This window comes from Planococcus sp. 1R117A (assembly GCF_051417975.1).
GTDB classification, from domain to species: Bacteria; Bacillota; Bacilli; order Bacillales_A; family Planococcaceae; genus Planococcus; species Planococcus shenhongbingii.
In genome coordinates this window covers 1-57,671 of sequence record NZ_JBPRLO010000006.1, presented here as the reverse complement: position 1 = coordinate 57,671, position 57,671 = coordinate 1, and the positions used below count along the sequence as shown (strand labels likewise).

62 protein-coding genes and 2 riboswitches (1 of these 64 running past the window's edge) are annotated in these 57,671 nt (G+C 42.7%); of the genes, 44 read left to right on the top strand and 18 right to left on the bottom strand.

Annotated features, from left to right (window positions below):
* The 16 genes from ACSFXN_RS16620 to ACSFXN_RS16545 form a co-directional block, all read left to right on the top strand.
* Positions 1–639: the 3' end of an acyl-CoA dehydrogenase family protein gene (locus tag ACSFXN_RS16620; protein ID WP_437151242.1), read on the top strand. 1,143 nt of this gene lie to the left of the window's left edge; only the last 639 of its 1,782 coding nucleotides appear in the window; its start codon lies beyond the left edge, outside the window; it ends in the stop codon at positions 637–639.
* 92 nt (positions 640–731) lie between these two features.
* Positions 732–1,094: an arsenate reductase family protein gene (locus ACSFXN_RS16615; RefSeq protein ID WP_437151241.1), complete on the top strand. Its 363-nt coding sequence runs from the start codon at positions 732–734 to the stop codon at positions 1,092–1,094.
* Positions 1,095–1,164: 70 nt separating this feature from the next.
* A complete protein-coding gene (gcvH, locus tag ACSFXN_RS16610) occupies positions 1,165–1,545 on the top strand; it encodes a glycine cleavage system protein GcvH (protein WP_437151240.1) in 381 nt (126 codons plus the stop codon).
* A 136-nt stretch (positions 1,546–1,681) separates the two neighbouring features.
* Complete coding sequence (locus ACSFXN_RS16605) at positions 1,682–2,020, top strand: toprim domain-containing protein (RefSeq protein WP_300992087.1); 339 nt, start codon at positions 1,682–1,684, stop codon at positions 2,018–2,020.
* Positions 2,021–2,025: 5 nt separating this feature from the next.
* On the top strand, positions 2,026–2,352 hold the full coding sequence (locus ACSFXN_RS16600) for a thioredoxin family protein (RefSeq protein ID WP_437151238.1): 327 nt from the start codon (positions 2,026–2,028) through the stop codon (positions 2,350–2,352).
* Between the two features lie 33 nt (positions 2,353–2,385).
* Positions 2,386–2,490: riboswitch (SAM riboswitch) on the top strand.
* A gap of 84 nt (positions 2,491–2,574) precedes the next feature.
* Complete coding sequence (locus tag ACSFXN_RS16595; protein ID WP_437151236.1) at positions 2,575–3,600, top strand: methionine ABC transporter ATP-binding protein; 1,026 nt, start codon at positions 2,575–2,577, stop codon at positions 3,598–3,600.
* Positions 3,593–4,261 carry a methionine ABC transporter permease gene (locus ACSFXN_RS16590; RefSeq protein WP_300992090.1) on the top strand — a complete coding sequence of 223 codons (669 nt, stop codon included), beginning with the start codon at positions 3,593–3,595 and terminating at the stop codon, positions 4,259–4,261. Before ACSFXN_RS16595 ends, ACSFXN_RS16590 begins: the two co-directional genes overlap by 8 nt.
* Before the next feature lie 41 nt (positions 4,262–4,302).
* Complete coding sequence (locus tag ACSFXN_RS16585; RefSeq protein WP_437151235.1) at positions 4,303–5,121, top strand: MetQ/NlpA family ABC transporter substrate-binding protein; 819 nt, start codon at positions 4,303–4,305, stop codon at positions 5,119–5,121.
* A gap of 189 nt (positions 5,122–5,310) precedes the next feature.
* Positions 5,311–6,483 (top strand): dicarboxylate/amino acid:cation symporter, encoded by a 1,173-nt coding sequence (locus tag ACSFXN_RS16580; RefSeq protein ID WP_437151233.1) that lies wholly within the window; start codon positions 5,311–5,313, stop codon positions 6,481–6,483.
* Between the two features lie 100 nt (positions 6,484–6,583).
* Positions 6,584–7,123, top strand: a complete 540-nt coding sequence (locus tag ACSFXN_RS16575) for a hypothetical protein (protein WP_437151231.1) — start codon at positions 6,584–6,586, stop codon at positions 7,121–7,123.
* Positions 7,124–7,730: 607 nt separating this feature from the next.
* Positions 7,731–8,516, top strand: coding sequence for a Fe-S cluster assembly ATPase SufC (gene sufC / locus ACSFXN_RS16570; RefSeq protein WP_300993321.1), 786 nt, complete (start codon positions 7,731–7,733; stop codon positions 8,514–8,516).
* An 18-nt stretch (positions 8,517–8,534) separates the two neighbouring features.
* On the top strand, positions 8,535–9,839 hold the full coding sequence (gene sufD, locus ACSFXN_RS16565; protein ID WP_437151230.1) for a Fe-S cluster assembly protein SufD: 1,305 nt from the start codon (positions 8,535–8,537) through the stop codon (positions 9,837–9,839).
* Entirely contained in the window at positions 9,839–11,068 is a 1,230-nt protein-coding gene (locus ACSFXN_RS16560; RefSeq protein ID WP_437151228.1) for a cysteine desulfurase, read from the top strand. The genes sufD and ACSFXN_RS16560 overlap by 1 nt, the downstream gene beginning before the upstream one ends.
* Positions 11,058–11,495, top strand: a complete 438-nt coding sequence (gene sufU, locus ACSFXN_RS16555) for a Fe-S cluster assembly sulfur transfer protein SufU (protein WP_437151227.1) — start codon at positions 11,058–11,060, stop codon at positions 11,493–11,495. Before ACSFXN_RS16560 ends, sufU begins: the two co-directional genes overlap by 11 nt.
* 23 nt (positions 11,496–11,518) lie before the next feature.
* A complete protein-coding gene (sufB, locus tag ACSFXN_RS16550; RefSeq protein ID WP_437151225.1) occupies positions 11,519–12,916 on the top strand; it encodes a Fe-S cluster assembly protein SufB in 1,398 nt (465 codons plus the stop codon).
* 184 nt (positions 12,917–13,100) lie between these two features.
* Positions 13,101–13,286 carry a hypothetical protein gene (locus ACSFXN_RS16545; RefSeq protein WP_437151223.1) on the top strand — a complete coding sequence of 62 codons (186 nt, stop codon included), beginning with the start codon at positions 13,101–13,103 and terminating at the stop codon, positions 13,284–13,286.
* A 75-nt stretch (positions 13,287–13,361) separates the two neighbouring features.
* On the opposite strand, the gene ACSFXN_RS16540 is transcribed toward ACSFXN_RS16545, so the two are convergent.
* Entirely contained in the window at positions 13,362–14,039 is a 678-nt protein-coding gene (locus ACSFXN_RS16540; RefSeq protein WP_437151222.1) for a DNA alkylation repair protein, read from the bottom strand.
* Positions 14,040–14,222: 183 nt separating this feature from the next.
* Here ACSFXN_RS16540 and ACSFXN_RS16535 point away from each other — a divergent pair, with 183 nt between their 5' ends.
* The 10 genes from ACSFXN_RS16535 to ACSFXN_RS16490 all read left to right on the top strand — a co-directional run bounded on the left by ACSFXN_RS16535 (position 14,223) and on the right by ACSFXN_RS16490 (position 23,776).
* Positions 14,223–15,083, top strand: a complete 861-nt coding sequence (locus tag ACSFXN_RS16535; protein WP_437151220.1) for a DUF72 domain-containing protein — start codon at positions 14,223–14,225, stop codon at positions 15,081–15,083.
* Positions 15,083–15,910, top strand: coding sequence for a sulfite exporter TauE/SafE family protein (locus ACSFXN_RS16530; RefSeq protein WP_437151218.1), 828 nt, complete (start codon positions 15,083–15,085; stop codon positions 15,908–15,910). Before ACSFXN_RS16535 ends, ACSFXN_RS16530 begins: the two co-directional genes overlap by 1 nt.
* 13 nt (positions 15,911–15,923) lie before the next feature.
* Complete coding sequence (locus tag ACSFXN_RS16525) at positions 15,924–17,267, top strand: bifunctional metallophosphatase/5'-nucleotidase (protein WP_437151216.1); 1,344 nt, start codon at positions 15,924–15,926, stop codon at positions 17,265–17,267.
* A 70-nt stretch (positions 17,268–17,337) separates the two neighbouring features.
* Positions 17,338–17,520: riboswitch (Lysine riboswitch) on the top strand.
* Positions 17,521–17,632: 112 nt separating this feature from the next.
* Complete coding sequence (locus tag ACSFXN_RS16520; RefSeq protein WP_437151215.1) at positions 17,633–19,210, top strand: Na+/H+ antiporter NhaC family protein; 1,578 nt, start codon at positions 17,633–17,635, stop codon at positions 19,208–19,210.
* Between the two features lie 193 nt (positions 19,211–19,403).
* The gene (locus ACSFXN_RS16515) at positions 19,404–20,924 is read left to right on the top strand and encodes a sodium-dependent transporter (protein WP_437151214.1); all 1,521 of its coding nucleotides are present in this window, start codon (positions 19,404–19,406) and stop codon (positions 20,922–20,924) included.
* Between the two features lie 14 nt (positions 20,925–20,938).
* Positions 20,939–21,061 (top strand): methionine/alanine import family NSS transporter small subunit, encoded by a 123-nt coding sequence (locus tag ACSFXN_RS16510; protein WP_437151212.1) that lies wholly within the window; start codon positions 20,939–20,941, stop codon positions 21,059–21,061.
* Positions 21,062–21,216: 155 nt separating this feature from the next.
* Positions 21,217–22,140, top strand: coding sequence for a lipoyl synthase (lipA, locus tag ACSFXN_RS16505; protein ID WP_437151210.1), 924 nt, complete (start codon positions 21,217–21,219; stop codon positions 22,138–22,140).
* A 15-nt stretch (positions 22,141–22,155) separates the two neighbouring features.
* Positions 22,156–22,482 (top strand): YutD family protein, encoded by a 327-nt coding sequence (locus ACSFXN_RS16500; RefSeq protein WP_300992107.1) that lies wholly within the window; start codon positions 22,156–22,158, stop codon positions 22,480–22,482.
* Positions 22,483–22,566: 84 nt separating this feature from the next.
* Positions 22,567–23,025, top strand: coding sequence for a DUF86 domain-containing protein (locus ACSFXN_RS16495; RefSeq protein ID WP_437151209.1), 459 nt, complete (start codon positions 22,567–22,569; stop codon positions 23,023–23,025).
* Complete coding sequence (locus ACSFXN_RS16490) at positions 23,012–23,776, top strand: TIGR01457 family HAD-type hydrolase (RefSeq protein ID WP_437151207.1); 765 nt, start codon at positions 23,012–23,014, stop codon at positions 23,774–23,776. The genes ACSFXN_RS16495 and ACSFXN_RS16490 overlap by 14 nt, the downstream gene beginning before the upstream one ends.
* Before the next feature lie 19 nt (positions 23,777–23,795).
* Here the strand turns inward: ACSFXN_RS16490 and ACSFXN_RS16485 are convergent, their stop codons facing one another.
* Positions 23,796–24,032, bottom strand: coding sequence for a YuzB family protein (locus ACSFXN_RS16485; protein WP_300992112.1), 237 nt, complete (start codon positions 24,030–24,032; stop codon positions 23,796–23,798).
* Between the two features lie 151 nt (positions 24,033–24,183).
* On the opposite strand from ACSFXN_RS16485, the gene ACSFXN_RS16480 reads away from it, so the two are divergent.
* Both ACSFXN_RS16480 and ACSFXN_RS16475 read left to right on the top strand, forming a co-directional pair.
* Positions 24,184–25,251 (top strand): NAD(P)/FAD-dependent oxidoreductase, encoded by a 1,068-nt coding sequence (locus ACSFXN_RS16480; RefSeq protein ID WP_437151204.1) that lies wholly within the window; start codon positions 24,184–24,186, stop codon positions 25,249–25,251.
* Positions 25,252–25,949: 698 nt separating this feature from the next.
* Complete coding sequence (locus ACSFXN_RS16475; RefSeq protein WP_437151203.1) at positions 25,950–27,272, top strand: MFS transporter; 1,323 nt, start codon at positions 25,950–25,952, stop codon at positions 27,270–27,272.
* Positions 27,273–27,613: 341 nt separating this feature from the next.
* Here ACSFXN_RS16475 and ACSFXN_RS16470 read toward each other — a convergent pair whose 3' ends face one another.
* Positions 27,614–27,940, bottom strand: a complete 327-nt coding sequence (locus ACSFXN_RS16470) for a YuzD family protein (protein ID WP_437151202.1) — start codon at positions 27,938–27,940, stop codon at positions 27,614–27,616.
* A gap of 82 nt (positions 27,941–28,022) precedes the next feature.
* On the opposite strand from ACSFXN_RS16470, the gene ACSFXN_RS16465 reads away from it, so the two are divergent.
* The 6 genes from ACSFXN_RS16465 to ACSFXN_RS16440 all read left to right on the top strand — a co-directional run bounded on the left by ACSFXN_RS16465 (position 28,023) and on the right by ACSFXN_RS16440 (position 31,847).
* Positions 28,023–28,259, top strand: a complete 237-nt coding sequence (locus ACSFXN_RS16465; RefSeq protein ID WP_300992117.1) for a NifU family protein — start codon at positions 28,023–28,025, stop codon at positions 28,257–28,259.
* A 119-nt stretch (positions 28,260–28,378) separates the two neighbouring features.
* Positions 28,379–28,741, top strand: a complete 363-nt coding sequence (locus tag ACSFXN_RS16460; protein ID WP_437151200.1) for a HesB/IscA family protein — start codon at positions 28,379–28,381, stop codon at positions 28,739–28,741.
* Between the two features lie 322 nt (positions 28,742–29,063).
* Entirely contained in the window at positions 29,064–30,278 is a 1,215-nt protein-coding gene (locus ACSFXN_RS16455) for an NAD(P)/FAD-dependent oxidoreductase (RefSeq protein ID WP_437151395.1), read from the top strand.
* Positions 30,279–30,333: 55 nt separating this feature from the next.
* Positions 30,334–30,831 carry an NUDIX domain-containing protein gene (locus ACSFXN_RS16450; protein ID WP_437151199.1) on the top strand — a complete coding sequence of 166 codons (498 nt, stop codon included), beginning with the start codon at positions 30,334–30,336 and terminating at the stop codon, positions 30,829–30,831.
* Positions 30,832–30,973: 142 nt separating this feature from the next.
* Positions 30,974–31,099, top strand: a complete 126-nt coding sequence (locus ACSFXN_RS16445) for a YuiA family protein (protein WP_300992122.1) — start codon at positions 30,974–30,976, stop codon at positions 31,097–31,099.
* 418 nt (positions 31,100–31,517) lie between these two features.
* Positions 31,518–31,847 (top strand): YuiB family protein, encoded by a 330-nt coding sequence (locus tag ACSFXN_RS16440; protein ID WP_437151197.1) that lies wholly within the window; start codon positions 31,518–31,520, stop codon positions 31,845–31,847.
* 48 nt (positions 31,848–31,895) lie between these two features.
* Here the strand turns inward: ACSFXN_RS16440 and ACSFXN_RS16435 are convergent, their stop codons facing one another.
* Positions 31,896–32,372, bottom strand: a complete 477-nt coding sequence (locus tag ACSFXN_RS16435) for a divergent PAP2 family protein (protein ID WP_437151196.1) — start codon at positions 32,370–32,372, stop codon at positions 31,896–31,898.
* Between the two features lie 147 nt (positions 32,373–32,519).
* Here ACSFXN_RS16435 and ACSFXN_RS16430 point away from each other — a divergent pair, with 147 nt between their 5' ends.
* Positions 32,520–34,013, top strand: a complete 1,494-nt coding sequence (locus tag ACSFXN_RS16430; protein ID WP_437151195.1) for a leucyl aminopeptidase — start codon at positions 32,520–32,522, stop codon at positions 34,011–34,013.
* A gap of 45 nt (positions 34,014–34,058) precedes the next feature.
* On the opposite strand, the gene mnhG is transcribed toward ACSFXN_RS16430, so the two are convergent.
* The 8 genes from mnhG to ACSFXN_RS16390 form a co-directional block, all read right to left on the bottom strand.
* Positions 34,059–34,457 carry a monovalent cation/H(+) antiporter subunit G gene (mnhG, locus tag ACSFXN_RS16425; RefSeq protein WP_437151194.1) on the bottom strand — a complete coding sequence of 133 codons (399 nt, stop codon included), beginning with the start codon at positions 34,455–34,457 and terminating at the stop codon, positions 34,059–34,061.
* Entirely contained in the window at positions 34,405–34,686 is a 282-nt protein-coding gene (locus ACSFXN_RS16420; protein ID WP_437151192.1) for a Na(+)/H(+) antiporter subunit F1, read from the bottom strand. Before ACSFXN_RS16420 ends, mnhG begins: the two co-directional genes overlap by 53 nt.
* A complete protein-coding gene (locus ACSFXN_RS16415; protein ID WP_437151190.1) occupies positions 34,683–35,162 on the bottom strand; it encodes a Na+/H+ antiporter subunit E in 480 nt (159 codons plus the stop codon). Before ACSFXN_RS16415 ends, ACSFXN_RS16420 begins: the two co-directional genes overlap by 4 nt.
* A 6-nt stretch (positions 35,163–35,168) precedes the next feature.
* Positions 35,169–36,650: a Na+/H+ antiporter subunit D gene (locus ACSFXN_RS16410; RefSeq protein WP_437151189.1), complete on the bottom strand. Its 1,482-nt coding sequence runs from the start codon at positions 36,648–36,650 to the stop codon at positions 35,169–35,171.
* Positions 36,643–36,990: a Na(+)/H(+) antiporter subunit C gene (locus tag ACSFXN_RS16405; RefSeq protein WP_437151188.1), complete on the bottom strand. Its 348-nt coding sequence runs from the start codon at positions 36,988–36,990 to the stop codon at positions 36,643–36,645. Before ACSFXN_RS16405 ends, ACSFXN_RS16410 begins: the two co-directional genes overlap by 8 nt.
* Positions 36,990–37,412: a Na(+)/H(+) antiporter subunit B gene (locus ACSFXN_RS16400; RefSeq protein ID WP_300992133.1), complete on the bottom strand. Its 423-nt coding sequence runs from the start codon at positions 37,410–37,412 to the stop codon at positions 36,990–36,992. Before ACSFXN_RS16400 ends, ACSFXN_RS16405 begins: the two co-directional genes overlap by 1 nt.
* Positions 37,399–39,813: a Na+/H+ antiporter subunit A gene (locus tag ACSFXN_RS16395; RefSeq protein ID WP_437151186.1), complete on the bottom strand. Its 2,415-nt coding sequence runs from the start codon at positions 39,811–39,813 to the stop codon at positions 37,399–37,401. Before ACSFXN_RS16395 ends, ACSFXN_RS16400 begins: the two co-directional genes overlap by 14 nt.
* 209 nt (positions 39,814–40,022) lie before the next feature.
* Entirely contained in the window at positions 40,023–41,252 is a 1,230-nt protein-coding gene (locus tag ACSFXN_RS16390) for an MFS transporter (RefSeq protein ID WP_437151184.1), read from the bottom strand.
* A 128-nt stretch (positions 41,253–41,380) separates the two neighbouring features.
* Here ACSFXN_RS16390 and ACSFXN_RS16385 point away from each other — a divergent pair, with 128 nt between their 5' ends.
* Both ACSFXN_RS16385 and ACSFXN_RS16380 read left to right on the top strand, forming a co-directional pair.
* Positions 41,381–42,097, top strand: a complete 717-nt coding sequence (locus ACSFXN_RS16385) for a peptidylprolyl isomerase (RefSeq protein ID WP_437151183.1) — start codon at positions 41,381–41,383, stop codon at positions 42,095–42,097.
* Between the two features lie 303 nt (positions 42,098–42,400).
* Entirely contained in the window at positions 42,401–42,661 is a 261-nt protein-coding gene (locus ACSFXN_RS16380; RefSeq protein WP_437151182.1) for a DUF1871 family protein, read from the top strand.
* Positions 42,662–42,699: 38 nt separating this feature from the next.
* On the opposite strand, the gene ACSFXN_RS16375 is transcribed toward ACSFXN_RS16380, so the two are convergent.
* Positions 42,700–42,915 (bottom strand): helix-turn-helix domain-containing protein, encoded by a 216-nt coding sequence (locus ACSFXN_RS16375; RefSeq protein ID WP_244890342.1) that lies wholly within the window; start codon positions 42,913–42,915, stop codon positions 42,700–42,702.
* Between the two features lie 102 nt (positions 42,916–43,017).
* Positions 43,018–44,352, bottom strand: a complete 1,335-nt coding sequence (locus ACSFXN_RS16370) for a sodium-dependent transporter (protein ID WP_437151181.1) — start codon at positions 44,350–44,352, stop codon at positions 43,018–43,020.
* 146 nt (positions 44,353–44,498) lie between these two features.
* Between ACSFXN_RS16370 and ACSFXN_RS16365 the strand changes: the two genes are divergently transcribed.
* Complete coding sequence (locus ACSFXN_RS16365) at positions 44,499–47,123, top strand: RNA polymerase sigma factor (protein ID WP_437151180.1); 2,625 nt, start codon at positions 44,499–44,501, stop codon at positions 47,121–47,123.
* 87 nt (positions 47,124–47,210) lie between these two features.
* A complete protein-coding gene (gene yugI, locus ACSFXN_RS16360; RefSeq protein WP_300992142.1) occupies positions 47,211–47,585 on the top strand; it encodes a S1 domain-containing post-transcriptional regulator GSP13 in 375 nt (124 codons plus the stop codon).
* A gap of 174 nt (positions 47,586–47,759) precedes the next feature.
* Here the strand turns inward: yugI and ACSFXN_RS16355 are convergent, their stop codons facing one another.
* Positions 47,760–49,073: a sigma 54-interacting transcriptional regulator gene (locus tag ACSFXN_RS16355; RefSeq protein ID WP_437151179.1), complete on the bottom strand. Its 1,314-nt coding sequence runs from the start codon at positions 49,071–49,073 to the stop codon at positions 47,760–47,762.
* A gap of 139 nt (positions 49,074–49,212) precedes the next feature.
* Here ACSFXN_RS16355 and pruA point away from each other — a divergent pair, with 139 nt between their 5' ends.
* The 4 genes from pruA (at position 49,213) to ACSFXN_RS16335 (ending at position 54,626) form a co-directional block, all read left to right on the top strand.
* On the top strand, positions 49,213–50,757 hold the full coding sequence (pruA, locus tag ACSFXN_RS16350; protein WP_300992145.1) for an L-glutamate gamma-semialdehyde dehydrogenase: 1,545 nt from the start codon (positions 49,213–49,215) through the stop codon (positions 50,755–50,757).
* Between the two features lie 76 nt (positions 50,758–50,833).
* Positions 50,834–52,027, top strand: coding sequence for an ornithine--oxo-acid transaminase (locus ACSFXN_RS16345; protein ID WP_301857495.1), 1,194 nt, complete (start codon positions 50,834–50,836; stop codon positions 52,025–52,027).
* 83 nt (positions 52,028–52,110) lie between these two features.
* Positions 52,111–53,355: a Glu/Leu/Phe/Val family dehydrogenase gene (locus ACSFXN_RS16340; RefSeq protein WP_437151178.1), complete on the top strand. Its 1,245-nt coding sequence runs from the start codon at positions 52,111–52,113 to the stop codon at positions 53,353–53,355.
* Between the two features lie 107 nt (positions 53,356–53,462).
* Entirely contained in the window at positions 53,463–54,626 is a 1,164-nt protein-coding gene (locus ACSFXN_RS16335; RefSeq protein ID WP_437151176.1) for an iron-containing alcohol dehydrogenase, read from the top strand.
* Positions 54,627–54,667: 41 nt separating this feature from the next.
* Here ACSFXN_RS16335 and ACSFXN_RS16330 read toward each other — a convergent pair whose 3' ends face one another.
* Both ACSFXN_RS16330 and ACSFXN_RS16325 read right to left on the bottom strand, forming a co-directional pair.
* Entirely contained in the window at positions 54,668–55,660 is a 993-nt protein-coding gene (locus ACSFXN_RS16330; protein WP_437151175.1) for a cation diffusion facilitator family transporter, read from the bottom strand.
* A 12-nt stretch (positions 55,661–55,672) separates the two neighbouring features.
* On the bottom strand, positions 55,673–56,404 hold the full coding sequence (locus ACSFXN_RS16325) for an MgtC/SapB family protein (protein ID WP_300992152.1): 732 nt from the start codon (positions 56,402–56,404) through the stop codon (positions 55,673–55,675).
* Positions 56,405–56,523: 119 nt separating this feature from the next.
* Between ACSFXN_RS16325 and ACSFXN_RS16320 the strand changes: the two genes are divergently transcribed.
* On the top strand, positions 56,524–57,426 hold the full coding sequence (locus tag ACSFXN_RS16320; protein ID WP_437151173.1) for a DMT family transporter: 903 nt from the start codon (positions 56,524–56,526) through the stop codon (positions 57,424–57,426).
* Positions 57,427–57,428: 2 nt separating this feature from the next.
* Here ACSFXN_RS16320 and ACSFXN_RS16315 read toward each other — a convergent pair.
* On the bottom strand, positions 57,429–57,671 hold a 243-nt coding region (locus ACSFXN_RS16315), incomplete at its 5' end, for a hypothetical protein (protein WP_437151172.1).

The following is a 57,671-nucleotide window of genomic DNA, read 5'->3' as shown; positions in this document are numbered from 1 at the left end:
TATGGATTCATGCAAGAGTATGAAATCGAGCGCGCTTACCGTGATTCCCGCATCAACCGGATTTTTGAAGGAACAAATGAAATCAACCGTTTGCTGGTACCAGGTACATTGCTGCGCAAAGCGATGAAAGGCGAGCTTCCTTTATTGCAGCACGCACAGCAATTGCAAGAGGAATTGCTCATGATGATGCCGGAAGAAATTGGCACAGAAGCGTTGGCACAGGAAAAATACTTGGTGAAAAACGCCAAGAAAATCGCCTTGCTTGCAGCTGGCCTTGCGGCGCAGACGTATGGTGCAAAGATCGAACAAGAACAGGAAGTGCTTGTTAACATCGCGGATATCGTCTCAAACGTCTTTGCGATGGAATCTGCAGTGCTCCGCACGGAAAAAGCGATTGCAGCATCCGGAGAAGAAAAAGCCCAGCAAAAATTGTTGTATACGCAAATATATTGCCAAGAAGCCTTTGACAAAATTGAGAAAGACGCAAAAGAGACATTGCTTGCGGCTGTGGAAGGCGACAATCAGCGCATGATGCTTTCTGCACTGCGTAAACTGACTCGTTCAACTCCGTATAACGTGATTGCGAAAAAGCGGGAAGCAGCTGTTAAATTAGTGGAAACAGAGAAATATGTAGTCTAAGCTTTCTTTGAAAACGCAGCCTTCGGGCTGCGTTTTTTTACATCGACCAGGCGTGCTAATTTTGGTAAGCTTGGTTAAAAGGAGGTTTTAGAATGATTACCTATTATGCATATCCGAAATGTACAACATGCCGCAAAGCAAAAAAATGGCTTGACCAAAATAACATTGAATACAATGAAATTAACATTGCTGAAATACCCCCGTCTGACAGCGAACTTCGTGAAATTTATGAGAACAGCGGACTTGAATTGAAGAAGTTCTTTAATACAAGCGGCCTGAAGTACCGGGAACTCGGATTGAAAGACAAATTGAAAGAAATGCCTGAAGATCAGCAACTAAAGCTGCTGTCTTCAGACGGAATGCTGATTAAACGCCCATTGGCTTGGGATGGAAAAAAAGCGACACTTGGTTTTAAAGAAGAAGAGTTTGAAAATACCTGGAAGAGAGAGCAGTGAAATCTTGTATTTCCCCAGGCTTTATGTCAAACTGAGAAATGAGTACACTACATAATTTGGAGGGTTTCCGATGAGCACACCACAAGAACTTCGTTATTCTAAAGAGCATGAATGGGTTAAAGTTGAAGGCGGTACAGCACGCATTGGCATCACACATTTTGCACAAGCTGAACTTGGCGATATCGTTTTCGTAGAATTGCCGCAAGTTGGCGATGAAATAAAAAGAAATGAGCCATTTGGCAGCGTAGAATCAGTTAAAACTGTTTCAGAGCTTTATGCGCCTATTAGCGGGCGTGTAATTGAAGTCAACACTGAGCTTGAAGACAGTCCTGAATTTGTAAACGAATCTCCGTATGAAAATGCGTGGATGGTGGTAATCGAATCTCCAGAAGAAGCTGAGATCAGCGAATTGATGTCAGCTGAACAATATCAGGAAATGATCAACGAGTAATATCTTAAAAAGCGCCTATTACTTGGCGCTTTTTTTGCTAGCCGGGAACTATATGAAATAAGCATCTATAGGCTGAACCAATACGGAGCAGCCTTTACACCTAATCTTTCATCATATATCAGCGAGGTGTTGACTTATGGATAAAGTAATTGTGGTTGAAGGGCTAACGGATAAAACACGAATAGCGCCGCTCATTGCAGAACCCGTGACGATTGTTTGCACAAATGGTACAGTTAGTGCATCGAGGCTTGAAGAATTATTGCTGCCTTATGAAGGTTTAGATATCATCATATTGGTGGATGCGGATAAATCAGGTGAACGGCTGCGGAAACTTGTTAAACGCGAATTCCCTGAAGCCCGGCATTTTTATATCAATCGCAGTTACAAGGAAGTGGCAGCGACGCCGATCCGGATCTTGCTCGATGTGCTGATTTCAGCAAATGTTCAAGTCAATAAGTTATTAACTGAGGGATGAAATCGATGAAAGAATGGACACATAAAGAATGGCTGAAAGAAAAGAACACTAGCTCTGCCGCGGCTTATTATTTGTATACGCCGATGTGCGGTACATGCCAAGTTGCTTCTAAAATGATGGATGTCGTAAAAGAGTTGTTCCCGGATTTGCCGATGGGCAAAGCGAATTTGAATTATGTTCAAGAAATCGCCGAATTGTACAAGGTGGAAAGTGTGCCTTGCCTGCTCATTACAGAAAACGGGCAGCTGAAAGAAAAGATTTACGCATTCCAGTCTGTGCCTTACCTATACGGAAAATTGAAATCTGTTGACGAAAAATGTCGAGCATGGTAAATTGAATTTCTGAACAATAATTTCATATCGTAACTCTTATTTAGAGTGGTGGAGGGAAGTGCCCTATGAAGCCCGGCAACCGTCATGAAAATGAAATGGTGCCAAATCACACAAAGCAAAAGCTTTGGGAGATGAGAGAGCGGTTTTCGTGTTTTCACGGTTACCCTTCTGCTCAGTTCTGCGCGGAAGGGTTTTTTATTTTGGATTAGGAGTTGTAAAAGGATGATTGAATTAAAAGAACTGTCGAAGGTTTTCGACACGGGAAAAGGCACTTTAACAGCTGTCGACCATGTCGATCTGTCGATTTCGTCCGGTGAAATTTTTGGCATTATCGGCTATAGTGGGGCAGGAAAAAGTACATTGATCCGTTTATTGAACGGATTGGAAAAGCCTACTTCGGGGACGGTAACAATAAACGGCCAAAATATCTCGGCAAGTAAAGGACCAGAGCTGCGGAAGGCGCGCCAGAAAGTCAGTATGATTTTCCAGCATTTTAACCTTCTGTGGTCACGTACAGTAAAAGAAAACATCGAATTTCCGCTTGAAATCGCAGGTGTTCCAAAAAACAAGCGCGACGCCCGCGTTCAGGAATTGGTGGAATTGGTTGGGCTTACCGGTAGAGAACATGCTTATCCGTCTCAGCTGTCGGGTGGCCAGAAACAGCGTGTCGGCATTGCCCGTGCGCTGGCTAATGAACCTGAAGTGCTCCTATGTGATGAAGCTACTTCAGCACTCGATCCGCAGACAACCGATTCGATTCTGGAACTCTTAGTCGATATCAATAAGCGTCTTGGGCTTACGATTGTTCTCATTACCCATGAGATGCATGTTATTCGGAAGATTTGCCATCGTGTCGCTGTTATGGAAGGCGGCCGCGTCGTTGAACTGGGAGACGTATTGAATGTCTTCCAGGCACCAAAACAGCCAATTACGAAGCGTTTTGTCGCTCAAGTCACCGATACGGAAGATTCTCACGAAACGATTAAACATCTGCGGGAACTTTATCCGACAGGCGAATTGGTGAAATTGGTTTTTGTCGGTGAACAGACAGAACAGCCTATTTTGACTAAGCTGATCCGGAAATACCCTGTAGAGATTAATATTGTGCAAGGAAATATATCGCACACGCAGCGAGGAGCTTATGGAACATTGGTTTTACAAATGAAAGGTTCGCAGCAGCAGATATCCGAAGCTCTCGCATTCTTGAATGCTGAGAGTGTCCAGACGGAGGTGATGGCAAATGATTGAGTCATTATTTCCGAATGTCGATTGGGACAGCATGTGGGAAGCGACGCTCGAAACATTATATATGACAGCCATGTCGACATTCTTCACTTTTGTCATCGGATTGGTTCTGGGAATCGTCTTATTTTTGACGGCACCGAAACAATTATGGGCTAACAGTGTGGTGAATTGGCTGACTGGAGCATTCGTCAACATTTTCCGTTCGATTCCGTTTATCATTTTAATCATTTTGCTGATTCCGTTTACGAAATTTCTCATCGGCACGATTCGAGGGCCGAATGCTGCATTGCCTGCTTTGATCATTGGAGCGGCGCCATTTTATGCGCGCATGGTATTGATCGCGCTGAAGGAAATTGATAAAGGAGTCATCGAGGCTGCGCGTTCTATGGGCGCAACAACTTGGACGATTATCCGTAAAGTGCTGCTGCCGGAGTCCAAACCGGCATTAATTTCAGGTATCACAGTTACAGCGATTGCATTGGTTGGATATACTGCCATGGCCGGAATTATCGGTGCTGGAGGTCTAGGAACACTTGCGTTCTTGGACGGTTTCCAAAGAAGCCGGGAAGATGTTACGCTAATGGCAACTATTTTGATTTTGATCATCGTTTTCGCAATCCAGTTTATTGGTGACCGAATGACTACCAAATCTGATAAACGCTAACAGCTAAACTATAAAAAACATAGAAAAAGGGGACCAGTTACATGAAAAAATTACTAGCAGGATCATTATTGACAGCACTTGTACTTGCAGGCTGCGGTGGCGGCAACGGCGGAGCAAGTGAAGAAGAGACAAGCACATTAAAAGTGGGTGCTTCAAACGTACCGCACGCAATTATTTTGGAACAGGCAAAGCCGCTCCTTGAAGAGCAAGGAATTGAATTAGAGATTGAGACATACCAGGATTACATTTTGCCGAACCAAGATTTAGAAGCTGGAGAAATTGATGCCAACTATTTCCAGCACGTTCCGTATTTGGAGTCACAAAAGAAAGAATTTGGCTATGATTTTGAAAATGCAGGCGGAATCCACATCGAGCCGATCGGTGTTTATTCTCAGAAATATGCTTCATTGGAAGAGCTTCCTGAAGGGGCAACAATTTTAATGAGCAACTCAGTAGCCGACCATGGCCGTATTTTATCGATGCTTGAAGCTCAAGGCTTGATTAAATTGGCAGACGACATAGACAAAACGACTGCTGAAGTGAAGGATATTGTGGAAAACCCGAAAAATCTTGAGTTTGATGCGAACTATGAAGCAGCATTGATGGTTCAATTATATGAAGCAGGCGAAGGCGATGCTTTGTTGATCAACTCAAACTATGCAATCGATGCAGGATTGAGTCCATTGGAAGATTCCATCGCACTTGAAAGTTCAGAATCTCCATACGTCAATATCATCGCAGTCAATAAAGGCGATGAAGACAGCGAAAATATCAAAGCATTAGTTGAAACCTTGAAATCACAGGAAATCCAAGACTTCATCTTAGAAGAATGGGGCGGGGCAGTAGTACCTGTCAAATAATAATGATATAGCTGAATACACGTCATAAAACTGGATGTAGACTCGATTTTTTGAGTCGGCATCCAGTTTTTTTATTTTAGATAATAATTTTAATATTTCGCGTATTGTAGAATCTATTCTAATTACTAGACCAATATGATACTTTTGTATAATAATAAAATACAGTTGTTCATCTAGGGAGGACACATCATGAAAATTAAATTCGGTCTTTTACCGAGGATTATTGTCGCTATCGCTTTAGGTGTATTAATCGGTTCTTTTGCGCCAGAGTGGATGGCACGGATCTTTGCCACTTTTACATCAATCTTTGGGAACTTTCTTAACTTTGTTGTACCTCTAATCATTCTTGGTTTTATCGCACCCGGCATCGCCCAGCTCGGGAAAGGTTCTGGGAAATTGCTCGGACTTGCTACATTTTTCGCTTATGCCTCTACGATCGTAGCAGGAATTCTTGCGTTTTTTGCTGCAACTACTATTCTTCCGAACTTTATGAAAGCTGGTTCGATGAGCGGCATTGAAGATCCGGAAAATGCTTTGGCAACATCATTCATCGTTTTGGAGATGCCACCTGTATTCGGCGTAATGTCAGCATTGATTTTGGCATTTCTGCTTGGCATCGGAATGGCTTCGACCGGAAGCAAAACCATGGTTTCGTTTTTCGATGAGTTCCAAAAGATTATTGAAAAAACAATCACATATATCATCATCCCGTTATTGCCATTCCATATTTTTGGCATTTTCGCCAATATGGCATATGGCGGAGCGGTCGCGAAAATCCTGGCACTTTTTGCAGTGGTTTTCGTAATGATTCTTATCCTGCATTGGATTATGCTGCTGCTTCAATACACTGCAGCTGGTACCTTGAACAAAAAAAATCCGCTTTATTTATTGAAAACAATGCTGCCTGCTTATTTCACAGCGCTTGGCACACAGTCGTCGGCAGCAACGATTCCTGTTACAGTTCGACAGGCTCGTAAAACAGGTGCAAATGAAAAAGTAGTGGATTTTGCGGTTCCGTTATTTGCAACCATCCATTTATCAGGAAGTACAATTACAATTGTTTCATGTTCAATTGGCGTCATGCTATTGACTGGCGGTATGCCTTCTTTCGGCAGTTACTTACCGTTCATCTTTATGCTTGGCGTAACAATGATTGCCGCACCTGGTGTACCGGGCGGAGCTGTTATGGCATCAATCGGTTTACTGGAAGTTATGCTTGGTTTCGATTCCACAATGGTTGCTTTGATGATTGCTCTTTATCTGGCACAAGACAGCTTTGGGACTGCTACTAATGTGACCGGTGATGGAGCTTTAGCCATGATTGTCGACCGTTTCACAAACGGCAAAAAAGCGTTGCAATAATATGGAATTTCAATGAATTTCGGCAATTCCCTCTTCTGTATACGATTTCCAAAAGCTATGCTATTATAGCTAAGGATTTTATATCGAAGGGGGGTTTTTTATGAAGAAATTACTAATGATTGGTTTTTCAGCGGCTCTTCTGTTAGGGGGATGCAGTGAAGAAACTGCTACGGAAGAAACAACCGAAGAACAAAAGGAAACTGAAAAAACAGCTCAAGAAACAGGAAATGCAAAACAGGAATTCATGCGTTTTTATATGTCGGTATCTAAAACGATTAACGCCACAGATGCCGACTTGAATACATTTGAAGTAAACCAGACAGAAGGCACTCTTCCAGAAGGCGCTAACTTGCAAGCGATGAAAGATGCAGCGAAAGCATCTGCCGAGAAAACAGCAGCAGCGGTAGAGGGAATCGACATTCCGGAAACTTTAGCTGATCAAAAAAAGGATATCGAGACTGCTCTTGGATTTATTAAAGAATCATATGATATGAAAGCAGAGGAACTAACAAAAGAAGCGAATTTCGAAGCTGCAATTGCAAAATTCTCGGAAGCAGATGAAAAACTCAATGAGCTGCTGAAAGCGCAAGAACTTAACCCTTCAAGTCTTTATACAGAAGTAGCAAAAATTAATAGTTAAAGGCCCAGCAATTTTAAGCGGGGCCTTTTTTCTATTGCTTTTCAGTATGCATGACAATAGTGCTATTTTCTGACAAATTAACATGTTAGCGTTTTATCAAGAAACATAAGGGTATAATGTAAGTGACTTTAAAATTCGAAAGGAATGGTTCACTATCGATTCAAATGGTATAGAGCATACAGAGAAAATGGAACAGGCATTTCGAGATGTACACGGATTTGGTATTGATGAATATCAAAACGACACTGACAAAATTGTAGTAGTAGAGCAACGTAGAGAACAGGACTATCAGCAAGGCCAGCAAGTAGCTGCGCGTTTAGAACGTCTGGTACACCGTCATTGATATAGTAAGGAAAGATCCAGTGCTAAAAGGCGCTGGTTTTTTTATTGATATATATTCTCATTTAGAACCTTTCTATTGAAAATTAAAATATTCAATTTTTCATGTGTATCAGGTTAGGGGTATAAGGAAAATACAGTATTTTTAAAAGCTTATTTCTTAAATTGCTATCCGGTTTAATGATTTGCTACTAAGGTTGATTTCGGTTAAGATTAGAATGATACTAATTAAGAATGGTTTGCCATTCAACATCAACTTTATGGAGGTATTTACATGTCAACTTTGGTCATTAAAGATTTACACGTTGAAATCGAAGGAAAAGAGATTTTAAAAGGTGTAAATTTAACAATTAATACAGGTGAAATTCATGCCATCATGGGACCTAACGGAACTGGTAAGTCAACTTTGGCTTCTGCTATCATGGGGCATCCAAAATATGAAGTTACATCAGGAACGATCACTCTAGACGGCGAAGACGTATTGGAAATGGAAGTTGACGAACGCGCCCGCGCTGGTCTTTTCCTTGGCATGCAGTACCCAAGCGAAATTTCGGGAGTTACCAATGCTGATTTTATGCGTTCAGCGATGAATGCCCGCCGTGCGGAAGGCGACGAAATTTCATTGATGAAATTCATTCGCGAACTTGATAAAAAAATGGAAGTCCTTGATATGGAACAAGATATGGCTCAACGCTATTTGAACGAAGGTTTCTCAGGCGGGGAAAAGAAACGCAATGAAATCCTTCAGTTGATGATGATCAAACCAAAAATCGCTGTTTTAGATGAAATCGACTCTGGATTGGATATCGATGCTTTGAAAGTTGTTGCAGATGGCATTAACCAGATGAGAAGTGAAGAATTCGGCTGCTTGATCATCACTCACTATCAGCGTTTGTTGAACTACATCACTCCTGACCATGTCCACGTTATGATGCAAGGACGCGTAGTTAAATCCGGCGGAGAAGAATTGTCTCATAAATTGGAAGCAGAAGGCTACGACTGGATCAAAACTGAACTTGGAATTGAAGATGAGACTGTAGGACAAGAAGCTTAATTGGAAGGGGAAACTAACGTGACGGTTGAAACAAATTTAAAAATAACCGAGCAGGACGTGCGCTCCTTCTCGGCTTCTAAGTCAGAACCTGAAGAGTTCACGAACTTGCGCGTACAAGCGCTGGCAGCTGCAGAAGTATTACCGCTGCCGAAACCTGATAAAACAAAAATAACAAGCTGGAACTTTACTGAATTCCCAGTCCATTCTACAGATAGTGCTGCTTATGCATCTCTTTCAGAGCTGCCTGAGGAAGTAAAATCTCTAGTGGACTTGAAGCAGAAAAACCTTTATATCCAGCATAATAATACACCAGCTTATTTAGCTTTATCAGATGAGCTGAAAGCCCAAGGTGTCATCTTAACCGATATTTTCACGGCCATCCGCGATCATGCGGATCTTGTAGGTAAATATTTCATGAACGAAGCAGTTAAAGCGGAAGAGCATAAATTGACTTCTTTGCATGCGGCACTTTTGAATGGTGGAGTATTCCTTTACGTTCCGAAAAATGTAGTAGTTGAAGAGCCGGTCCAAGTCGTGTTTATTCATGACAATGAAGATGCTTCACTGTTTAACCATGTATTGGTTGTAGCAGATACCAGCAGTCAAGTGACTTATGTCGAAACTTATATTTCAACAGTTCCAAAAGCGAACGGTTTGGCGAATATTGTTTCTGAAGTTATTGCTGAAGACAATGCGAAAATCACTTATGGAGCAGTTGACGTATTGGCTGAAGGTTTTACAACTTACGTTAATCGCCGCGGGGTTGCCAAACGCGATGCAAGCATCGAATGGGCACTCGGCATGATGAATGACAGCGACACGATTTCTGAAAACACAACTTATCTGATTGGCGACAATTCAGTGGGAGATACAAAAACAGTCGTAGTTGGAAGAGGTTCACAGAAACAGAACTTTACAACTACAGTAACGCATTGGGGCAAAAATTCAGAAGGCCAGATTCTGACGCATGGTGTTATGAAAGAAGCTGCATCTGCCATTTTTAATGGTATCGGCAAAATCGAACATGGTGCCACTAAAGCGAATGCTGAACAGGAATCTCGTGTACTGATGCTTAGTCCGAAAGCCCGTGGAGATGCAAACCCGATTCTGTTGATCGATGAAGACGATGTAACTGCAGGTCACGCTGCTTCAGTTGGCCGAGTAGATCCGCTTCAATTGTATTATTTGATGAGCCGCGGTATTACAAAACAGGAAGCTGAACGTCTTGTTATTCACGGCTTCTTGGCACCAGTGGTAAATGTGTTGCCAATCGAAGGCGTTAAAAAGCAATTGACGGAGGTTATCGAAAGGAAAGTCCGCTAATGATCAACCAGGAGATAAAAAGCTATTTTCCAATACTGAACCAAGAAATAAATGGCCATCCACTTGTCTATCTGGACAGTGCCGCCACTTCCCAAAAACCGGTACAAGTGATTGAAGCGTTGAAAAACTATTATGAGTTCGACAATTCTAATGTTCACCGAGGCGTTCATACGCTCGGCAACCGGGCGACGGAAAAGTATGAAGGCGCACGTGAAAAAGTCCAGAAATTCATTAATGCGAGTTCAACAGAAGAAGTCATTTTTGTTCGTGGTACGACGACTGCCATCAATACAGTAGCGCAAAGCTACGGCCGAGCGAATGTAGATGAAGGCGACGAAATTGTTATCACGTATATGGAGCACCATTCCAATATCATCCCGTGGCAGCAATTAGCTAAAGAACGCGGAGCCATTCTTAAATATATTGAACTGGAAGAAGACGGAACCATTTCCCTGGAGCAGGTGCGGGCAGCAGTGACTGAGCGCACAAAAATCGTTTCCATGGTCTATGTTTCCAACGTGCTTGGCACGATGAACCCGGTAAAAGAAGTTGCACAAATTGCTCATGAAAATGGAGCCGTTCTTGTAGTGGACGGGGCGCAGGCAGCTCCGCATTTGAAAATTGATGTTCAGCAGCTCGATTGTGATTTCTTTGCTTTCTCCGGACATAAAATGGTCGGTCCTACAGGAATCGGCGTATTGTACGGCAAAAAAGCATTATTGAATGAAATGGAGCCTGTTGAGTTTGGCGGAGAAATGATCGATTTTGTCGGCCTTTATGATTCGACATGGAAAGAGTTGCCTTGGAAATTTGAAGGCGGAACACCTATTATTGCAGGAGCAGTAGGACTTGGCGCTGCAATCGATTTCTTGAACGAAATCGGATTGAACAATATTGAACAGCATGAACATGCGATGGCTGCTTATGCGATGGATAGAATGAGTGGGATTGAAGGGCTTGAAATCTACGGTCCCCGAGACCCTCTAAAACGCGCCGGCATTGTAACGTTCAATTTGAATGACGTGCATCCTCATGATGTTGCGACTGTTCTTGATATGAGTGGCATTGCTGTCCGCGCGGGTCACCACTGTGCGCAGCCGCTGATGAAATGGCTTAATGTGACAGCTACAGCACGCGCTAGCTTCTATTTATACAATAACGAATCGGACGTCGATCGTTTAGTAGAAGGGCTACGTACAGCAAAGGAGTATTTCAATAATGTCTTTTAATAATTTGGATCAACTATATCGGCAAGTCATTATGGATCATTACAAAACACCGCGTAACAAAGGCGCACTTGAATCAAACAGTGTCAATATTGAAATGAATAACCCTACTTGCGGAGACCGCATTCAGCTGACCCTGCAAGTCGAAGACAACATCGTCAAAGATGCGAAATTCGACGGTGAAGGATGTTCAATTTCCATGGCATCTGCATCAATGATGACGCAAGCAGTAAAAGGGCAAGATGTAGAAACTGCATTAAAGCTTTCACATATCTTTTCGGATATGATGCTCGGGAAAGAGTACGATGATTCAATCGATTTAGGGGATATTGAAGCATTGCAAGGTGTCTCCCAGTTCCCAGCACGCATCAAATGTGCTACTCTTGCATGGAAAGCCATGGAAAAAGGCGTACAAAGCGAAGAAAAATAGCAACACAGGACGGAGGAACGACAATGGCAAAACAAATGCCGGAAATCGGTGATTATAAATATGGTTTCCACGATAAAGATGTTTCAGTGTTCCGATCAAAACGTGGACTTACAGAAGAGATAGTTAGAGAAATTTCAAACATCAAGGAAGAACCTGAATGGATGTTGAAATCCCGCTTAAAAGCGCTTAAATTATTCTACTCAATGCCGATGCCACAATGGGGCGGAGACTTGAATTCCTTGAATTTCGATGAGATTACGTATTATGTAAAACCATCTGAAGCGAGCCAAACTTCTTGGGATGAGGTACCGGAAGAAATTAAAGCGACATTCGACAAACTGGGGATTCCTGAAGCTGAGCAAAAATACCTTGCCGGTGTTTCTGCACAATACGAATCCGAAGTGGTTTACCACAACATGAAAGTCGAATTGGAAGACATGGGCATTGTCTTTAAAGATACCGGTTCCGCACTTCGCGAAAACGAAGACCTTTTCAAAGAATACTGGCAGTCGGTTATTCCAGCCGCAGACAATAAGTTCGCAGCTTTGAATACGGCAGTATGGTCCGGCGGATCGTTCATCTATGTTCCAAAAGGCATTAAAGTGGAATCACCACTTCAAGCTTATTTCCGCATCAACTCGGAAAACATGGGCCAATTCGAGCGTACGTTAATCATTGTTGATGAAGGCGCAAGCGTTCACTATGTAGAAGGCTGTACTGCACCGGTTTATACGACGAACTCACTGCACTCTGCTGTAGTTGAAATCATCGTGAAAAAAGATGCTTATTGCCGCTATACAACTATCCAAAACTGGGCAAACAACGTCTACAACCTTGTAACGAAACGTGCATTTGTTGATGCGAACGGTACAATGGAATGGATCGATGGCAACATCGGTTCGAAATTGACGATGAAATATCCAGCTGTTTACTTGAAAGGCGAAGGCGCACGCGGCATGACTTTGTCGATTGCAATCGCTGGTAAAGGGCAACACCAGGATGCTGGAGCGAAAATGATTCACTTGGCTCCAAACACTTCATCTTCAATCGTTTCGAAATCTATTTCGAAACAAGGCGGTAAAGTATCTTACCGCGGCATCGTTCACTTCGGCCGTAAAGCTGATGGCGCTCGTTCAAACATTGAGTGTGATACATTGATTATGGATAATCAGTCAACATCTGATACAATCCCGTACAATGAGATCTTGAACGATAACGTATCTTTGGAGCACGAAGCGAAAGTTTCAAAAGTATCTGAAGAGCAATTGTTCTACTTGATGAGCCGCGGCGTTTCTGAGCAAGAAGCGACAGAAATGATCGTAATGGGCTTTATCGAACCATTCACAAAAGAACTTCCAATGGAATATGCGGTAGAAATGAACCGCTTGATCAAGTTCGAAATGGAAGGCTCTATCGGTTAATGAATTTGATAACAACCCTTGGAATGACTTCGTTCATGCCAAGGGTTGTTTTTATGGAGTTTGCAATTTTATGACAAATAAGTGAACATTTTTTAGGTGTATCCCGAAAAAATCGTTGCAGTTTTATAATTTAGTTAAGGGGTAAACAGGCTAAGTAAGTAAATTTCAAGGAGGAATGCTGGACATGAGCCAAACATTCGATGCATTGAAAGAAAAACTTAGCCACGCAGACCTGGGGCAAGCAAAAGAAGTGATGGAGCAAGCCAAACAAGCACATGAAGATGGAAAAATTGACGAAAATGAAAAGAAAGAGCTGTTCGAATCTGCAAAATCTATCATTGGCGGAAAAGGCCTGGGTGGACTCTTCTAACAGAATGAGTGGAGCAGTAGGCTACACAATTGAAACGCAGAAACTAATAAAGCCCGGCGCTTATGCGCCGGGCTTTTAACGGTGGATGTTTTTCAGCGCCTCTCGTTTGCTGAGGGGCATCAATTTGTGTTCTAAGACAAAAGAGCGCACCCAGTCCGCATCGGTTTTTGCATATTCTCGTAGCGCCCATCCGATGGATTTTTGGATGAAGAACTCAGAAGAATCAGCATGCTGCAATATAATGCGGCTAAGCACTGCAGTGTCTGTCTGATGTTTGAACTTCAATTGATGGAGGATAGCGGCACGGTTTGTCCAAATATTGCCGGCTTCAGACCATTCAAACATAATAGGTGTTCCAGCAGCACGCTCTATTTGTATCACATGCCCGACAATCCGGGGAGCTATAGAATCGACGCTGTCCCACCAGGACTTGCTTTCAATTAATTGACGCAGAAAAGGCAAATCATCAACCGATAAGTGCTTTTTCATTTTTTCAAGCAAAGCGATGGAGGCATACTGATATTCGCGTTCCGGCAGCCCGTATAATTTCGATGCTTCTGCCGCTAATTGTTCTGGTGCTGGCAGATGGTATTCTAGAAATTGCTCTTTCAGCAACGCATTACGCATAGGTGTTTTAATGCCCAAAAAAGGGAATTGGTTTCTCATATAGGCAGCCATCGGTATAGCCAGTTCCTCATTGCGGTTAGCTTCAAATTTCTCAATAATTCCTTGGTGGTCCCATTCTTTTTTCAATGTGGCTTCATCTCCTAAAATAACCTTTTAAAAGTGTAGCACAGTCTTTGGAATATTATTTAGTGGCCATCAAAATGACTTTTGGAAAGGAACTCTTTTATTAAGTAGAGAGTAAACCTAAAAAAAGACGTTCTTTTTTTTCTATGCTATCATAAAATAACAACGATGAATGGAGGCGGAACGATGATTTATGTAGGGTTGACGGGTTGGGGAGACCATCCGGATGTCTATAGCCCAGGTTCGAAGAAAACAGAGAAGCTGATGGATTATAGCGCGCATTTTCCGATTGTAGAATTGGATTCATCGTTCTATGCAGTCCAGCCGGAACGCAATATCCGCAAATGGATCAATGAAACGCCGGAAGGATTCCAGTTCGTCGTGAAAGCCTACCAAGGCATGACCGGCCATCAGCGCGGAGAAAACCCATTTGCCAGCCGGGATGAAATGTTTGAAGCGTTTCGCTTATCAATCCGGCCTATGAAAGAAGCTGGGAAACTGGGGATGGTGCTGCTTCAATTTCCGCCTTGGTTTGATTGCCAGCGGGATAATGTTGAGCAAATCCGGGAAATTACTGCGCGTCTTGAAGAGTTCGATTTGGCGATCGAGTTTCGCCATCAATCGTGGTATGCGCCGGAATTGCGGGATAAAACGATAGAATTTTTAAAAGAAAACAACTTGATTCATTCAGTATGTGATGAACCGCAGGCAGGGGATGGTTCTATTCCTCTGGTGCCTATTTCTACCCGCGGAGACAAAGTGCTGCTGCGCCTGCATGGCCGCAATGTCCATGGCTGGCTGAACACTGGCAATGCCAAAAAATGGCGGGAAGTCCGCTATTTATACGATTACAACCAAAAAGAACTGCAGGAAATCAGCCGCGCCGTAGCGGATTTGGAAAAAACAACGGATCAGGTTTATGTGATTTTCAATAATAATTCCGGGGGCCATGCCGCAGGAGACGCAAAAGAGTTTCAGCAGATGAATGATTTAGAATTTAAAGGCTTAAGTGAAAAACAATTAGACTTATTTGAAGGTGAATTTTAATGGAATTTGTATTAATCGCGATTGTTGGCTTACTGTCAGGAATCGTCGGTGCTTTGATCGGCTTAGGCGGTGGCGTTATCTTAGTTCCGTCTATGCTTTTTCTCGGAACAGCTTTTACTTTTTTCCCGGAATTGACCCCGCAGAAAATTGTCGGGCTTTCCGTAATTATGATGATTTTTACCGGATTGTCTTCAACTCTTTCTTATATGAAAGTAAAGACGGTCGACTACAAGAGCGCCTTTATCTTTTTTATTGGCAGTGTCCCTGGAACCATTATTGGGGCATTTGTAAATAAAGGATTGGATTTGCCTTCCTTTAACTTATATTTCGGCATCTTACTGGTATTCCTTTCCATATTGCTGTTGGTCCGGAACCGGTTGAAAGAAGTACAGTGGTTTGTTAATAATGGCCGGAAAATACGTTTTAAAGACTCCATGAACAAAGAATATGTTTATGGTTATCCGGTGTGGGCTGCTCTGCTGCTGACTTTTGCAGTAGGCTTTGCTTCTGGTTTGTTTGGAATCGGCGGAGGTTCGATTATGGTGCCAGCCATGATTTTACTATTTTTATTTCCACCGCATGTTGCCGTCGGAACCTCAATGTTCATGGTCTTTTTATCATCGATTGTAAACTCCATAACCCATATGTCTCTTGGCAATGTTCCCTGGATCTACACGTTGGCGGTAGTGCCAGGGGCTTATATAGGAGCGAAGGTAGGGGCGGCGTTAAACAAAAAACTGAAATCAGAGACGCTAGTAGCTATCTTGCGGATTGCTTTGTTATTATTGGGACTGCGTTCAATTTACGAAGGATTATTTAGTTCTTAAAGAGGTGTAAGTTATGGGTGAAACCATTCATATTTATCATACAAACGATTTGCATAGCCATTTTTCCAATTGGCCTCGCATCAAGAATTTATTGAGTGAACGAAAACGGTGGCATCAGGAAGAAGGAGATGTTTGTTTAATCCTTGATATCGGGGACCATGTTGACCGGTCTCATCCATACACTGAAGGGACTGCCGGAAAAGGCAACGTGGAGTTATTAAATGATGCTGAATACGATGCCGTGACAATAGGCAATAATGAAGGTATAACGCTGTCCAAAAAAGAATTGGAAGAATTATATGTGCAAGCGGATTTCGATGTAATTGTAGCTAATCTCTATGAGCCGGATGGCAAGCGCCCCGAATGGGCAAAACCTTACCAGCTGCTGAAAACTCAAGGGGGCTTAACGATTGGACTGGTCGGGGCAACGGCTGAGTTTACCCCTTTCTATAAGCGGCTGGGATGGACAATCACAGATGCCAAGGATGCCATTATAGAGGCTGTAGAAGCCATTAAAGATGAAGTGGACCTAATTGTCTGCCTTTCTCATCTTGGCGTGAAAGAAGATGAGTATTTGGCGGAACTATGCCCGGAAATTGATGTGATTCTGGGAGCCCATACGCATCACATTTTTCATGAAGGAAAACTAATCGGCGATACATTGCTCGGGGCGGCTGGCAAATTTGGCATGTATATTGGCCATGTAACGATTGAACCGGCCATTCATGAGAAAAAAGCCGAATTGATTGAAACGTCTTCGCTTCGTGGATCAGATGAAGACTTTAATGACATGCTCATCGAGCAAGGAAAATCACAATTGAATGAACCGGTCTTTTATAATGAAGATGAACTGAAAGCGGAATGGTTTAAAGATTCCCAGCTGGCCGAACTGTTCGGAGAAGCACTGCTGGAATTCTCTGGAGCTGATTGCGCCATATTCAATGCAGGATTGTTTATGGAAGACATGCCGGTCGGGGAAACGACCCGTTATGATTTCCATAAAATGCTGCCTCATCCGATCAATCCCTGCCTCATCAGTTTGACGGGCGCTGAATTGAAAGAAATCTACCAGCAGTCATTAAATGCGGAATGGCCCAATATCGAGCTGAAAGGCATGGGATTTCGGGGTGCGGTATTCGGCAATATCATCCGCATCAATCTTGAAATGAAAAACCATCAATTGTTCATTGGCGGAAAGTTGGCAGGACATAATGAAACTTTCCAGCTGGTCACATTGGACATGTTCACATTCGGGTATTTTTTCCCGTCGCTGAAACGCGCTCCGAAAAAGTATTTCATGCCCGAATTCCTGAGGGATGTATTTAGTCAATATTTCCGAAGCAAAGCTCTCAAATGAAAGAAAATTCAAAGTTAATATACATTTGATTTTGCAATAAGATTGGGCTATGCTTACAAAGAATTAAAAATTGATGGGTAGAGGCTGCAAAACTTATAAGTCCGATGTGCGAGTGTGACAACGTTGAACACATCCAAAAGGAAGTTTTGCCGAAGTTCTTTTTTTGCTGTCACTGAAAAAAGAGCTGGGGGTATTCTGAACAAGAATGCCACTGTCGTTTATGATGAATCATAGGCGAAGAGCTACAGGGTTGTTTGATGTTTTGAAGCACAGACGAATTGTAGAAAGCTGACTGTACCCAGTAGGGACACGGTCAGCTTTTTTTCTTTCTCTTCCATCCTAAAAAAACAGGAGGGATCATTACCATGGAAAATACAGTTTTTTCGATTTTGCCGCCAATCATCGCGATTGTTATGGTGTTGCTGACTCGCCGTGTGCTATTGTCACTCGGAGCAGGAATCGTAGCAGGGGCGTTGATTCTGACTTCTTTTGCACCGCTGGAAGCGCTGCAGGAATTGTTTAACTCATTCGCTATCACTTTTTGGGACGAAGGCTTTAACGCTTATAATGTTTACATTATTTTATTCCTCTTCTTATTGGGGATTATTACTGCATTTGTCAGCTTGTCAGGAGGCAGTCTTGCTTTCGCGGAATGGGCATCTAAGCGCATCAAATCAAGAAGAGGCGCAAAAGTCCTTACAGTAATTCTCGGTATGATCATTTTTATCGATGATTATTTTAATGCTTTGGCTGTAGGGCAAGTCGCTAAACCGATTACAGACCGTTATAGAGTATCACGCGCGAAACTTGCATATTTCATCGATTCGACAGCTGCACCGGTTTGTGTAATTTCTCCAGTATCCAGCTGGGGGGCGGCGATTATCGGAATCATCGCAACTATTTTGGCTGAGCAGACATATGTCCAATCTTCAGCTCTTGAGGCATTTGTCTTAATGGCGCCTATGAACTTTTATGCAATTGCCACTTTGGCTATCGTCTTTTTCGTAGCAATTCGTGATGTGGACTTTGGAGCCATGAAAAAGCATGAGACTCTGGCAATCGTCGACGGCCAACTATTTAATCCAAACAAAGTTATACCTGGTGAAATGAAAGAAGAATTCCCAACCCACTCACACGGACGTGTCCAAGATTTACTGTTGCCAATTTTATTATTGGTTGTTGGAACAATCGGGGCGATGATTTGGACCGGGTACCAAAATGCTGGTCAAGTTGCTGATATCTGGTTGATTTTTGAAAATACAGATGTTCCGGCTTCGCTGATGACCGGTGGGCTTCTAGGAGCGTTTACTTCAATTGTCCTTTATGTACTTCAGATGAAACGTAATGAAACGGCGAACGCGACTTGGGTCGGAAAAGGGGTTATTGCTGGGATCAAATCCATGGCAGGCGCCGTTTTCATCCTGATTTTCGCTTGGTCATTAAGTTATTTAATAGGAGCACTTGAAACCGGAATTTATCTTTCGGAGATTGTTACGGAAAACAATGTTCCAATAGAAATTCTGCCGGTCCTGTTATTTATTCTGGCAGGGGTTATGGCATTCTCAACAGGCACTTCCTGGGGCTCATTCGGCATCCTCTTGCCGATTGCAGGGAACATCATGGCTCAAGCTGCACCTGAGCTCTTATTGCCGGCATTATCTGCGGTTCTCGCTGGAGCGGTATTTGGTGATCACTGTTCACCAATTTCTGATACGACTATTCTGTCTTCAACAGGGGCAGGGAGCAATCACATGGACCATGTACTGACGCAGCTTCCGTATGCTTTGACAGCTGCGGGCATCGCCGCTATAGGGTATATTATCATAGGTTTTACTGGATCTCTCTTATTTTCTTTAGGTGCAGTTATCATTATTCTTTTGATATTATTCCTTGTATGGTCTCGGAGAACCACAATTCTTGAAAAGCGCGTTAAACTCCAATGATTCAAGAAGCAGAGAACCTTGTTCTCTGCTTTTTTGTTATTGAAGTAATAGCTTTATGTAAAAACTTTGCTGAATTATCTTTACTTTGAACATTCCCCTCGTTATACTATTTTTAGATTAGTAAATAATCTGAATATAAACAAACTTCCTATTTTTCTGGAAAGAGGATGGAAGAAAACAAGGAGGAAGGTAAATGGAACGTTCGCAATGGGGTACGCGCGCCGGTTTTGTTATGGCGGCAGTGGGATCGGCTGTAGGTCTAGGGAATATTTGGCGTTTTCCTTATGTGGCCTATGAAAATGGTGGAGGAGCATTCTTTATACCGTACTTATTCGCTCTGTTAACTGCAGGGATACCCATTTTAATCATGGAATTCACTATTGGCCACAAATATCGGGGTTCTGCGCCGTTGTCATTCTTTAGAATGAGCGGCAAAAAGCTGGAATGGATGGGCTGGTGGGCAATTTTTGTTTCCTTTGTCATTTCCACTTATTACGCGGTCATTATCGCCTGGTCCATGCGTTACACAATTTTTTCATTCAACCAGGCATGGGGAAGCGACACGGAAGCTTTCCTGTTTAATGATTTCCTTCAATTGACCGTTACACCTGGCCAGACTGGCGGAATTGTATGGGGTGTACTTATTCCGCTGGCGCTTGTATGGATTATTACACTGGGCATTTTGTTCGCTGGAGTCAAAAAAGGGATTGAGCTGGCGAACCGGATTTTCATTCCAACATTAGTGGTCATTTTCCTTGTTGTGGTAATACGTGCTGTCACTCTTGATGGAGCCTCTCTTGGACTTGATGCATTTTTTAAACCGAATTTTGATGCTATTATGAATCCGCAGGTTTGGGTAGCGGCTTACGGACACATTTTCTTCAGTTTATCGGTAGCTTTTGCCATTATGATCACTTACGCAAGTTACTTGCCGAAAAAATCGGATATCACAAACAATGCGTTCATTACTGGATTTGCGAACTCGGCTTTTGAATTATTAGCCGGTATCGGTGTATTTGCTGCACTAGGCTTCATGGCGAACCAGCAGGGTGTTGCAGTGGCAGACGTTGCTGCAGCAGGTGTTGGACTGGCATTCGTTGTATTTCCACAAATCATCAATGAATTCCCTGGCTTTAACGGACTGTTCGGGGCATTATTCTTCCTTTCGTTAACGCTTGCCGGATTAACTTCATTGATTTCGATTACGGAGACGTATGTAGCTGGTTTTTCTGAGAAATTTGGAATTTCAAGAAATAAAGCGGTTGCATTAGGTGGTGGGTTAGCAGCTGTTCTTTCAATTTTGTTTGCAACACAAGGCGGATTGTTTTTCCTCGACGTTGCCGATTACTTCATCAACCAATTCGGAGTGGCGGCTATTGGTTTAGTGGAAGTGGTCTTGATTGTTTGGGTGTTCCGCAAAGCAGATTTGCTTAAAGGCCATGCGAACGCCATCTCGGATATTCGTCTTGGCGGCTGGTGGAAGATATGCCTAGGGATTGTCACTCCAATCGTTTTGGGCTATATGATGTTCGGCTTGTTCAAAACGAATCTTCTTAAAGAGTTTGATACTGAGACGGGGAACTATGAGGGCTATTCAGATACATTCATCATGTTTGGTGGCACAGCGGTAGCACTTGGGGCCGTTGTATTCGGAATTCTCTTCTCGCTTGGAAAATGGCATAAAGACCATGCCGAATTCGACGAAAATAAATAAAGGGGGACCACACTATGTCAACTAGCGCGATTGTCGTTATGATTATTGGAATGGTCATCATTTGGGGCGGTTTGGCCGCAAGTATTATGCATGCAGTCAGCAAAAGCAGAGCAAATAAAGCAAGAGGAAACGCTTAAAAATTTCAGCCCGGAAGCATAAACGCTTCCGGGTTTTTATATGTCGGTATTGCCATATGGGAAATTTTGCTATGTTGTGGGCAGTGAATCTTTATGGTACATTTGGAAGGGAAGAATAATCATACATAAAGCTGAATAGAATGGGGACGATGCGCGTGTCAGTCAAACAGGAACATCTAAGAAAGCCCGATTGGTTAAAGATTAAGCTTAATACAAATGAGAACTACACAGATTTGAAGAAAATGATGCGGGAAAATAATCTGAATACCGTTTGTGAAGAAGCGAAATGCCCGAATATCCACGAGTGCTGGGGTACCCGCAGGACTGCTACGTTTATGATTTTGGGAGCGGTATGCACCCGGGCTTGCCGATTCTGTGCAGTTAAGACTGGATTGCCGAATGAATTGGACTTGCAAGAGCCGGAACGCGTAGCGAAGTCTGTGCAATTGATGAACTTAAAGCATACGGTAATTACCGCAGTGGCCCGGGACGATTTGAAAGACGGCGGATCGGAAGTGTTTGCTGAAACTGTGCGTGCCATCAAACGTTTAAATCCATTTACAACAGTGGAAGTCCTGCCTTCTGATATGGGCGGTGTGTATGAAAATCTGGAACGCTTAATGCTTGCAGAACCTGATATTTTAAACCATAATATTGAAACAGTGCGCCGGTTGACTCCAAGAGTCAGAGCCCGTGCCACTTATGATCGTTCTCTTGAACTTTTGAAGCGTGCTAAAGAAATTCGCCCGGAAATTCCGACGAAGTCATCGTTGATGCTTGGACTGGGTGAAACAAAAGAGGAAATTATCGAAGTGATGGACGATTTGCGCGCAAACGATGTTGATATCATGACGATTGGCCAGTACCTGCAGCCGTCCAAAAAGCATTTGCCGGTTCAGAAATACTATTCACCAAAAGAGTTTAAGGAACTGTGGGAAATTGCGATGACTAAAGGATTCTCGCATTGCCAAGCAGGCCCGCTTGTGCGGAGCAGCTACCATGCCGATGAACAAGTGAATGCAGCAGCAAAAGAGCGTCAACGTCTTGGGGATATACAAGCAGCTGTTTCTAACAGCTAATGGGTGGTGACGAAGATGATTACATTAGATCAATGGGAATATGAAATCATAATCGATTATCGGGAGGGATTTCAACAAGAAGCATTAGCAAATCGCTACAGCGAAATCCTTGCGAAATACGATTATATATTAGGCGACTGGGGCTATGGGCAACTGCGCTTAAAAGGTTTCTTTGAAGATTCCAACCATAAAGCAACATATGATACAAAAATCAGCACCTTGCAGGATTATTTATATGAATACTGCAATTTTGGCTGCGCTTATTTTGTCATTAAAAAGACCGGCAAAGCGCCAGCTCCGGTTGAAGAGCAGCAAACGGAAACCCTCGAGACAGATTCATAATCTGGCGAGGGTTTTTTCATGCCTATATGATATGATAAAGAAGAGAAAAATTGAATTAAGCATTCGTTTAATGGAGGGTTTTAGATGTATTTTATTGATAGAAATAAAATTACAGAGACAGTAGCTTATATGTCTTCACTGGTGGAATTATATGAAGAAAAGAAGGAATGGTCTACTTTAGTCGATCAGCTGGCATTGGAACGCCTGGCAAATAATATCATCGAATCAATCATTGATGTAGGAAATTCGATGATTGATGGTTTTATAATGCGTGATCCGGGAAGTTATGAAGATATCATAGACATCTTGGTTGATGAAAAAGTCATTACTGCAGAAATGGATGAACCATTGAAACAAGTAGTCGAATTGCGGAAGATGCTGGTGCGTGAATTCATGAAAGTGGACCATGAGGAACTAGTAACTGTAATCGGTGACCGCCTTGAATCTTTAAAGGATTTTGGACCGAAAGTCGAATATTATTTAGAACATGAACTGGGACCAGTCTCAGCATTTCTGCCGGAGTCTAAAAATGAAAGATTATAAAGCTTATTGCCTGGATTTGGATGGAACGGTTTACCGGGGGACAGAGCCGGTTACGGAAGCGGCAGCATTTGTCCACAGGCTGCAGTTAAAAGGCATTGAGCCGTTTTTTGTGACAAACAATGCGTCGATGACACAACAGCAGTTGAATCAAAAGCTTGCCCGCTTTGGCATTGAGACAACGGAATCCCAGATCATGTCTTCCGCTATTGCTGCTGCTAAATACATCAAGCGCTGGTATCCAAACAGAAGCGTCTTTATGATTGGCTCTGATGGACTCAGCCAGGCATTGGAGCAAGAAGGCATCTCGCGTGTTGAAAAAGATGCAGATATTGTGGTAATGGGCATCGATCCGAATGTGAATTATGATAAACTGGCGACTGCTTGCCTGGAAGTTCGAAAAGGAGCGGTATTCATATCCACGAACCGTGATTTGGCCTTTCCATCAGAAAGAGGATTGGTGCCGGGGAACGGAGCATTTACCACACTCGTTTCCGTTTCTACCGGAGTGGAGCCTATATATATCGGCAAACCGGAAGGGCATATGCTTGATGCCATCATGTATGAACATGATTTTGATAAAAGCGATATGGTCATGATCGGTGATAATTATGATACCGATATCTTGGCAGGCGTTCATTTTGAAATCGACACCGTCCATGTCAATACAGGAGTCACTCCAATGGAAGACGTCATAAAAAAAGACGTCCAGCCGACGCATGTGCTGGAACATCTAGGATTTTGGGACATATAAAAAGCCGTTTTCCAACGGCTTAAAATAAAGGATTTTCTTCTATAAATTCATAGACTTTCTGAGTTAATTCTTCAGGAGAATCGGCTTCTACGATTTCACCGTTAACGAGTGCGTACAGGGATTCTGAACATTTTGTGCAGTAGCTTAAGCAGCCATATTCCAATACGTCCAAGTTAGGGTCCCGTTCTAGTTTTTCAAAAGTCTCTTGTGATCCATTTGCGATATTGCTGATGCAAAACTCCACAATCGGTTTCATTTTGGTCACCTCACTACTACGAAATCCTACCTTTTTTTATAGCGTTAGTCAATTAATTGATTTCTATATAATAGCTTGTGAAAGTTATCACAATCGGCTATACTCGTATTTGAGAAATTGTGCAGATAAACGGATGAAAAGGGAGATTTTTATGCGAAAATTAGTTTTGCTTGGCGGAGGATATGGAAATATGCGGATATTGCTTCGCTTATTGCCAAATAACCTTCCATTGGATACGGAAATTATTTTAATCGATCGGACACCATTCCACAGCATGAAAACAGAGTTTTATGCACTCGCGGCAGGAACGGCATCAGACCATGAAGTGCGTGTGCCTTTCCCGGAAAGCGACCGTTTGAAATTGGTTCACGGCGAAATTGAGAAAATCGGTCTCGACGAAAAATGCGTTTTTATGGAAAACGGAGAGCGCATTGAATACGATGATCTGGTGATTGGATTAGGCTGTGAAGATAAATATCACAATGTGCCAGGCGCAGATGAATTTACGTACAGCATCCAGACCATCGGAAAAACTCGCGACACTTTCAATACGCTGTTGGGACTTCCGTCAGGAGCCATAGTGGGGGTTGTGGGAGCTGGCCTCAGCGGCATCGAATTAGCCAGTGAACTGCGTGAAAGCAGACAGGATCTTCAAATCAAACTGTTTGACCGAGGCCCGCGGATTTTGCGGGACTTCCCGGAACGATTGAGTAATTTCGTTAAAAAATGGTTCGACAAAAACAATGTGGAAGTGGTACCTAGCTCTAACATTACGAAAGTGGAACCTAATCTTCTCTATAACCATGAAGAAACCATCCCGGTGGATGCAGTTGTATGGACAGCGGGAATCCAGCCAGTGAAAGTGGTGCGCGAATTAGGTGTTGAAAGCGACAGCAGCGGACGCGTAGTCCTCAACCAATACCATCAAATACCAAACTATGAAAATGTATATGTAGTTGGAGATTGTGCTGCCTTGCCTATGGCGCCATCCGCACAGCTTGCTGAAGAACAAGCAGAACAAATCGTCAAAGTATTGAAATCGGTTTGGAGAAACGAACCGTTGCCTGAGAAGATGCCGGAAATCCAGCTTAAAGGATTCCTTGGATCGCTCGGCAAAAAACAAGGCTTTGCTTATTTAGCAGACCGGACAGTAACGGGCCGGATTGCCCGCTTAATGAAATCGGGCGTTTTGTGGATGTACAAATGGCATAATGGTTGAGAAGTGCCGTTAACCCAGTTGCATAAAGGAGTAACAGGGAATAATGAGGATTTCACAGCAGCTTGCACAATAGCCGCACGCAATTAAAGATTCTTGATTTGGAAGAGGCTGCCGGAACGAGTATGAACTTGTTCGGCGGCGTCTTTTTTTCTTCGTAATATGGGTATGGATGTTTTTATGTCGTCCGGGAATCCTCATGGCCCACTTTGTTCATAATCGTGCCGAGATCCACACCGCCATTATTCTATATATGCAGAAGAATTGCTTTTCCAATTCACCAAAACAATATGATTTTCGTAAAGACCTTAAAACACATTAGTGTTTAAGGTCTTTTATGTTATTAGGAGAAACCTATGGGATATCAGGCTTTAGGGCACCTGTACGGAAAAAACTGTAAAATTGTTGCGGAGTTTTCGTTGGAAAACTAACAATTAACACTCTAGAACTTAAGTGGCTTACCACGTAAAGTATTAATATAGTCTGAATTTTTAGGGAATAGCCCATGAAGTGGCGTTGAAGAACTAAAGAAAAAGGAGGCGGAGATATTTAAAGTTTTCCATTCTAATCCATGTATTGGCCATTAATCAGACGAAAGATTTATACGAAATCTCTTGCTGAATTTACCACGGTATTTTAGCTTGAACGTCTTTGTTAAGAGAAATTTGAAAGCGGATACATAAGGGAGCGGAGGGAAAGAAATGGATCAAACACACTCAATTACTGCCATTGAAAAAAGAACGGTTAAGAAAACAATGAAAAGGATTTTGCCGTTTATTTTACTTTTATATGCGGTTGCTTTTTTAGACAGGATCAACCTTGGATTTGCTGCCTTGGAGATGAATGCAGATTTAGCCTTAACAGCTGAAGTATTCGGTTTGTTATCCGGTTTGTTCTTTATCGGGTATTTCCTGTTTGAAGTTCCAAGCAATCTGATGTTAAAAAAGTTTGGTGCAAAACTATGGATTTCCCGGATTATGGTTACTTGGGGGATTATCGTCGTATTAACCGGGTTTGCACAATCAGCTGCGCATTTATACATATTACGCTTTTTACTTGGAGTGGCTGAAGCAGGTTTTACACCGGGGATTATTCTTTACTTAACGTATTGGTTCAGAGCACGTGAAAGAGGGAAAGCAACCGCTGTCTTTTTTGTTGCTTTGCCATTGAGTGCATTGATCGGTGCGCCACTGTCAACTTGGATCATCGATACTATTTCATGGGGTAATTTAGCCGGTTGGAGATGGATGTTCATTTTAGAAGGCATACCAGCTGTCCTATTGGGGATTGTCGTTCTGTTTTACATGACCAATAGACCTGCTGATGCCAAATGGTTAACGGTCGAAGAGAAAACATGGCTGGAAGGCGAATTGGAAAAAGAGAGAAAACTGAGTTCCCTGGTCAATAAAACTTCCCATCTTGCCATGTTGAAAGATTCGAAGGTTTGGAAGCTATCCCTCGTTAATATAGCGGGCTTCGTCGCTGTCAACGGGTTGGCCTATTGGATGCCAACGATTCTTAAATCTTTATCTTCATCTTCAACGACGAATATTCAAATTGGCTGGTTGGCCATGATTCCATCACTTATCGCCATTCCGGCAATTCTATTTGTCGGGTGGAATGCTGACAGAACAAATTCCTATAAAAAGCACTTGATTGGATGTATGTCAATTGCCATGATTGGGCTTATTGGTTGTGCGCTAGTACCGACTGCACCATTAATGGTGTTAATGTTATCAATCACCTCTGCAGGATTGTATGGAATATCGGGTTCTTTCTATGCGTATTTAACGTTCTTCTTTACGCAATCAACAGCACCTGCAGGCATCGCATTAGTAAGTTCACTTTCTGCAATGGGTGGTTTCATAGGACCGATGCTGCTGGGGGTTGTCGAGTTAAGAGAAGGCATGTTCGTAATTGCTGGCTTTATGCTTGTCAGTCTGATTACACTTTTTACATTGAAACTGGAGAAAAATCGTCAGAGCGATCCAGCAGCAAAGCAGCCTATTGAAGCTTCTAATTGAATTACCAGGCTCTTTTAAAAAATCAAGCAGTCTAAAAAGAGCAGAAAAGATAGAAAAAGCTGAACTTGATCAGACTGAATAAGGCATTAGCTCAGTCATGTTCACCTTATGTCTATGGGCGCTAACGTAAATAAATAATAGTATGGAGCACCAGACTGATTCGGTCGGGTGCTTTTCTGTTTCTGTGGAGGCAGAGAATAGGATGGAACAGAAACAGTTACTTATCGAAACCTATATAAAGACCTCTTTTTACTGCTGTTGAATCCGATTAAATTCCGCGACCTTGCAAAGGGCCGAATGGGCAAGGCATAATAAAAAGCGCTCAATTGAGCGCTTTATTATTATGCTTCTGCTTGAAAACCATGCTTTTCAAGTTCTTTGTAAACAGGTTTCAACTGAACGTAGCCTTCACCGACAACTTCGCCTTCAACCAGGACGAGTGGATAGAAAAATTCATCCTCCAGAATACGCTGTGCATAGTCTTTTTTATGCTCTTCGGTTTGGGGTTTCTCAATGTCGATATAGGTAATTGAAAATGGCTGGTCTTTGTATTTACGTGAAATAGCAGCTTCAAGCCATTCATACGTATCAATGGATGAAGGGGCATTGACACAGCTGGCGCAGATAACTTCAGTTCCGTAAACTTCGATCGATATTTCTTTCGGCATAGTGTGAACCTCCTGTAAATTCATTAGTGGCTTTTTCCTCTCAATCACATTATAATGATTATAATGAAAGGAGTCGATATAAATGACTGAAGCTATGATGGAAAGCCAAGTAATGGAAGTCCTAGATAAATTGCGTCCATTCCTTTTGCGTGACGGAGGAGACTGTGAACTCGTCGATATAGAGGATGGAATTGTTAAACTTCGTCTTCTTGGAGCTTGCGGAAGCTGCCCAAGTTCGACCATTACATTAAAAGCTGGAATTGAACGCGCGTTAATGGAAGAAATTCCTGGCGTTGTGGAAGTAGAACAAGTATTTTAATGCCAAGGGACCCATTTCAGGTCCCTTTTTTTGGTTCAAATAGATAAGCTCTAAGCAAGCTTGTTCACTTGAAGCAAGCAAAGGTTTATTGCTATGATGACAAAAGAGGAGTGATACGTATGACACAAGTAGTTGAGATTACTGAAGCAGCTTCTGTTCAAGTAAAAGAAATGATGCGCCACAACGAAGAGGAAGATTCTTTTCTTCGTGTAGCTGTAAAAGGCGGCGGCTGCAGCGGATTGACTTATGGCATGGGCTTTGAGAAAGAACAAGGGTCCGGCGATGATTTACTGGAGCAATTCGGCATCCGGATTTTAGTGGCGAGAGAAGATGCACCCATTTTAAAAGGTACAGTTGTCGATTATAAACAATCTTTGATGGGCGGCGGATTTACGATTGAAAATCCGAATGCGATCGCTTCGTGTGGTTGCGGTACTTCATTCCGGACTGCCCAGAAAGCAGGGACACCTGAAAACTGCTGATTATATTAACAGATTGGAACCAAAGCCTTCTCATTTTATTGAGAGGGCTTTTTAGTTGAAGTCCACTTATGTATTTTCATGGGCCTCCTAACGGACTGGTTTTACTTGAAATCAGCAGTCCAATGAAGTTAATTCCCTTTACTTGCAACTATCTGTAATAAATCCTTCACACTTTAGGTATAAACCTTTCTATCAGGGAATTGCCGGTTGAAAACAAGATGTAAAAGGGCTAGTATAGAGATTAGGAGTTTAAAGGAATAAAGACGACTCGTATTTATTATTTTTCCGATTAAAAAAATATTTGAAGGTGGTTGCGATTGTGGTGAAAAGACCGTCAATTTTAGTATTAGGAGCAGGTTATGGTGGATTAACTACTATAGTGAACTTGCAGAAAGTTCTCGGCACAGATGCCGCAGACATTACGTTGATCAATAAAAACGAATACCATTACGAAAGCACTTGGCTTCATGAAGCAGCTGCTGGAACGTTGCTTCCTGAGCAGGTCCGTTACGATATCAAAGATGTAATCGACAGCGTCAAAACGAAATTTGTCCAAGCGACAGTTGAAGCGATTGATGTAAAAGGCAAGAAAGTGACAACTGATAACGGCGTATTTACATATGACTATCTTGTAATCGCATTAGGATTCGAAGGAGAAACTTTCGGAATCCCAGGCCTTGACAAATACGCTCTTTCAATTGCCAACGTAAAAGCAGCGCGTTATATCCGCGAACACATTGAATTCCAATTCGCTAACTGGTCTGCAGAAGAAGACAAAGACGACAGCCGTTTGACCATCGTTGTTGGCGGAGCAGGATTTACAGGAATCGAATTCTTAGGGGAACTTGCAAACCGGGTACCGGAACTTTGCAAAGAGTTCGACGTACCGCGTGATAAAGTCCGTGTCGTTTGTGTTGAAGCTGCACCAATGGTCTTGCCAGGATTTGATCCTGAGCTTGTCAGCTACGCAGTCGGCAAACTTGAATCTAAAGGAATTGAATTCTCAATCGGAACTCCGGTTGTTGAAGCAACTCCTGAAGGCGTTAACATCAAAAAAGGCGATGATAACTTCGAGTTCATCAAAGCTGGCACTGTTGTTTGGGCTGCAGGTGTACGCGGAAGCAAACTGATTGAAGAGTCAGGCATTGAAAACATGCGTGCCCGCGTAAAAGTGGACAAAGATCTTCGTGCTCCTGGATTCTCGGATGTTTTCATCCTAGGGGATTGCGCGTTGATGATTAACGAAGAAACAAATCGCCCTTATCCGCCAACTGCACAGATTGCTATGCAGCAAGGTGAAGCAGTAGCGAAAAACATCAATGCTTTGATTAAAGGTGAAGACACACACGAGTTTGTCCCTGACTTAAAAGGAACTGTTTGTTCTTTAGGAGAAGATGATGCAATTGGCGTCGTATTCGGTAAAAAAGTGACAGGCAAACGTGCTTCATTCATGAAGAAAATGATCGACAACCGCGCCTTGTTCTTAGTAGGCGGAGCAGGTTTAGTCATGAAAAAAGGCAAGTTCAACGTTCTGTAATCAAAATCAAAAGCTCCCGCTTGCGGGGGCTTTTTTTGTTAAAGGAGAAGAGTTGATGACAAAACATAGACGGGGCAATATTTGGCTGGCAGCAGCCGGTTTAGTGACCAATTCACAAAAGCAATGGCTCGTAGTGAAAAAAAGATATGGCGGCTTGTATGGCAAGTGGTCTTTGCCAGCCGGCTTTGTGATGGCTAATGAAACCATTGACCAAGCAGCCATACGGGAAGTCAAAGAAGAAACAGGCATCGATTGTGCACTTCTTGGAATGATTGGCTTCCGTACTGGTGTCATAAGAGAAGAAATCAGCGACAACATGGCAATTTTTTTATTAACAGCGATTGATGAAAATCAACCGGTTACCGCACAGTTATCGGAATTGTATGAAGCGGCATGGCTGTCGCCAGATGAGCTGGCAAAAGATGATTCTGTATCCGTTATGCTGCAGGAAATGGTGAATTATGTTTTAGAGGAAGGTTTTCAAGAGATAGAAGATGTTAACCCGGGGGATGTTTTTGGCTATTCTACATATAAATTATTTTTCAAGAAATAGAGTATAGCAAAGGTAGAAGATGCATATGAAAGTAAAAAGGGGATGTATCCGTTTACATTTCCTTTTTCTATAGTTGCACAATGAAATCTTGCGTGATATATTATCAGAATATTACAAACAATAACAGGGGGAGGTGTTTCGAATGACATTTTTCAAAAAAGCATTACCTGCTAACAAATGCCCTTATTGTGCAGGCCAAGGCTACTTCCAATTGCGTTTGGGCGGTTCGGAAACGTGCTCCCACTGTTCAGGTTCTGGCAAGAAATAATTCCTTTAAAGGTGCTTGTGGAGGATGCTCCATAGGCATCTTTTTTGTTTGATTAAATAAGCATCTCCGCTTTTCTTGTCTAGCTGCAACGCCTAGCTCCTCGGGGTGTAAGTCGTTTCGGCTGTGCGGCTGAAGAAATGCCGCTTCGCCAAATCGTCTTACGCCTGTCGGAGCTGAACAGGCGCTTCCGCTTTTCTTGCTGTCCAGCTCCGTCGCCTAGTCCCTCGGGTCGCTTCGGTCTTGCCGGCAATGGCAAAGTTACGCCATTACCGGCAAGCCCTCCAGCGCCAGTCGGGACTAAACAGGCGTCTCCGCTTTTCGTTCAACATTTGACAAAGCGATGAATTCTGGTTTGCTTCGTTGAAAGCCTGTGGTATTTCGGGTAAACTGATGAAAGGAATATCGGAGGTTAGAGTTCATGAATACATCATTCAGTATTGTTCAATTAATAATTTCGGTTCTTTTGTTTTTCGTTATGTTTTTCGGCATCGGCTTTTTGCTGAATATGCTTTTGCGCATGACTTGGCTTATGGCAATCGTTTATCCGATTGTTGTATTGTTGATTATCGACGATGTCAGCTTTTTTGACTATTTCACTAATCCAGGTGAATCTTTTTCAATGCTGGGCGATACGCTGACTTCTTTGACTGGCAGTGATGTTGCGGTGTTGCTGGCTGGCTTTGCTGGTGCGATCACTTCCGGGATTGTGATGAAGGTTTTACGTAAAATGGGTTATCAAATGTTTTAAAAGCTTTAAAAAAATCCGCCAAACCGGAATACCGGTTTGGCGGATTTTTTATGTTAGCAGGCCATAAAAGAAAAAGGATATGGCAATGCCGGTGATGGCGCCTACTAGAACTTCACTTGGCTTATGGCCCAGCAAGGTCTTCAGTTCTTCTATTTTTTCTTCTTCTTTTTTCTGTGGCCATTTTCTTGTTTCGTCCATGAATATGTAGAAGTCATTCCGCATTTTATTGATCGTCAATGCTTGTTGTCCTGCCTGGAAACGGACACCCGTCGCATCGTACATAGTGATGACAGCAAACATAGTTGACACAGCGAAAATAGTGGAATCAACGCCGTGTTCAAAAGCCACAGCTGTAGTTAGGGAAGTGACGGCCGCAGAATGGGAACTTGGCATGCCTCCTGTTGACGTAAACAATTTCCATTCCAGTTTCCGGAATACAATGTACTGGATAGGTATCTTTACAAATTGGGCAAACAAAATGGCAAACAGCGCAATCATAAGAGGCAAGTTAGAGAAAATCTCCATGACTTCACAACCTTTCAAAACGGTATATTTTGTTAGTATAGCATAATCATTAACCACTTTTTAAACAAACTATTTCGAAAACCGAACTACTCGATAATTGAGTTACATGATAAACTTAGAAGGAAAGCCAAAAAGAGGAGGATCTTAATGGAACTTATCGTACAAAGTGATGCAGCAAATGTTGAAGCAGAAATCTTAGTGGTTGGCTTGAGCCGCCATCCGGAAAATAGTAAAGGATGGAGCGAGTTTTCAGGACGTTTTAACGGCAAGCTGGAAGAATGGACCAAAAAAGATTTGTCTTTTGACTCCAACTCTTTGGTCATTTATCCAACTCTGTCAGGCGCTATTCCACGAGTGCTTTTCGTCGGGTTGAATGACCGGAAAAAACTGACGGAAGACGATTTGCGAATTTCTTTCGGACAAGTCGGCAAAGAGCTGCTAAAGAAAAAAATCAAGCATGCAGCCATCTATTTGGATTCTTTCCAGAATGACAACATTGCAGTAGAAGACGCAGCATACCTGGCTGCTGAAGGCATCACAATGGGGGCATACCGTTTTGATGATTATAAAACTTCATCCAATGAAGCCGAAGTTTCACTCCAGTCATTAAGCATTATGACTGCTGAGGATGCTGAAGAGATTCAGGCATCCGCATTTATCGGCCAAGTATTCGGCGAATCGGTCAATGAAGCACGGACGCTTGTAAATATGCCTGGCAATCTTTTGACTGCTACGGCACTAGCTGATTATGCAAAAGAATTGGGAGAAACTTATGGCTTTGAAACGGATATCTTGGGCAAAGAGGAACTTGAAGAATTGGGCATGGGCGCAATTCTAGCAGTCAACCAGGGATCGGTTGAAGAACCGCGGTTGATTGTTTTGAAATACAAAGCGACTGACAGTTTTGACAACCCGCTGGCACTTGTCGGAAAAGGGATTACATTTGATACGGGCGGCTATTCATTAAAACCGAAAGACGGAATTGTCGGGATGAAAGGTGATATGGGCGGAGCTGCTGCAGTGCTTGGCGCAATGAAAGTGATCGGCGAACTGAAGCCGGAAAAAAATGTTGTCGCTGTCATTGCATCTACGGACAATATGATATCCGGCAATGCCTTCAAGCCGGATGATGTTATTACATCACTCAGCGGCAAGACGATTGAAATCTTGAATACCGATGCTGAAGGCCGTTTGGTACTGGCTGATTCTGTAACGTACGCGAAACAGCTGGGAGCCACGCATATTATTGATGTAGCCACATTAACTGGCGGAGTGATTGTGGCTCTGGGGAATGACAAAACAGGAGCTTTAACAAACGACGAAGCCTTTTTTGAAACCTTTATGAAAGCTGCGCTGGAAACAGGGGAGTTTGTCTGGAGATTGCCGCTGACAGAACGAGACAAAAAACGCATCCGCAAAAGCGATGTTGCAGATTTGAATAATTCACCTGGCCGTGACGGCCATATGATTTTCGGCGGCGGCTTTGTAGGGGAGTTTGCTGAAAATACCCCGTGGATCCATCTGGATATAGCGGGAACTTCCCATGCTGCGTCCAGCCACGATTTAGGCCCGCAAGGCGGCACTGGAGCGATGGTCCGGACGCTTGCCATGATGGTTGAAAGAATGGCAGAAGGACAATAAAACAAAAAAACAAGCCATCAAGCAGAAGTTGCTTGATGGCTTGTTTTATTTTTTTTCGTCTAACTTTTTTTCGACAACAGCTTTCATATCATCCCGAACAGTTTCTTTAGCTAATGGAATGCCAGAAATATAAGATGCCCGGCCAATTAGATGGCCAGCTACAGGAGAAGTGATGAACAGAAAGGCAATCGCGATGATCAGCTGTGGATTAAAGTGATCTTCAATCAGCCAGAAATGAATGAACGTTCCAGCCAGAATGCCCATCACCCCAAGTGTAGAGCTCTTAGAAGCTGCATGCGTCCGTGTATAGACATCAGGAAGCCGAACCAGCCCGAGAGCTGTAACGGCACTAAAAATGACCCCAGTGCTGATTAATATGATGATGAGGATATTAACGATTATTGTTTCGATCGAAAATCTCTCCTCTCTCAATAAACTTCGCAAAAGCAGTTGTCCCGATAAAAGACAAGATGCTCAATAACAAAATGATTTCCAGGAAAAACTCAGTTCCGATTATCAGTGACAACAAAGCCACTATGGAAACAAGCGCTACGCCAAGGGCATCAAGCGCAACCACCCGGTCAGCGACAGTAGGCCCTTTTACCAGGCGGTACAGCAAGCCGGCAAAAGCAAAACTGATAATCAAAAGGGATATCCAATAAAACATCATCAAGGCCGGCTCACCTCCAAAATTGCACGTTCAAACGTGTTTTTGATCGATGAGACCGCATCGTCAATATCCTCGAAATCAATCGCATGAATGTAAAGCCGTTTTTGATCATCTGAAATGCCGACGACCAAAGTTCCAGGAGTTAAAGTGATTAATGCGGAAAGCAAAGTCACTTCCCAGTCATGCTTCAATTCGGTTTCCAGTTCGAAAATTGCCGGACGTATATTCAAACGCGGTTGAATAACCAGCATAAACACTGAAAAACTTGAAAGGATCAATTCTTTTAAGAACAGGAAGAACAGAGAAATGACTGCCCAAACCCTTGAAGTATACAGCCGGTAGGAAAAGAATCTGCGCATTAGAATGATAAGCAGCAATCCTACGATAAAGCCTATTGCAAAACCTGTAGGAGTAAATGCGTTGGTCATGAACATCCAAACACCAGCTAAAAAGAAATTAAGTAAAATTTGCAATGCCATCTTCATCTACTCCTTTAATACCGCATCTATATAGATGGATGGATTTAATAGAACTTCACCTGCACCGCTGATAAACGGCATGAACAATTCAGCGCCGACCCCTAGGAACACAGTGAGCACGACCAAAAGCACTGAAGGAATCATCATTTGGCGGTAAGTCGATTTTTTGAGCGGCACGGTTTCAACCGGCTCTCCCCAGAAAGCATAAACGAAAATGCGGATAACACTCAGCAGTACCAGCAAGCTGGTGACTAATATAACGATGCTTCCCCAGAATTGCGGACCTTCAAAACCGCCTTGGACAATCAGTAATTTACCGGGGAACCCGCTAAGCGGTGGAATTCCTGCCAATCCGAAAGCGGTAATCAGGTAAACCCAGCCGAGAACCGGATAGGTCTTCATCAACCCGCCCATTTGGCGCAAGTTCGATGTGCCGAAAATGACTGCTATAATCCCGACTAAGAAGAACAAAGCTGCTTTGATCAGCATATCATGGATCAAATAGAAGATGGACCCATTTACACCGGCTTCATTTAATTGAGAAACGCCGAACAAAATGACACCGACTGCAATAATGATGTTATAAATAATGATTTTCTTGACATCAAAATAGGCCAAAGCGCCGATGCAGCCTGCAAGAATCGTCAAGATTGCGATAATGGCCAGCAATTCATGTGTGAAATCTGTATTCATTGTGAAAAATAACGTATATGTACGCATGATTGCATAAACCCCGACTTTGGTCAGCAAAGCACCAAACAAAGCTAAGATAGGGATTGGCGGGGCGTAATAAGCGCCCGGCAGCCAGAAATATAACGGGAAAATAGCTGCCTTAAAGCCAAATACAATCAGGAACAGGACGGCTATGACCGTCAGGATTCCAGTAGCCTCAATTTGCGGTATTTTCACGGCTAAATCAGCCATATTCAATGTTCCCGTAACGGAATACAAAAAAGCAACAGCGGATACAAATAAAGCGGAAGAAATGATGTTAACAAGCAAGTATTTGATCGTCTCGCGCAATTGCGGCTTTTGTCCGCCGTGGACAATCAGCATATACGATGACATCAATAATACTTCAAAGAAAACAAATAAGTTAAAGATATCTCCAGTAGTAAAAGCGCCGTTTACACCAGTCAGCAGGAAAAGCACTGCCGGGTAATAAAACGATTGCTCCCGCTCCACGCCAATTGTCGGAAAGCTATAAAAAATTATGAATAGGGTAATGACTGTCGCGCTTAGTACTAGTAAAGCGGAAAATAAGTCGGATACCATCGTGATGCCAAAAGGCGCATCCCAACTGCCGAGTGTAACGGCTTGGATGCCATCTGTCTTCACTTTAGCTATTAAGAATAAGACTGCGATTAATGCCAATCCGGCACCTAGAGCAGCGATGCTTCGCTGCATGCGGATATTTTTAGGGAAAAACAGCAAAATCGCAGCAAATAGCAACGGAATTAAGACAGGAAATAGAAGTAAGTTAATCATTGTCTTCAGTTCCTCTCATTAAATTCACGTTATCGGTGCCAAGCTCCTGATAAGAGCGGTAAGCAAGGACCAGGAAAAATGAAGTCACCGCAAATGAGATAACAATCGCCGTTAGAATAAGCGCTTGTGGAAGGGGATCGACATAATCTGAAATACTTACTCCCTCAGCAACAACAGGGGGGGCGGTTCCACCAAGCCCGCCCATTGTCAAAATCAACAAGTGGGCGCCATGGCTAAGCAAACCGGTACCGATAATAATGCGGATCAAACTTTTCGAAAGCATCAAGTAGACAGCTGCCATAAACAAAAAGCCGATGACAACCGACATAATAATTTCCATTATTCATCCTCTCCAATCGTTTGAATAATGGTCATCGTAACTCCAACAACAACCAAGTAAACGCCTAGGTCAAACAAAGCAGCTGAATGCAAGGACGTTTCACCCCAAAGCGGCAAATCAAAATAATCATAAGCATGCGTAAAGAACGGAACATTAAAGAAAATGGAAGCACTCGCAGTTCCGAGAGCCAGCAATAAGCCTATAGCTGTCATCATTACATAGTTGAACGGAATGATTTTTTTTACCGTTTCAATATCGTAAGCAAGCATCAACAACACGATAGCGCTCGCTGTCAAAAGCCCGCCGACAAAACCGCCGCCAGGGGTGTAATGCCCTGCAAAGAAAATGTGGATAGCGAACATCAAAATGATAAACGTCACCACTTTAGTAGCGGTTTGAAGCATCACATCATTTGTTTTCATGTTGCTCCTCCTTTTTGCTTAAACGGAGTTTAATCATGGTGATAATCGCAATCCCGGCGATTCCTAGAACAGTAATCTCGAACAGTGTATCAAATCCACGGTAATCGACTAAAATAACATTGACGATATTACCGCCGCCCGCTTCAGAATAAACGGTTTCTTTATAGTATTGTGAAATTGAAGGCAGGATTTTTTGAGAATGGGAGGCAAGGGCGACGAGGGTCATAGTTATACCCACTCCCAGGGCGATCACTGCGTTGCCGAGTTTAAAACGCATGCGTTCTTCTTTTTTGCTGACTTTTGGCAAATGATAAAATGCCAGCAAGAACAATGCTACTGAAATGGTTTCAATAACCAACTGAGTCAAAGCCAAATCCGGAGCCCGGAAAATGACGAAGAACAAAGCCACCGAATAACCGACAGCCCCGAGCGCAATAATGGCAGTTAACCTGGACTTCGCAGCAAGAATCGTGATAGTGCCGCCGACAAGGGCAGCGACGATGACAATCTCATAAATCCCGATTGGTGCCGAATTGGTCAAATCAAGGACAAAGGCTTCTGTAAGAACCAAAGTGCTTAAGACAATGATTACCAGGAAGCCGAACATATAGACCAAATAGGAGCGGATAAAGCCGGTCATGTAAACTGCGGAAAAACGGTTTGCCCCGCCGTCGCTCAAATATGTAAAAGCATCGTATAAGCGATTGAGTGATACGGTATCGGGAAATACTTCATATGCCCGCTTCCATTTGCGGAATGACAAGAACAGCAAAGCCCCTAAGGCAAAAATGCCGAGTGTCATAAAGAATTCTGTATTGGCGCCGTGCCACGCAGAAACAGAGATATCCACTTCATCCGGAGAACTATACATAAACGGCTGGATGGCCAATACTGCAGGTTTGACAATCCAATCGCCAACCAGATTCGGAATAAAGAAAATGGTGATGACAAGCGCTGCTAAAATAGCAGGGGATACCAGCATGCCAATCGGCGCTTCATGGGCATGTTTCGGTAATTGTTCCGGTTGGTGCTTGCCGGCAAAAGTATGAAACACAAAATAGAAGCTGTAAACAAACGTAAAGACACTTCCAATCCATGCCACTACAGGGAACAAGACACCCCATACATCCATTGAGAACAAATCGAATTCAGCAATAGCGAGCATAGCCGTCAAAAACATTTCCTTGCTCAAGAATCCGCCGAATAGCGGAATCCCTGCCATCGAGAACGATCCGATCATTGCAAGTGTAAAGCTGATTGGCATAATGCTCATCAAACCGCCCAGTTTACGGATATCGCGTGTGCCGGTTTCATGATCGACGATTCCCGCTACCATGAATAGGCTGCCTTTAAATACTGCGTGATTGACCAAGTGGAAAATGGCTGCGAATGCGGCATATTTAAAGACCGTTCCAGCCGCGTCTTCGACATGGAAACCGAGTGCGGAAGCACCCAATAAACTCATGATCAATCCCAGTTGGGAAACTGTTGAAAAAGCGAGAATCGCTTTTAAATCCTTCTGCTTCAATGCAAAGAATGAACCCCAGAACATGGTGAACAACCCAACTCCGGTAACGAGCCAAATCCAAGTGCCGGAAGCAGCGAAGATGGGCGTGAACCTGGCGACCAGATAAAGCCCCGCTTTTACCATGGTGGCAGAGTGCAAATAAGCGCTTACAGGAGTCGGCGCTTCCATCGCATCCGGCAACCAGATATAGAATGGAAATTGAGCGGATTTAGTAAATGCACCGAGCAAGATTAACACCAAAGCCCAAGTAAAGAACTCATGGTTAACAAGTTCAGGAGCCTGGGAAACGAGCTCCCGGATCGAATAAGTATTGCCCATGATGCTGAGAAGCACAAAACCCCCAAGCATCATCAAGCCGCCAAAGACTGTGATCATCATCGACTTCAATGCCCCAAACCGGGAGCGGTCGCGTGTATACCAGTAGCCGATTAATAAGAACGAAGAAATCGACGTGAGTTCCCAGAAAAGATAAAGGGAAATCATATGGTCTGACTGGACGATACCGAGCATGGCAGTCATGAACATCAATAAATAAACGTAGAAATTATGTAATTGTTCGCGTTTTTTATCCAGGTAAAAGACCGAATATAAGACGACGAGAGATCCGATGCCTGTAATCAGCAACGAAAACAGGAGGCTCAATCCATCCAGATAGGCTATGAATGAGAGGCCAAGTGAAGGAATCCATTGAAATTCCGAGACCCGCGTGTCGCCATCCATCGTAACAGGGAGCAGCGTCGCGTAATAAATGAATAAAATCACTGGAACAATCAAAACAAACCAGCCTGTGTGAATCTGGCCGATTTTTTTAAACAACAGCGGAACGAAGAGTGCTGCGATTATAGGTAAGAAAATCAAAAACACAAGTGACAAATGAATCCTCCTTTCAAGCGGATAAGTGATGACTTTCTTAGGAAATTATAACGTACATCAGCAGAATTTGCACCGATAGAAACGGAACAGTATCTTATCCCTTAGGATTTTCACTTTATGTGAAATAGGAAGAAACTCAATTAAGAAAAATTTGTGACTTAGGAAAATATAATAAAAAAAGTCGATTTTCTAATGAAAATCGACTTTTCTTACATGGATTTCAATTCTTGTTCAAGCAAAACATCTTCAAAATCCTGCTCGGGTTTCGAAGTGGTGTATTTTAAAAATAAAAATGAAACCAGGAATAATGAGCCAGTCACTATGAAGACGGAAGGAATTCCGATAAATCCGCTGACAATTCCTCCAAACATCGGGCCAATGATATTGCCTAAAAATCGGAAGCTTGTATTATACCCCATGATTTCTCCTTGGATTTCAATGGGTGCTTCTCTTCTCATAAGCGCTGTAGTGGTCGGAATCATGCCTCCGACTGCAATGCCGAATAACAAGCGCAGCACCATCAATTGCCAAAGCTCAGTGACAAATGCTTGAGGTATGATAAAGACGAAAGCAAGAATCAGTAAAAACGTCAAAACTTTTTCGTAGCCGATCTGGTCGCCAAGACGTCCCCAACGGCGGGCAAACAGCAGATTGCCGACACCCGTCGCACTGAAAGTTATTCCTGCTAAAAGCGCAACTTGTGTCCCATCCGTTAATTGCGCGACATATAAAGATAATAACGGTTGAATGCTAAAGTTGCCGATTTGGATTAAAGAAGTGATAATCATGACATTAAACAGCAGGCGATGATTGATGATCCCTTGAATAATCGTTTTTCTTGCGTATACATGAGCGTCTTTTTTCTTGACGCGTTTGATTTCGTTCAATCCAACAACTACCAGCAGCGCTGCAATTCCGATTACGGCGGATGTGATGATGAATGTATATATAAAACCGAACGTATCTGCCATTAAGCCGCCGATTACCGGACCAAACAATGTGCCGGACACACTGCCCATTTGAAGCGTGCCAAGCGTCTTGCCGGCTTCTTCTTTAGGCGTTTGTGAACTGACAAATGCGAGGGAAGTCGGGATAAACCCAGTCACCACTCCCATAAATAGCCGGATAAAGAACAATTCATGGACGGAATCAGCAGTTCCCATTAAGAAAATGCTGATGGCAATCCCGAACCCGTTGATGATTAAGATCGGTTTGTAACCGTATTTATCCGCAATTCTTCCCCAAATAGGAGACATCAAAAAAGCGGCAACAAACGTAACCCCGAACACAAGTCCCGCCCAGCGCTGAACATAGGCATCTGAATAATCGCCAAGCGTTTCAATATAAAGAGATAAAAAAGGCATGATCATCGTTGTACTGCCGGCCACCAAGAAATTAGTAAACATAATTATAAAGAAATTCTTTTTTTGCCTATTCATCCGGAACCCCTTCTTTCTGAACCGCGAATCTAGTTCTATTATAATGTATTTCGTCACTCGAAAAAAGGAAGGTGAATTACAAGTGTTTTCAAAAAACTTTTATGTTAAAATAAAGCGGGGTGAATGACATGAGAAAAAAGATATGGTTAACCGTATTGGCGGCTGCTTTTCTAGTAGCCTGCAATGCAGAAAATGAAACAACAAAAAAAGAGACATCAACAGAAACGGAAACATCTTCAGAAACTGCTTCTGAAACGAAAACTGTAGAAGGTTTTCCTCAGTTAACTAAAGAAGTGGCACCGAACGAAGCTTTGGTGCAAATGAATACATCGAAAGGCGCTATCCAAATTAAGCTGTTCCCTGAACTGGCTCCCAAGGCAGTCGAAAACTTTCTTACACATGCGGAGGAAGGTTATTACGACGGACTTCTGTTCCATCGGGTAATTGAAGATTTCATGCTGCAAGGCGGTGATCCGACCGGTACAGGAGGCGGAGGAGAAAGCATTTACGGTGAACCTTTTGAAGATGAGTTCAGCGATAATCTATATAACTTCCGTGGAGCGCTTTCCATGGCAAATGCCGGGCCTGGAACAAATGGCAGCCAGTTCTTTATCGTCCAGGCGAGTGAAGTGCCGGAAACCAACATTCCGTCCGATTATCCTGAAGAAGTGAAAAAGGCTTATAGCGAAATAGGCGGAACTCCTTGGCTTGACGGTGCCCATACGGTATTCGGTCAAGTAATAGAGGGAATGGAAGTGGTTGATGCGATTGCTGCTGCTGAAACACAACAAGACAGACCCGTCGAAGACATTACCATCGAATCAATCGAGATTCTTCAGCAATAATAAAAAGAGGGGAATTCCATAAAACGGATCCCCTCTTTTTATGTTTAGGCCAGCACCGCTGCACCTAGCTGGAAATAATGTTTGAATCTTTTTCATTATTGCTTAGAAGGTTATAGTAGCCCAGTATCTATAGACATCAGCAACACGGAAGAAGCATTGCTATTCCGGAAAAAGCTTGAGGACAGTCTTTTTAAACAGCAGGATTCCGGACCATCTTCAAAATACTCGGAATATCTCTCTTTTCTTTTTTGTTTTCTATGATATCATTGCCTTTAATACTATAGAAATGTCAGGTGAAATTAAATGGAAACCAGTGAAATGAACCGGCGGGCAGGCAGAATCCTTGAAGAATGGAACCCTTTTTCGGTAAGCGAAGAGTTACACGGCACGGAAATTGTCGCTGTAGTAGCTCAATTACATATATTGGACCATCCTTCTGACTTAGCGAAACAGATTCAAAGAATTTACGAGTTTTCTTTTAAAAAGTGGATTCCACTCGAGAAATGCGTAGAAATCTCGTATAAATTGCTTGCTTTAAAATATGAAGCAAAATGCATCATTTAAAATAAAAAAGCTTTCGGCTGATACAGCCGAAAGCTTTTTTATTTGGTTGCTTCTAATGAGTCCAGTAAATTAGAAGCCGGTACCTCTAAAGCATTGGAAAGCTTTAGAATGGTTTGGACAGATGGTATTTCTTCCCCTGATTCGTAAGCTTGGAGGCGAGCAACGCCAACGCGTGCTTTCAATGCCAATTCATCCAATGACAAACGGCGCTCTTCCCGAAGGAACTTTAATTGGGCGTGCAAATCTTCTCTCATATTCATACACTCCTTTGCATAGCATTGCAATTGCTTATTAAAATAATACCACAACCATGTCTTCTCAATAACTCAAATTATGGCACATTAAGGTATTTATTTTCAGAATACATCCAGGATGCCTTGGATAAAGACAATGATGATGGCAATTGGAGCCACATACCTCACCAGCACCCGCCAAATAGAGACCCACTTTGACTCTCCTCCCAATTCCAACTCGACATCCTTTTTCGTCAAAACATAGCCGGCGAACAAGGCAGTGAATAGAGCGCCCAGCGGCAAGCCGATTTTACTGGTGAGAATATCGATGAAATCGAAGAAGATATAGCCGAATAAAAACGGCTCAGACATAACGCCGAACGACAAAGCACTTGGAATACCGACGAGGAAAATCATTAATCCATACATCCATGCCAGTTTCCGGCGGCGTTCGTATTTGTTTTTTACACCAATTGATACGACGATTTCCAGCATTGCGATGGAAGAGGTAAGTGTCGCAAACAACATAAGCACAAAGAAAATGATCATGAGGAATTCTCCCATAAAGAGCTGGTCGAAAATCGCCGGGAGAATAATGAACACCAATCCAGGTCCTTGGTCAGGCGAATAGCCGAGGGCAAAGACGGCAGGGAAAATGATGAGGCCCGCCATAATAGAGATGATGATGTTCAGTGAAACGACACTAATTGCAGAACGGGTCAAATCTTCTTCTTTTGATAAATAAGAAGCGTATGTAATCATGCCTGCAACCCCGACACTGAGTGAGAAAAAGGCTTGGCCAAGTGCAGTTAAGGCTGTATCGAATGTAAAGAACGACCAATCCGGAACGAGCATGAATTTTACGCCTTCCATGGCGCCATCAAGTGTCAATGAACGGATCATCAATACCAGGAAGAATAGCAATAATGCCGGCATCATAATTTTGCTGGCACGTTCAATTCCTGCTTGGACTCCACCTTGGACAATCCAAATTGTCAAGAACATAAACATTCCTTGAGCAATCAGCACTTCCAGAGGGTTTCCAATAATGCCGTTAAAGAGATCGGCAAAATCATTATCGCCTAAGTTTGATAATTGAAGCAATATAGAGCGGCCGAGGTAGGATAAGATCCATCCGCCAACTACGCTGTAAAAAGACAAAATCATGAAAGAGAAAAAGAATCCAGACCAGCCGATTAAAAACCATTTCTTGCCTGGTGCTTGTTTTTTTAATCCTGATACAGCGTCCGCTTGGCCACGCCGGCCAATAACAAACTCAGCTAACAGTATGGGTAAGCCAATTGCAATCGTACTGACAATGAACATTAGTATAAAGACACTGCCACCATTTGAACCAGTTTCATAAGGGAACTTCCAAATTGCGCCTAATCCGATGGCGCTCCCTGCAGCTGCAAGGATAAAACCGATTTTGGAAGTCCATTGTTCGCGTTTTTCCATTTCTTCACTCCTATTTCTAAACATTTTTTCATTCTACACGAGGAATAATAAAAAAAATAGCTTTAAGTAAATTACTAGTTTTTTCTTCGTGTATAATAAACAAAAAAAGGAAATGTTAGAATAGTATGAAAAAAGGAGAGGGGTAAATGGAAACAAATGAGCTAGTTCTCCGCGCTAAAGCCGGTGACCGTGAAGCTTTTAGCGAATGGTGCTGGGCAAAGCAGGCTCTGATTGGCCGGTTCGGATTTCAAAATGGCATCTCCTTAAATGTGGTTAGCGCTTATCAAACAGCGGTGTTCCGGGATATATATTCATTATTAGGTGACATTAAGCTTGAAGATGCTGAAAAAAGCTTATGGCAAACAGCCATTGAATTGCTTGGGGAATTCACGGAAAAAGCTATGGAACCTGTAAAAATGGAAGCAATTCGATTTGAGGAAGACCAAGAAACCCATGAAGCAATACAGGGAATGGATGAGCAGCAGCGGATTCCGTTCCTATTGGTTAATTTTTATGGGAAAAGCCTACGGGAAGTTAGCGGAATTTTGGGGAAGCCAGAGCAGCAAATCCAGGAAAACATGGTCCAAGCAAACGCTTTATTAACTGATCGATTAGCTTTGCAGAACGATGCCCAGATAGAAAAAAGATTGGAATTCATGGGGAAATCATATGCTAGAATACCTTTTTTGCTTTCTGAAAGTGACCTTTTTGTAAATGAGCAACAAGAGGAGATTCAGACTGACGCAATGGATGCTGATGGAAAAAGACCGGCCGCCAAACGTTCGACTGTCCTGCTTGCCTTAGCAGGAATCGCCATGGCAGGAGTGGTCGGGGCATCTTTTCTGTTTGATGACCCCAATCCAAACATCAATTCTCCGGCTTCAGTAGAAGCTGACGAAACTGTTACAGCAAAAATGGTGGAACAATGGCGTGCGAAATACAATGATATTCGCGCATCTTCCCCTGCGCGCCTCGGGGTGGATCCGGAAGTATATGAGCAATTTGCTTTTGTTAAAGAAGCGGACGCTTTAATGAAGAGGACATTTAAGGAAAGCAATATAGAAAAGATGGGGAATGACAAGAAAAAGATGCAGCGGCAAGTTGATAAGCTGCTGCTTGCAATCGATACGCCTAACGGAATGGCAATGGGGGTGCAGGATGTTTTCCTCACTGGAGAAGAAAACTTGGAATTCCTGTATGGCTATGGAGCAAAAACCAAAGAATTGTTGATTTCGGCTGAGCAAGTATTGGTGCAGCACGAGGAAGCTTTAGCACTAGTGAAGTTCAACGGACTTTTATCTGCAGAAAAATTACTGGCACAGCCGAAGGGCTTGCCTGTTGAAGTGCAAAGTTTGCTGGCATCTTTAAGGGAGCGTGGGCTGACGGTTGTTAAGCATCCGGCAGAAGAACGATTTATAGTGAGACGAAATCTGGAAGCCCTGTATTCAAGTGATGTAATGAATCAGGATTATTTGGCGAATGCTTATTTGAATCTTCTGGCGAACGATCCTTATTTTGATGACAAGGGGCTATTGCTGCCGTCAGAGCAGATGACGCAAATATTGAGTCATATGGAACTTAACTTGGTGGAAGCAAAGACTTCATCAAGGTTATATCAGGAATTTGCTTTCATTTTCCAGCATTCCTTCTTCCTGTTGCTTAAAGGAACGGAAGATCAAACGATATTCGATAGTCATGGAGTAGTGAAAGAAGAATATCAGCAGGCTTGGAAAACTTTCAGCACACAGGCGGGCAATCCGCTGCTTTATCTAATGCTGCCGATTGTGGAGGAAATGGAGGCCAGTGGCTGGACCTCATCCAAGAGCTATGACAATCTAACGTATGAGGATATTATGGAAGTGATGGAAATGGAAAAAAAGGGGCTCTTAGCAGAAAAGCTGCCGAATGGCGACATCGTAGTTGAAAAGGAACTAGTTGAAATAGAGCATTATGATTTCAATGTAATTGCCAAGCTCTATAAATCATTTTCTGCTGGGCATGATAAAAACCTGTTAAAAGGGCTCGCACCATTGGATACGTTGATTTTGTTTCAGTATGCAAATCAACAAGAAGATCCAGCGACAATGTGGCATTTAATGGCAGACGAAGGCACGAAACCAGAGCTGGAAAACTACCTGCGTTTTTGGAGAAAACAGCCTGATTTCTTTGCAGGCATAAGATGGATTGAAGCAGGTCCGGAGAATATGCACAGAATAGGCAAAAACCTGGAACTTTTTCCATTTCTGAATTATTTTGAAGAAAACGGTCCGATGCAATATATGCCAGGGCTTGTCACTTCGGGAAAAGATCTTTGGCTCGTAAAATATCATCTATACGAATCCTATGATCTGGAAGAAAAAGGACAAAGCTTCACTAAAAAAGTGGAATCCCTCTATGCCGGATTTTCTGCTGACCTGGAACAAGACGTACTGAATGTGGCTTCTCCTGGTGAAATAGGCGGCATGTTCTTGTTGGCAAAAGAAAAGGATGACTTCCGGACAATGTCTGCCTTGTATGATAATGAAACACAGCAGGCACCGGAAGTTCTCGAAGTACAGATAGAATCGCGCGGAGTGACTGGTCTTTCAGAGGCCAATCGGGTGATTTTCTCTATGGATTCCGCCAACTACGGGTTCATTCCTAATACGGAAACCGGAATTTTATATTTTGAAAACCAGCAGCCGGGGGGAAATGAACCCTTTAACGGCAACCAGTTGACTATGGTGAAAACCGAGAAAGGCTGGAAAATAGGTGATTTAAATATGTACTGATTTTACTACAGGGCTAGTACTGTGCTATAATATACAGATGCCAATAGGTGTACAGGATAATTAGATAAGTATAGGAGCGGGTAGAACATGACAAAAACATATCAAGCAGGCGACACAGTAACAGGTAAAGTAACAGGAATTCAGCCATACGGGGCATTCGTGGCATTGGACGATCAAACACAAGGATTGGTCCACATTTCAGAAATCACTCACGGCTACGTAAAAGAAGTAAGCGAATATTTGGCAGTTGGCCAAGAAGTGAACGTAAAAGTATTGGAAGTTGATGAAAAATCAAAAAAAATCAGCTTATCCATCCGTGCACTTCAAGAGCAGCCACCAGCAGCTCAACGCACTGAAAAACCAAAACAATCACTTCAATCACACGTGAATGAAAATGATTCTGAAGGATTCAACTCATTGAAAGACAAAATGCAAGAATGGATCAAACGTTCAGGGCAGTAAGAAAAGCGGAAACGGCCGTCTAGATTCGACGGGCGTAAGACGGGCTGCCGAAGTGGCGTATTTTCAGCCACACAGGCGGAACGGCTTACGACCCGAGAGTCTGGCCGTTGCAGCTAGACAGTAAGAAAAGCGCTGTCGGCCATATAGCCGAAAATGCAAAACGAAGCACAGACATCATGTCTGTGCTTCGTTTTTTTTGATTTTTCTTAAGCGGTACTGCAGATTTTGCCGGCTCATGCCGAGAGCCGCTGCTGCTTTTGTTACATTGCCTCCATGAAGATCCATTGCCTTCTGCAAATAATACATTTCCGCTTCAAACAAATAGTCATCAAGCGGCAGTAATTCCTTGCCAGAACGGATGATAAAATCTTCAGGGGTCAAAGCGGTTTTATTCATCGTTTTCGACTTGAAATGCGAGGGGAGCAAATTTAAGCTGATATATTCCTGTGTCGTAATCAAAGAAGTGATTTCATCCAAAAGAAGTTCGAGTTCTTTCAAATTCCCAGGCCAATCATACGCCATAAATAGTTTTTTTACTTCATCATCTAATCCGCGAACCATCGAGCCGAAATTCATGCGGTGGCGCGATAAATAATCGTCGATGAAAGGCTGTATATCTTCTTTGCGGTTCCGCAGCGGTTCCAATTTGATGGTCATTGCGGAAAAGAAGTAATAAAGCTCTTTTGATAATTTATTCGAAGCAATCAGCTCTACAGGATCTTCGCCGACACTTGCAATAAAATACGTATCGCCATTCATCTGTTCTTGAGCCATCTTCAAAAGCTCGATTTGCAATGGCCTCGATAATAAATCGATGCGTTCACAATAAATCGTACCGCCGGAGGTGCCGGACAAGTTCTTGTTTAATTGATCAATCAGTTCTCCATTTGTACCGTGGCAATAAAGGGTGTAAAGCTGTCCTTTCGATGAAGAGGCCCAGTGGATGGCTTCGGCAATGAGTTCTTTTCCGGTGCCGGACTCACCAATCAATAACACCGGCAATTTGGTGGCAGCCGCTTTCTCGGCGGTTTCGAGCACTTTTTTCATGCTATTCGAAACAGCTGTAATGCTGTTGAAGGTAATCGGTTCTTCATATTTTTTCAATGGCTGGTACACGACTTTCTCAAGCGTCGTAACATCCCGGGACATTTCCATCGCTCCGATTAACTTTCCTTTTGAATAAATGGGATAAGTATCATTTAGAGTCGTAATTTGCTGTCCTTTGCGGTTCCAGTACGTTTGTTTCGCATTAAAAACAGCTTCTCCTGTTTGCAGCACTTGAAGCAGTGTACTTTCATGCTGGTCAAAACGGAACATTTCCAACAAGGAGCGGTCAACCAATTCTTCAAAGTCGAATCCTTCAATTTCTTTCATTTTATTATTGTATAAAATGGTCTTGCCTTTCAGGTCAACTGCATGAATGCCAACCGCTACATGCTCAGCAGCGAATTTTAAAAAAGGCGTCATGTCCATCTCTTCGCTGGTCAATACTATCACCTCAAAATTATTTTAGCTTTTTGATAGAAAATGCTTGATTAATGCAACAATCTTTTGCATTATTATATATGTAAAGATATTAGAAGTGCAAATTTTTTTTGCACACCTACAAAATTCAAGGAGGATTTACATGATTCCCTACAAACATGAACCATTTACAGATTTCTCAATCGAAGAAAACCGCAATGCTTTTCTAGCAGGTTTGAAAACAGTTGAGGCATATTTAGGCCAAGACTACCCATTGATCATCGGTGGAGAGCGTGTAATGACTGAAGACAAAATCGTATCATTCAACCCAGCTGACAAAGAAGAAATCGTTGGCCGCGTTTCTAAATCTAATAAAGAATTAGCTGAAAAAGCGATGCAATCAGCTCTTGAAGCATTTAAAACTTGGAAAAAAGTAAAACCTGAAGTACGTGCAGATGTGCTATTCAAAGCAGCAGCAATTATTCGCCGCCGCAAACACGAATTCTCAGCTCTATTAACAAAAGAAGCAGGGAAGCCTTGGAACGAAGCGGATGCAGATACAGCAGAAGCAATCGACTTCCTGGAATACTATGCTCGCCAAATGCTTCGTTTAAAAGACGGCATGCCTGTTATGAGCCGTCCGGGCGAATACAACCGTTATGATTACATTCCTTTAGGCGTCGGCGTTGTCATTTCACCTTGGAACTTCGCTTTCGCTATCATGGCTGGTACGACTGTAGCTGCTATGGTAACTGGAAACACAGTACTATTGAAGCCGGCTTCTACAACTCCGGTTGTCGCTTATAAATTCATCGAAGTTCTAGAAGAAGCGGGAATGCCGGCAGGCGTTGTCAACTTCATTCCAGGACCTGGCGCTGAAGTAGGGGATTACCTTGTTGATCACCCACAAACTCGCTTTATCTCTTTCACTGGTTCACGTGCAGTCGGACTTCGCATTGCAGAACGTTCTTCTAAAGTAAATGAAGGACAAATCTGGATGAAACGTTTAATTGCTGAAATGGGCGGGAAAGATACTATGGTCGTGGATAAAGAAGCAGACCTTGAACTTGCGGCTCAGACCATCGTGAAATCTGCATTCGGATTCAGCGGACAGAAATGTTCTGCAGCGTCACGTGCAGTCATCGTTGAAGATGTATATGACCAAGTGTTGGACCGTGTCATTGAATTGACGGGCGAATTGACAATCGGCAACCCGGTTGACCAGAACAACTTCATGGGACCAGTGATTGATGCAGCGGCATACAAGAAAATCATGGACTATGTTGAAATTGGAAAAGGGGAAGGCCGTCTAGTTGCTGGTGGTACTGGAGATGACTCAACAGGTTACTTCGTTAACCCGACAATCATTGCTGACCTTGATCCAAAATCACGCATCATGCAAGAAGAAATTTTCGGGCCAGTTATCGGCATTTCAAAAGCAAAAGACTTCACTGAAGCGATTGAAATTGCCAACAACACTGAATACGGCTTGACTGGAGCGGTCATCACAAACAACCGTGAACACCTAGAGCAAGCACGTGAAGATTTCCATGTCGGTAACCTTTACTTCAACCGCGGATGCACAGGCGCTATTGTTGGATACCAGCCATTTGGCGGATTCAATATGTCTGGTACGGATTCAAAAGCAGGCGGTCCGGATTACCTGACGCTTCACCTGCAAGCCAAAACAACTTCAGAGATGTTATAATTATTCGGTAAATGTTATAGTAATTCATAAAGAGGCAGACGTAACGTCTGCCTTTTTTAAAAAAGGAGGAAATAACATGACAAAAACACAGCAAATTATTGAAAAAACTGAAAAGTACGGTGCTCACAACTATCATCCACTTCCAATCGTTATTACTGAAGCGGAAGGTGTTTGGGTAAAAGATCCGGAAGGCAATCAATTCATGGACATGCTTTCTGCATATTCTGCAGTTAACCAGGGCCATCGCCACCCTAAAATTATCAAGGCATTAAAAGATCAAGCGGACCGTGTGACTTTGACTTCTCGTGCTTTCCATAACGATATGCTCGCTCCATGGTATGAAATGATCTGCAATATTTCAGGCAAGGAAATGGCATTGCCGATGAACACGGGTGCGGAAGCAGTGGAAACCGCTTTCAAAGCAGCCCGCCGCTGGGCTTATGATGTTAAAGGCGTTGAAGAAAACCAAGCAGAAATCATTGCCTGCAACGGGAATTTCCATGGCCGTACAATGACTGCTGTTTCATTATCGTCAGATCCTGAATACCGTAAAGGGTTTGGGCCGATGCTTCCAGGCATCAACTTGATTCCTTACGGTGATTTAGAAGCTTTAAGAAATGCCATCACGCCGAACACAGCTGCATTCTTGATTGAGCCTATTCAAGGCGAAGCTGGAATCATTATGCCGGAAGAAGGTTTCTTGAAAGCTGCAAGAGAACTTTGCCGTGAAAACAACGTCCTGTTCATTGCCGATGAAATCCAATGCGGTCTTGCGCGTACCGGTAAAATGTTTGCTTGTGAATGGGAAGATGTAAATCCAGATATGTACATACTTGGAAAAGCGTTGGGCGGCGGAGTATTCCCGATTTCTTGCGTGGTAGCTGACCATGAAATCCTTGGTGTCTTTAACCCAGGTTCACACGGTTCTACTTTTGGCGGAAATCCGCTTGCGTGTGCTGTTTCAATTGCTTCGATGGAAGTGCTGCAAGAAGAGAAACTGGCAGATCGTTCACTTGAACTAGGAGAATATTTCATGGGCAAATTGCGTGAAATCGATCATCCTTCTATTAAAGAAGTTCGCGGACGCGGTTTATTCATCGGAATGGAACTGACAGAAGAAGCTCGTCCATATTGCGAACAATTGAAAGAACTTGGCTTACTGTGCAAAGAAACTCATGACACAGTCATCCGTTTTGCTCCACCGCTGATTATTTCAAAAGAAGACTTGGACTGGGCAATTGAGCGCATTCAAAAAGTCTTCTTAAAATAAGAACTGGCTGACAAATATAAACTCAATTATGTTACACTAGTTGCGGAGTTATAACTATAAATATAAAGAGGCGAATTAAAACAATGGCTGAAAACTTGAATTTGTTGACTTCAACGCAGAGTGTTATTAAAACTGCTTTGGATAAACTTGGATATGAAGAAGCGATGTACGAACTTCTAAAAGAACCGATGCGAATTATGGAAGTCCGTATTCCAGTACGTATGGATGATGGAAAAACAAAAGTGTTTACCGGGTTCCGTGCACAGCACAACGATGCAGTAGGACCAACGAAAGGTGGAATTCGTTTCCATCCTGAAGTGAACCGTGAAGAAGTTATAGCATTATCTATGTGGATGACACTGAAATGCGGAATCGTTGATTTGCCATACGGCGGCGGTAAAGGCGGCATTATTTGCGATCCCCGTGAAATGTCAATGCATGAAATTGAGAAATTGAGCCGTGGGTATGTGCGTTCTATTAGCCAAATCGTAGGACCGAACAAAGACATCCCGGCACCGGACGTGTTTACGAATTCTCAAATTATGGCTTGGATGATGGATGAATACAGCAAAATTGATGAATTCAACTCTCCTGGATTTATTACCGGAAAACCGATTGTTCTAGGAGGCTCTCAAGGCCGGGACAAAGCAACAGCTCAAGGAGTAACGATTGTTCTTAATGAAGCTGCTAAAAAACGCGGTTTGGAAATGCAAGGCGCTAGAGTTGTTATTCAAGGTTTCGGAAACGCAGGCAGTTTCTTAGCGAAATTCTTGCATGATCAAGGTGCGAAAATTGTTGGTATTTCCGATGCTTACGGTGCCCTTCACGATCCAGATGGTTTGGATATTGAGTATTTGCTCGATCGCCGCGACAGTTTTGGTACAGTGACTACATTGTTTGAAAATACGATTACCAATAAAGAATTGTTTGAATTGGATTGCGACATTATTGTGCCTGCTGCGATTTCTAATCAAATCACTGCAGAAAACGCACCAAACATCAAAGCTTCTATTGTAGTGGAAGCTGCAAACGGCCCTACTACTGCAGAAGCAACGAAGATTCTATCTGATCGTGGAATCCTGCTGGTTCCTGATGTACTGGCAAGCGCTGGTGGAGTAACTGTTTCTTACTTTGAATGGGTTCAGAACAACCAAGGTTATTACTGGACACAAGAAGAAGTCGATGAAAAGTTAACTAAAAAATTAGTTGATGCATTTGAAAATATCTACAATGTAGCTACTACGCGCAATATTGACATGCGCTTAGCTGCCTATATGGTGGGTGTCCGAAGAACTGCAGAAGCTGCCCGCTTCCGTGGATGGGTATAAAATAGAAGATAAACCGCTTGGGAGTTTCCTGAGCGGTTTTTTTAATCCAAATTTTTGCGTTTTTTTCATAGAATAGACATAATAGAGTTTGAAAAGGAGGCTGAAAAATGAATGCATTTTCGTTTTATAATCCTGTTAAGTTAATTTTTGGTAAAGGCCAATTGGCCGCAGTAAAGAAAGAATTGCCTAAATACGGCAAGAAAGTCCTGGTTGTATACGGTGGAGGCAGCATCAAGAAAAATGGCATATACGATGAAGTAATGCAAACTCTTGGTGAAGCAGGGCTTGAAATTTTTGAATTATCAGGAGTGGAGCCGAATCCCCGCATTTCAACAGCGCGAAAAGGGATCGAAATCTGCAAAAAAGAAGGAATTGAGATGCTGCTGGCTGTGGGCGGCGGTTCTGTTATCGATTGCACCAAACTGATAGCTTGTGGCGCTACATATGAAGGCGATGCTTGGGACTTCGTATCACGTAAAGCGCAGCCGAAAAGTGCTTTGCCATTCGGAACGGTATTGACCCTTGCGGCTACAGGTTCTGAAATGAACGCCGGATCTGTTATCACTAATGAAGAAACGCAAGAAAAATATGGGTGGGGAAGTCCTTTTTCTTTTCCGAAATTTTCGATATTAGATCCGACTTATACCATGTCAGTGCCTGAAAATCACACGGTCTATGGAATTGTTGACATGATGTCGCATATTTTTGAACAATACTTTAACAATGCTACAAACACACCGGTCCAAGATCGGATGTGTGAAGGTGTATTAAAGGCAGTTATTGAAACTGCGCCAAAACTAATGGAAGATCTACAAAGTTACGAACACCGGGAAACGATTTTATTCGCCGGTACGATGGGGCTGAATAACTTCTTGCAAATGGGTTATAATGGAGACTGGGCTACGCATAATATCGAACATGCGGTGTCTGCTGTCTATGATATTCCTCATGCGGGTGGCCTTGCGATTCTTTTTCCGCAGTGGATGCGCCACAATGTAAAAGTTAATCCTTCCAGATTCGCTCAAATGGCTGTTCGCGTCTTCGATGTGAATCCTGAAGGAAAGACTGAAGAAGAAATAGCGTTTGAAGGAATTGACCGTTTGCGGGATTTCTGGACATCACTTGGAGCTCCGACGCGTTTGGTTGACTACAATATCGATGATACTAAAATCGATTTAATGGTTGAAAAAGCGATGGTTTATGGGGAATTCGGCAACTTTACGAAGTTGAAAGATGAAGATGTGAAAGAAATACTGCAAGCATCTCTATAAAAAAAGCTTGAGCGCATAAAATTGCGCTCAAGCTTTTTTAATTATTCGGTTACTGGAGGCATGGATTCAGGGCGTTTACTTACATGCGTCCAATGTTTCACTCCGTCATCTGCATCTAACGAGACAACGACGTCATTGACACTTGGCTGACTTAACAGCACCTCGGCTATACGATCTTGAAGTTCATCTGCTTCTGCGACACTTAGTGAAGGATTAACTTCAACTTTCGTCTCTACATGAAGAAATTCACCTTCCTTGACCACTTCCAGCTTACGGATATCTCTTACATCCGGATGTTCACTCAGTAAATGGGCGATATGGTTAACCATCTGTTCATCGGTTTCTCCGATAGCTCCACGCGCATTCTCAAGAAATACTTTCATCACGACGTAAAACATCATTAACCCGATGGCGATCGATGCAGCACCTTCAACTGCAAGGAAGCCGGTATAATGGGCGATCAATACAGCGATCAAAGCGAGTAGACCACCGGCAGTTGCAACTAAGTCTTCCATAAACACAAGTTTCGTTGCAGGCTTTGCGCGATCCATATGAGCAAAACTTGTTGTCAATGGAGCCATTGCTCCACCTTTGACGCCTGCTTCATGAAGAATTTCTTTTCCGGCTTTATATAGAACGAAAGTTTCTAAAATAATGGCAATTGATAACACCACAACACTGATGATGAATCCTTCTGCTTCAACCGGTTGAGTCATTTGATGCCAGCCTTCGACGATCGTTTCATAAGCCATGATTCCAACAATCAGGACGGCACCAAGCAGAACGATATTCAACAACCGGCCAAACCCATTAGGAAATTGTTTGGTAGGGGCTTTTTTTGATAACGCTGAACCGATAAAGACGAAATATTGATTCGCTGCGTCACCGATCGAGTGCATCGTTTCCGCAAACATGGCAACGTTTCCTGTAAAAAAGAAAGCTACACCTTTCATTATTGCGATAAACGTATTTGTGATGGCTGCGTACAGCGATGGTTTGTTTCCGTTCTTAAGTAATCCAAAAAATTCTGCCATTCCATTTCCTCCTTAATTAATTAACTCAATCGTCACTTGTTCAACATAGTCGATCGAACCGATCGTTTGATAAAGAAAAAGTGTTTGTTTGTCCTGTGAAAAGGAGGTCCGCATAATCAATTCATGTTTTTGCGGCTCGCCCTTTTCCTGTTGATCGGAAATAGAAAGAGTCTCGATCACGACACCAACTTTTTTTATATCTTCTACTATTGAAGCGATTGAGTTTTTTTCAGTAACAATAATCTTGATGATTGCCTCAATCATCTGTAGCCGCTTCGGACCGTATTTGAAGAGCAGGGGAGGGACGAGCTCAATCCCAATCAGAATAATCAGTACAGAGACAGCGGCTTCAATATAAAAACCTGCTGCTACCGCAATGCCAATTCCGCCGGCTCCCCAAATCATCGCTGCAGTTGTTAACCCGGAGATCGAATCATTGCCTCGCTTTAATATAACACCAGCTCCAAGAAAACCAATGCCAGAAACTATTTGAGCTGCTAAACGAAGTGGATCCATTGTAATATTTACGTTGTCATGCTCGCTTCCTTTTGCAATATACGCAGACTCAATAGAGATGATGGTCAACAAACAACTGAAGGTGGCGATGACAATGCTCGTCTTTAAACCTACAGGCTTTCTTTTTAATTCCCTCTCTAAGCCGATTATTAAACTTAATAAAGCGGCTAAAAATAATTTCAGAAAAGTTTCAAGCGAGAAAACTTCAAGAGAAGAAAAAAGATCCACATGTTTAGCCTCCTTTCGTTTCGAGTATTGAAAAAGAAGATTGGACGTGTCACACTATTAAAAGTGTGAAATCCACTATGTATTTTCAAACAGAACTTATATAGAAAAGAGGCGTCAATATGGAAAGACCAGCGGTTCATCCCTTTATTCCCATCATCATCGGTGTTTTTTCAGTTGCTCTCTCAGCAATCTTTGTAAAAATGACATCTGCGGACTCTGGAGTCACCGCATTTTACCGAATGTTATTTTCAATTCTCATCATGAGCCCAATCTTCTTTATGAAATATACCCATGAAATCAAAAAGCTAAGCAAAAGAGATTGGATTTTTACTTCGATCGCAGGTATTTTCTTGGCTTTTCACTTTATCTTATGGTTCGAATCATTGAACTATACTTCCGTCGCAAGCTCTACTGTGCTTGTTACGCTGCAACCTTTGTTTGCTTTTGCCGGTACCTATTTCTTTTTCAAAGAGAAAATTTCTCTAAAGACATTATTATCTGGAATGATTGCGGTGCTCGGAAGTGTTTTAATCGGCTACGGAGATTTTAAAGTCAGCGGATTAGCATTGTATGGAGATATATTAGCTCTGATTGCCTGCGCTTTAATAACTGCTTATCTTCTATTTGGGCAGGATGTTAGGAAGAGGCTGTCGTTAATTACATATACTTTTGTAGTTTATAGTTTTAGTACCATAACGTTATTCTTCTATATCGTATTCAAAGGAGAATCATTTGGTCCTTATCCAGCATCTGAGTGGATGTGGTTTTTATTGTTGGCAATAATCCCTAACTTGCTCGGACATACTTTATTTAATTGGGCGCTGAAGTGGGTAAGTACGAACGTGATTTCAATTGCCATTTTATTTGAGCCAGTGGGGGCTGCTGTATTAGCTTATTTCATACTGGGAGAGGTGTTGAGCTTAAGCCAGATTATTGGCGGAAGTGTAGTATTGGCGGGGATTATTTTGTTCGTTGCAGATTACGAAAAAATAAAATCAATCTTTTTTAAGAAAAAGGGTTGATTTTATCCGCGTGGCGGTTTATATTTATACATGTCCTTAAGACGAGCGAAAAAATATTTTGAAATAGTATTGACAACGTTTCGGAAGTAGGATATATTAATAAAGTCGCCAATGAGCGCGGCGTTAACAAAATGAAAACCTGAACCTTGAAAACTGAACAGCAAAACGTCAACAAAAATTGTTGAAGCGCCTTGGCGCGACAACGAATTTTCTGCGAGGATCGTCGCAAAGCGATCCGAGCAAAA

Coding starts and splice junctions, on each gene's coding strand:
- ACSFXN_RS16615 (WP_437151241.1), top strand. CDS start 732: ATGATTACCTATTATGCATATCCGAAATGTACAACATGCCGCAAAGCA.
- gcvH (WP_437151240.1), top strand. CDS start 1,165: ATGAGCACACCACAAGAACTTCGTTATTCTAAAGAGCATGAATGGGTT.
- ACSFXN_RS16605 (WP_300992087.1), top strand. CDS start 1,682: ATGGATAAAGTAATTGTGGTTGAAGGGCTAACGGATAAAACACGAATA.
- ACSFXN_RS16600 (WP_437151238.1), top strand. CDS start 2,026: ATGAAAGAATGGACACATAAAGAATGGCTGAAAGAAAAGAACACTAGC.
- ACSFXN_RS16595 (WP_437151236.1), top strand. CDS start 2,575: ATGATTGAATTAAAAGAACTGTCGAAGGTTTTCGACACGGGAAAAGGC.
- ACSFXN_RS16590 (WP_300992090.1), top strand. CDS start 3,593: ATGATTGAGTCATTATTTCCGAATGTCGATTGGGACAGCATGTGGGAA.
- ACSFXN_RS16585 (WP_437151235.1), top strand. CDS start 4,303: ATGAAAAAATTACTAGCAGGATCATTATTGACAGCACTTGTACTTGCA.
- ACSFXN_RS16580 (WP_437151233.1), top strand. CDS start 5,311: ATGAAAATTAAATTCGGTCTTTTACCGAGGATTATTGTCGCTATCGCT.
- ACSFXN_RS16575 (WP_437151231.1), top strand. CDS start 6,584: ATGAAGAAATTACTAATGATTGGTTTTTCAGCGGCTCTTCTGTTAGGG.
- ACSFXN_RS16560 (WP_437151228.1), top strand. CDS start 9,839: ATGATCAACCAGGAGATAAAAAGCTATTTTCCAATACTGAACCAAGAA.
- sufU (WP_437151227.1), top strand. CDS start 11,058: ATGTCTTTTAATAATTTGGATCAACTATATCGGCAAGTCATTATGGAT.
- sufB (WP_437151225.1), top strand. CDS start 11,519: ATGGCAAAACAAATGCCGGAAATCGGTGATTATAAATATGGTTTCCAC.
- ACSFXN_RS16545 (WP_437151223.1), top strand. CDS start 13,101: ATGAGCCAAACATTCGATGCATTGAAAGAAAAACTTAGCCACGCAGAC.
- ACSFXN_RS16535 (WP_437151220.1), top strand. CDS start 14,223: ATGATTTATGTAGGGTTGACGGGTTGGGGAGACCATCCGGATGTCTAT.
- ACSFXN_RS16530 (WP_437151218.1), top strand. CDS start 15,083: ATGGAATTTGTATTAATCGCGATTGTTGGCTTACTGTCAGGAATCGTC.
- ACSFXN_RS16525 (WP_437151216.1), top strand. CDS start 15,924: ATGGGTGAAACCATTCATATTTATCATACAAACGATTTGCATAGCCAT.
- ACSFXN_RS16520 (WP_437151215.1), top strand. CDS start 17,633: ATGGAAAATACAGTTTTTTCGATTTTGCCGCCAATCATCGCGATTGTT.
- ACSFXN_RS16515 (WP_437151214.1), top strand. CDS start 19,404: ATGGAACGTTCGCAATGGGGTACGCGCGCCGGTTTTGTTATGGCGGCA.
- ACSFXN_RS16510 (WP_437151212.1), top strand. CDS start 20,939: ATGTCAACTAGCGCGATTGTCGTTATGATTATTGGAATGGTCATCATT.
- ACSFXN_RS16500 (WP_300992107.1), top strand. CDS start 22,156: ATGATTACATTAGATCAATGGGAATATGAAATCATAATCGATTATCGG.
- ACSFXN_RS16495 (WP_437151209.1), top strand. CDS start 22,567: ATGTATTTTATTGATAGAAATAAAATTACAGAGACAGTAGCTTATATG.
- ACSFXN_RS16490 (WP_437151207.1), top strand. CDS start 23,012: ATGAAAGATTATAAAGCTTATTGCCTGGATTTGGATGGAACGGTTTAC.
- ACSFXN_RS16485 (WP_300992112.1), bottom strand. CDS start 24,032: ATGAAACCGATTGTGGAGTTTTGCATCAGCAATATCGCAAATGGATCA.
- ACSFXN_RS16480 (WP_437151204.1), top strand. CDS start 24,184: ATGCGAAAATTAGTTTTGCTTGGCGGAGGATATGGAAATATGCGGATA.
- ACSFXN_RS16475 (WP_437151203.1), top strand. CDS start 25,950: ATGGATCAAACACACTCAATTACTGCCATTGAAAAAAGAACGGTTAAG.
- ACSFXN_RS16470 (WP_437151202.1), bottom strand. CDS start 27,940: ATGCCGAAAGAAATATCGATCGAAGTTTACGGAACTGAAGTTATCTGC.
- ACSFXN_RS16465 (WP_300992117.1), top strand. CDS start 28,023: ATGACTGAAGCTATGATGGAAAGCCAAGTAATGGAAGTCCTAGATAAA.
- ACSFXN_RS16460 (WP_437151200.1), top strand. CDS start 28,379: ATGACACAAGTAGTTGAGATTACTGAAGCAGCTTCTGTTCAAGTAAAA.
- ACSFXN_RS16450 (WP_437151199.1), top strand. CDS start 30,334: ATGACAAAACATAGACGGGGCAATATTTGGCTGGCAGCAGCCGGTTTA.
- ACSFXN_RS16445 (WP_300992122.1), top strand. CDS start 30,974: ATGACATTTTTCAAAAAAGCATTACCTGCTAACAAATGCCCTTATTGT.
- ACSFXN_RS16440 (WP_437151197.1), top strand. CDS start 31,518: ATGAATACATCATTCAGTATTGTTCAATTAATAATTTCGGTTCTTTTG.
- ACSFXN_RS16435 (WP_437151196.1), bottom strand. CDS start 32,372: ATGGAGATTTTCTCTAACTTGCCTCTTATGATTGCGCTGTTTGCCATT.
- ACSFXN_RS16430 (WP_437151195.1), top strand. CDS start 32,520: ATGGAACTTATCGTACAAAGTGATGCAGCAAATGTTGAAGCAGAAATC.
- ACSFXN_RS16415 (WP_437151190.1), bottom strand. CDS start 35,162: ATGGCATTGCAAATTTTACTTAATTTCTTTTTAGCTGGTGTTTGGATG.
- ACSFXN_RS16410 (WP_437151189.1), bottom strand. CDS start 36,650: ATGATTAACTTACTTCTATTTCCTGTCTTAATTCCGTTGCTATTTGCT.
- ACSFXN_RS16405 (WP_437151188.1), bottom strand. CDS start 36,990: ATGGAAATTATTATGTCGGTTGTCATCGGCTTTTTGTTTATGGCAGCT.
- ACSFXN_RS16400 (WP_300992133.1), bottom strand. CDS start 37,412: ATGAAAACAAATGATGTGATGCTTCAAACCGCTACTAAAGTGGTGACG.
- ACSFXN_RS16390 (WP_437151184.1), bottom strand. CDS start 41,252: ATGAATAGGCAAAAAAAGAATTTCTTTATAATTATGTTTACTAATTTC.
- ACSFXN_RS16385 (WP_437151183.1), top strand. CDS start 41,381: ATGAGAAAAAAGATATGGTTAACCGTATTGGCGGCTGCTTTTCTAGTA.
- ACSFXN_RS16380 (WP_437151182.1), top strand. CDS start 42,401: ATGGAAACCAGTGAAATGAACCGGCGGGCAGGCAGAATCCTTGAAGAA.
- ACSFXN_RS16375 (WP_244890342.1), bottom strand. CDS start 42,915: ATGAGAGAAGATTTGCACGCCCAATTAAAGTTCCTTCGGGAAGAGCGC.
- ACSFXN_RS16370 (WP_437151181.1), bottom strand. CDS start 44,352: ATGGAAAAACGCGAACAATGGACTTCCAAAATCGGTTTTATCCTTGCA.
- ACSFXN_RS16365 (WP_437151180.1), top strand. CDS start 44,499: ATGGAAACAAATGAGCTAGTTCTCCGCGCTAAAGCCGGTGACCGTGAA.
- yugI (WP_300992142.1), top strand. CDS start 47,211: ATGACAAAAACATATCAAGCAGGCGACACAGTAACAGGTAAAGTAACA.
- pruA (WP_300992145.1), top strand. CDS start 49,213: ATGATTCCCTACAAACATGAACCATTTACAGATTTCTCAATCGAAGAA.
- ACSFXN_RS16345 (WP_301857495.1), top strand. CDS start 50,834: ATGACAAAAACACAGCAAATTATTGAAAAAACTGAAAAGTACGGTGCT.
- ACSFXN_RS16340 (WP_437151178.1), top strand. CDS start 52,111: ATGGCTGAAAACTTGAATTTGTTGACTTCAACGCAGAGTGTTATTAAA.
- ACSFXN_RS16335 (WP_437151176.1), top strand. CDS start 53,463: ATGAATGCATTTTCGTTTTATAATCCTGTTAAGTTAATTTTTGGTAAA.
- ACSFXN_RS16330 (WP_437151175.1), bottom strand. CDS start 55,660: ATGGCAGAATTTTTTGGATTACTTAAGAACGGAAACAAACCATCGCTG.
- ACSFXN_RS16320 (WP_437151173.1), top strand. CDS start 56,524: ATGGAAAGACCAGCGGTTCATCCCTTTATTCCCATCATCATCGGTGTT.